Source organism: Myxococcus sp. AB025B, assembly GCF_006518215.1.
GTDB lineage: Bacteria > Myxococcota > Myxococcia > Myxococcales > Myxococcaceae > Myxococcus > Myxococcus fulvus.
Map to the genome: position 1 here is coordinate 1 of NZ_SRLW01000038.1, position 44961 is coordinate 44961.

Annotated in this window: 35 protein-coding genes; 16 read left to right on the top strand and 19 right to left on the bottom strand. The window is 70.8% G+C overall.

The features are described from left to right. From FL311_RS08710 to FL311_RS08730, 5 genes are all read left to right on the top strand, one after another. On the top strand, positions 1–1202 hold a 1202-nt coding region (locus FL311_RS08710; protein ID WP_141324477.1), incomplete at its 5' end, for an ATP-binding protein. Between the two features lie 92 nt (positions 1203–1294). After that, the gene (locus tag FL311_RS08715; RefSeq protein WP_141324478.1) at positions 1295–2905 is read left to right on the top strand and encodes a CocE/NonD family hydrolase; all 1611 of its coding nucleotides are present in this window, start codon (positions 1295–1297) and stop codon (positions 2903–2905) included. A gap of 253 nt (positions 2906–3158) precedes the next feature. Continuing rightward, positions 3159–5000, top strand: a complete 1842-nt coding sequence (locus tag FL311_RS08720; RefSeq protein ID WP_228556759.1) for an OmpA family protein — start codon at positions 3159–3161, stop codon at positions 4998–5000. A 13-nt stretch (positions 5001–5013) separates the two neighbouring features. Further along, positions 5014–9441: a DUF4215 domain-containing protein gene (locus FL311_RS08725; protein ID WP_228556760.1), complete on the top strand. Its 4428-nt coding sequence runs from the start codon at positions 5014–5016 to the stop codon at positions 9439–9441. A 104-nt stretch (positions 9442–9545) separates the two neighbouring features. Next, positions 9546–13241 (top strand): protein kinase, encoded by a 3696-nt coding sequence (locus tag FL311_RS08730; RefSeq protein ID WP_194869125.1) that lies wholly within the window; start codon positions 9546–9548, stop codon positions 13239–13241. Positions 13242–13254: 13 nt separating this feature from the next. Here the strand turns inward: FL311_RS08730 and FL311_RS08735 are convergent, their stop codons facing one another. The 4 genes from FL311_RS08735 to FL311_RS08750 form a co-directional block, all read right to left on the bottom strand. Further along, a complete protein-coding gene (locus FL311_RS08735; protein WP_141324480.1) occupies positions 13255–13614 on the bottom strand; it encodes a hypothetical protein in 360 nt (119 codons plus the stop codon). Positions 13615–13788: 174 nt separating this feature from the next. Next, complete coding sequence (locus tag FL311_RS08740; protein WP_141324481.1) at positions 13789–15405, bottom strand: sigma 54-interacting transcriptional regulator; 1617 nt, start codon at positions 15403–15405, stop codon at positions 13789–13791. Positions 15406–15625: 220 nt separating this feature from the next. Beyond that, the gene (gene infC, locus FL311_RS08745; protein WP_141324504.1) at positions 15626–16396 is read right to left on the bottom strand and encodes a translation initiation factor IF-3; all 771 of its coding nucleotides are present in this window, start codon (positions 16394–16396) and stop codon (positions 15626–15628) included. A gap of 219 nt (positions 16397–16615) precedes the next feature. Beyond that, complete coding sequence (locus tag FL311_RS08750; RefSeq protein ID WP_141324482.1) at positions 16616–17176, bottom strand: GNAT family N-acetyltransferase; 561 nt, start codon at positions 17174–17176, stop codon at positions 16616–16618. Between the two features lie 119 nt (positions 17177–17295). Between FL311_RS08750 and FL311_RS08755 the strand changes: the two genes are divergently transcribed. Then, positions 17296–18459 (top strand): nitronate monooxygenase family protein, encoded by a 1164-nt coding sequence (locus tag FL311_RS08755; RefSeq protein WP_228556761.1) that lies wholly within the window; start codon positions 17296–17298, stop codon positions 18457–18459. A gap of 273 nt (positions 18460–18732) precedes the next feature. Beyond that, on the top strand, positions 18733–20505 hold the full coding sequence (locus tag FL311_RS08760) for a DUF6311 domain-containing protein (protein WP_141324483.1): 1773 nt from the start codon (positions 18733–18735) through the stop codon (positions 20503–20505). Between the two features lie 4 nt (positions 20506–20509). Here FL311_RS08760 and FL311_RS08765 read toward each other — a convergent pair whose 3' ends face one another. Beyond that, positions 20510–21448, bottom strand: coding sequence for a bestrophin family protein (locus FL311_RS08765; protein WP_305036142.1), 939 nt, complete (start codon positions 21446–21448; stop codon positions 20510–20512). A 37-nt stretch (positions 21449–21485) separates the two neighbouring features. Beyond that, positions 21486–22535 carry a serine hydrolase gene (locus FL311_RS08770; RefSeq protein WP_228556762.1) on the bottom strand — a complete coding sequence of 350 codons (1050 nt, stop codon included), beginning with the start codon at positions 22533–22535 and terminating at the stop codon, positions 21486–21488. 99 nt (positions 22536–22634) lie between these two features. On the opposite strand from FL311_RS08770, the gene FL311_RS08775 reads away from it, so the two are divergent. After that, positions 22635–23216, top strand: coding sequence for a hypothetical protein (locus tag FL311_RS08775; RefSeq protein WP_141324484.1), 582 nt, complete (start codon positions 22635–22637; stop codon positions 23214–23216). A gap of 61 nt (positions 23217–23277) precedes the next feature. Here FL311_RS08775 and FL311_RS08780 read toward each other — a convergent pair whose 3' ends face one another. Continuing rightward, the gene (locus FL311_RS08780; RefSeq protein ID WP_223751389.1) at positions 23278–23700 is read right to left on the bottom strand and encodes a FixH family protein; all 423 of its coding nucleotides are present in this window, start codon (positions 23698–23700) and stop codon (positions 23278–23280) included. 68 nt (positions 23701–23768) lie between these two features. Between FL311_RS08780 and FL311_RS08785 the strand changes: the two genes are divergently transcribed. Continuing rightward, the gene (locus tag FL311_RS08785) at positions 23769–24275 is read left to right on the top strand and encodes an SCO family protein (protein WP_141324485.1); all 507 of its coding nucleotides are present in this window, start codon (positions 23769–23771) and stop codon (positions 24273–24275) included. A 27-nt stretch (positions 24276–24302) separates the two neighbouring features. Here the strand turns inward: FL311_RS08785 and FL311_RS08790 are convergent, their stop codons facing one another. After that, positions 24303–25238, bottom strand: coding sequence for a LysR family transcriptional regulator (locus tag FL311_RS08790; RefSeq protein ID WP_141324486.1), 936 nt, complete (start codon positions 25236–25238; stop codon positions 24303–24305). A 180-nt stretch (positions 25239–25418) separates the two neighbouring features. On the opposite strand from FL311_RS08790, the gene FL311_RS08795 reads away from it, so the two are divergent. After that, on the top strand, positions 25419–25679 hold the full coding sequence (locus FL311_RS08795) for a hypothetical protein (RefSeq protein ID WP_141324487.1): 261 nt from the start codon (positions 25419–25421) through the stop codon (positions 25677–25679). A 234-nt stretch (positions 25680–25913) separates the two neighbouring features. Here FL311_RS08795 and FL311_RS08800 read toward each other — a convergent pair whose 3' ends face one another. After that, the gene (locus tag FL311_RS08800; RefSeq protein ID WP_141324488.1) at positions 25914–27641 is read right to left on the bottom strand and encodes a right-handed parallel beta-helix repeat-containing protein; all 1728 of its coding nucleotides are present in this window, start codon (positions 27639–27641) and stop codon (positions 25914–25916) included. Between the two features lie 153 nt (positions 27642–27794). Then, positions 27795–28781, bottom strand: a complete 987-nt coding sequence (locus FL311_RS08805; RefSeq protein WP_194869126.1) for a methyltransferase — start codon at positions 28779–28781, stop codon at positions 27795–27797. Positions 28782–29065: 284 nt separating this feature from the next. On the opposite strand from FL311_RS08805, the gene FL311_RS08810 reads away from it, so the two are divergent. Further along, complete coding sequence (locus tag FL311_RS08810) at positions 29066–29395, top strand: NAD(P)-dependent oxidoreductase (RefSeq protein ID WP_228556763.1); 330 nt, start codon at positions 29066–29068, stop codon at positions 29393–29395. A 133-nt stretch (positions 29396–29528) separates the two neighbouring features. Continuing rightward, positions 29529–29909, top strand: coding sequence for a type II secretion system protein GspG (locus FL311_RS08815; protein ID WP_228556764.1), 381 nt, complete (start codon positions 29529–29531; stop codon positions 29907–29909). A gap of 79 nt (positions 29910–29988) precedes the next feature. Here the strand turns inward: FL311_RS08815 and FL311_RS08820 are convergent, their stop codons facing one another. Continuing rightward, positions 29989–30525: a carboxymuconolactone decarboxylase family protein gene (locus FL311_RS08820; RefSeq protein WP_141324491.1), complete on the bottom strand. Its 537-nt coding sequence runs from the start codon at positions 30523–30525 to the stop codon at positions 29989–29991. Positions 30526–30640: 115 nt separating this feature from the next. Here FL311_RS08820 and FL311_RS08825 point away from each other — a divergent pair, with 115 nt between their 5' ends. Beyond that, positions 30641–31213, top strand: a complete 573-nt coding sequence (locus FL311_RS08825) for a MarR family winged helix-turn-helix transcriptional regulator (RefSeq protein ID WP_141324492.1) — start codon at positions 30641–30643, stop codon at positions 31211–31213. Positions 31214–31386: 173 nt separating this feature from the next. Here the strand turns inward: FL311_RS08825 and FL311_RS08830 are convergent, their stop codons facing one another. From FL311_RS08830 to FL311_RS08855, 7 genes are all read right to left on the bottom strand, one after another. Then, a complete protein-coding gene (locus tag FL311_RS08830) occupies positions 31387–34947 on the bottom strand; it encodes a PepSY domain-containing protein (RefSeq protein ID WP_141324493.1) in 3561 nt (1186 codons plus the stop codon). A gap of 247 nt (positions 34948–35194) precedes the next feature. Next, entirely contained in the window at positions 35195–35794 is a 600-nt protein-coding gene (locus FL311_RS08835; RefSeq protein WP_141324494.1) for a TetR/AcrR family transcriptional regulator, read from the bottom strand. 20 nt (positions 35795–35814) lie between these two features. Next, a complete protein-coding gene (locus tag FL311_RS08840; RefSeq protein WP_141324495.1) occupies positions 35815–36381 on the bottom strand; it encodes a DUF1629 domain-containing protein in 567 nt (188 codons plus the stop codon). Positions 36382–36397: 16 nt separating this feature from the next. Further along, positions 36398–36787: an AHH domain-containing protein gene (locus FL311_RS44970; protein WP_228556765.1), complete on the bottom strand. Its 390-nt coding sequence runs from the start codon at positions 36785–36787 to the stop codon at positions 36398–36400. Further along, positions 36784–37734, bottom strand: coding sequence for a hypothetical protein (locus FL311_RS08845; protein WP_228556766.1), 951 nt, complete (start codon positions 37732–37734; stop codon positions 36784–36786). Before FL311_RS08845 ends, FL311_RS44970 begins: the two co-directional genes overlap by 4 nt. A gap of 147 nt (positions 37735–37881) precedes the next feature. Then, positions 37882–38451, bottom strand: a complete 570-nt coding sequence (locus tag FL311_RS08850; protein WP_141324496.1) for a DUF1629 domain-containing protein — start codon at positions 38449–38451, stop codon at positions 37882–37884. Between the two features lie 37 nt (positions 38452–38488). After that, positions 38489–38908: a DUF4345 domain-containing protein gene (locus tag FL311_RS08855; protein WP_141324497.1), complete on the bottom strand. Its 420-nt coding sequence runs from the start codon at positions 38906–38908 to the stop codon at positions 38489–38491. Positions 38909–38969: 61 nt separating this feature from the next. On the opposite strand from FL311_RS08855, the gene FL311_RS08860 reads away from it, so the two are divergent. The 3 genes from FL311_RS08860 to ileS all read left to right on the top strand — a co-directional run bounded on the left by FL311_RS08860 (position 38970) and on the right by ileS (position 44026). Further along, entirely contained in the window at positions 38970–39572 is a 603-nt protein-coding gene (locus tag FL311_RS08860) for a TetR/AcrR family transcriptional regulator (protein ID WP_141324498.1), read from the top strand. 103 nt (positions 39573–39675) lie between these two features. Further along, positions 39676–40218, top strand: coding sequence for a hypothetical protein (locus FL311_RS08865; protein ID WP_141324499.1), 543 nt, complete (start codon positions 39676–39678; stop codon positions 40216–40218). Positions 40219–40279: 61 nt separating this feature from the next. Beyond that, positions 40280–44026, top strand: a complete 3747-nt coding sequence (gene ileS, locus FL311_RS08870) for an isoleucine--tRNA ligase (protein WP_141324500.1) — start codon at positions 40280–40282, stop codon at positions 44024–44026. Positions 44027–44289: 263 nt separating this feature from the next. Here the strand turns inward: ileS and FL311_RS08875 are convergent. Beyond that, the coding region (locus FL311_RS08875; protein WP_228556767.1) for a hypothetical protein at positions 44290–44961 on the bottom strand (672 nt) is incomplete at its 5' end.

Sequence of the window (44961 nt, forward strand, 5' to 3'; positions counted from 1 at the left end):
ACGCCGAGCTGCTCCGCGAACTCCACTGCACCCCCGCCGAGCGACTGCTCCTCATCCTCGCCGCGCTGCCCCACCTCCAGCCCGCCGCGCTCGACCCGCTCTTCCTGCGCAACCAGGCCCTGGACCGCCGCTTCACCGAGTTCGGCGGCGTCGTGGGCCAGTCCCACGGCGGCATCCTCCCCACCGGCGAGACAGCGCTGTTCCTCCTCGCCGGAGATGACCTCCAGGCGCGGCTGACGCACCTGCCCCTCTTCCACCCCGACCACCCGCTGTTCGCGCGCCGCGTGCTGCGACTGGAGCGCCGTCACCCGGAGGAGCCCCCGCTGTCCGCCGCGCTCCAGCTCACCCCCGAGGCCCTCGAGCGCCTCACCACCGGCGCCCACTACCAGCCGCCCTTCGGCCCGGAGTTCCCCGCGCAGCGCATCACCACGATGCAGGGCTGGGAGGACCTGGTGCTCGACGCGCCCCTGCGCGACGACGTCGAGGACATCATCACCTGGGCCCGCCACCAGGGGACGCTCCTGGAGGACTGGGGCCTGAAGAAGCAGCTCAAGCCCGGCTACCGCACGCTCTTCCACGGCCCTCCCGGCACCGGCAAGACCCTCACCGCGACCCTGCTCGGCAAGGCCACCGGCCTGCCCGTCTACCGCGTCGACCTGTCCAAGGTGGTGTCCAAGTACATCGGCGAGACGGAGAAGAACCTCGCCAGCCTCTTCGACCACGCCCAGCTCCAACGTTGGATCCTCTTCTTCGACGAGGCCGACGCCCTCTTCGGCAAGCGCACCGAGTCACGCAACGCCAATGACCACGCGGCCAATCAACAAATCTCCTACCTGCTCCAGCGCATCGAGGACTTCCCCGGCATCGCCATCCTCGCCAGCAACCAGCGCGCGCACTTCGACGAGGCCTTCGCCCGCCGCTTCCAGTCGATGATTCACTTCCCCATGCCCGGCCCCGCGCAGCGCCTGCGGCTGTGGGAGGCGTGCTTCAAGGACAAGCCCTTCCCGCTGGCCCCCGACGTGGACCTCGCGAAGCTCGCGCGCGAGCACGAGCTGTCCGGCGGCGCCATCATCAACGTGCTCCGCCACGCGTGTCTCAAAGCCGTCATCCGCATGCCCCAACAGCTGCGCGCCGCGGACCTCCTCCACGGCATCCACCGCGAGCTCCACAAGGAAGGCCGCTACACCCTCCCCTCGCGATGAAACCTGCTCAACACGCCGTGTCAGGGAACCTTGATTGACGAATCAATCCCTCTCTACCGTGAGCGACCCCTCGCAGTCCGGTGAGGTGCTCCATGGCGCAGCGTCTGCTCTCGCGGTGGTTCCCCCGTTCGTCCCTGTTCGTCGCATTGTTGATACCCGTCCTCGCGACGGCGGCGGTGCCCTCGCCGCTCCCGGTTGCCCACGGCGTGCTCACGGCCGCGGCGACGACGGGCTTCAAGTTCGTGGACATCCCGGTGGGCGACGGGGTGGTGCTCAAGGCCAACCACATCGCCCCGACGACGCCCGGTCCCCACCCGGCCGTCGTGTTCATCTCCAGTTGGGGACTCAACGACCTGGAGTACCTGGCCCAGGCCAAGGCGCTGGCCGAGCGGGGCTACGTGGTGCTGTCGTACACGCCTCGGGGCTTCTGGGCGTCGGGGGGTGGAATCGACACGGCGGGCCCGGCGGACATCGCGGACACCTCGCGCGTGCTCGACTGGCTGGTGGCGAACACACCGACGAACGCGGCGCGCCTCGGCCTCGCGGGCGTGTCGTACGGCGCGGGCATCTCCCTCATCGCCTCCGGCTTCGACTCGCGCGTGAAGGCCGTGGCCGCGCTCTCCGGATGGACGGACCTGGTGGCGTCGCTGTACGGCGGTGACACGCGCAGGCCCCAGGCGGTGGCGCTGCTGGACCTGGCCGCGCGCTTCCTCGGCCGTCCCAGCCCCGAGCTGCGGACCCGCATCGACGACTACTTCGCCAACCGGGACATCGAGGGCCTCAAGCAGTGGGGGCGCCTCCGCTCCGCCTCCACCTACGTGGACCGCATCAACGCCAACGCGCCCGCCATCCTCATCGCCAACGCGTACGGCGACAGCATGTTCCCTCCCAACCAGCTCGTCTCCTTCTTCAGCCAGCTCACCGGCCCCAAGCGATTGGAGCTCGCGCCTGGGGACCACGCCGTCGTCGAGGCCACGGGCCTGGTCGGCCTGCCCAACCCCGTGTGGACCAGCGTGACGCGGTGGCTGGACCAGCACGTCGCCGGCATCGACACGGGCATCGCCAACGAGCCGCCGCTCGTCCTGCGCACCTACGACGGCGACGTGGAGGGTTATTCCACCTGGGCCGCTGTCTCCTCCAGCACCCAGCGCCTCGGCCTGGGCGCCATCCGGCTGCTCGATGGCACCGGCACGCTCGGAGGCGCCCCATCCACGAGCGGCGCGCGGACCCTCTGGGGCGGCGTCGATACCATCGCCGACGCGGGGGTGCCGCTGCTGACCAACGGTCTGCAGGCGCTGACGGGAATCCAACCCATCGTGTGGCTGCCGGGCGTCAACCGGCTGCGCGCGGGCGTGTGGACCTCGCCGCCGTCCTCGCGCGAGCTGGCCCTGCGCGGCGCCGCCACGCTGCGGCTGCGCATCACCCCGACGACGGCCTCCGGCACCGTGGTCGCCTATCTCTATGACGCCGTGGGGGACTTCGGCGGCCTCATCACCCACGTGCCGCTGAGCTGGCACGGCGCCGCGCCGGGCACGCCGCTCGACCTGGACCTGGTGTTCCCCGCCACCGCGTATGACGTCCCGGCCTGGCACTCACTCGCGCTCGTGGTCGACACCGAGGACCCGCTCTACTTCAGCGCCAACACCTTCAATGCCACGCTGACCGTGGGCGGACCCTCCTGGTTGGATTTGCCGCTGCGCTAGCGTGAGGTGTTCCCACCCTCTCGGAGGGGGAGACTCCGGAAGGGTATGCCAGCACCCGCCCCCCCCTTCGCTGACACGTCAATGTCGCGTCGGTGCGGGCCAACGGACCTCCTGACACGTCAGCAAATCCTCGCAGGTCCTCGCGTCCCATTCGGTGACGCGATGGCCCGTGCCATGCAACTGTGCATACCCACACAGTCGTGGCAGAAGGCCGTGCGCGCGCTCAGTGCGACGCCCGGACGTGGAGGAACCCTTGAATTCTCGAAGTCATCATTCCCTGCTCGGAGGGCTGGCCGTTCTCTGGGCCCTCTCCGCTCAAGCGCAGGTCCAGCGGATTCCCAACCTGGAGCTGGAGCGGTTGCAGCTCAACCCCGGCGCCAAGGACAGCCTGGTGCTGTCCACCGGTGACTTGCTCCCGGACGGCACCTTCCGGCTGGGGCTCACGGCCCACTACGAGCGCAAGCCGCTGGTGCTGCTGCGCAACGACGATGAAGTGGGCACCATCATCTCGGACCGCGTGACGGTGCACCTGAGCGGCGCCTACGCCGTGACGGACTGGTTGGAGTTGGGTCTTCAAGTTCCCATCGTCTCGCAGTGGGGCCCGGACACGACGGCGCTCGGCTTCCAGACGCCGTCCACGCTCGCGCTGGGCACGCCGTGGGCGCAGGCGCGCGCGGGGCTGTTGTCCGAGGCGCGCGGTGGCCCGCTGGACGTGGGCCTGCACCTGGGCGCGGCGCTGCCTTTGGGCAGCAAGGACACGCTCACGCGGGACCAGGGCTTCGTCTTCACCCCCCGCCTGGGCCTGGGCAAGAAGGTGGGCGACGGCTGGCGCGTGGGCGCGGACGTGGGCGCGCTGGTGCGCACCAAGAAGTACGCGCTGACGCCCAACGCGGACCCGCTGCAGGACGAGCTGGGCGTGGAGATGAACGGCGGCGTCAACGTGACGGCCCACCTGTTCGGCCTGCGCGAGGAGCTGGTGGTGCGCGGCACCCTGCCGTTCGCGGACGCGCCCGAGTCGATGGAGGTGCTGCTGGGCCTGCGCTCGCCGGTCAAGGCGGGCACCGAGTTCTACGTCATGGGCGGCCCGGGCTTCGGCCGGACGCCCGGCACGCCCGAGTTCCGCGTGCTGGCGGGCGTCAACTTCGGCCCCCGTGACGATGCGCCCGCATGTGTCGCGGGCCAGCCCCACGAGCCTTCGCGCTGTCCCGACCTGGACGCGGACGGCGACGGCGTGACGAACGCGGCGGACCGCTGCCCCACCACGCCCGGCCTCGCCGAGCTCAACGGCTGCCCGGACGGGGACGACGACAAGGACGGCATCCCCAACCTGGCCGACAAGTGCCCCGCCCAGCCGGAGAACGTCAACGGCTTCCAGGACGAGGACGGCTGCCCGGATGACCCGGACTCCGACAACGACGGCGTCACCGACTCCAAGGACGCGTGCCCGAAGGAGCCCGAGGACAAGGACGGCTTCCAGGACGAGGACGGCTGCCCGGACCCGGACAACGACAATGACGGCGTGCTCGACGCCAAGGACGCCTGCATCAACGAGGCGGGCCCGAAGGAGAACCGCGGCTGCCCGGACCAGGACCGCGACAACGACGGTCTGGTGGACCGGCTGGACAACTGCCCGGACGAGCCGGGGCCGGTGAAGAACCACGGCTGCAAGCAGAAGCAGCTCGCGCAGATTGGCGAGGGCCAGATTCGCATCCTCGAGGCCGTCTTCTTCGAGAACAACAAGGACCTCATCAGCCCGCGCAGCTTCAAGCTGCTCGACGGCGTGGCCGCCATCCTCGTGTCGCACCCCGAAATCGAGAAGGTGCGCGTCGAGGGCCACACCGACAACACGGGCAAGGCCGACTACAACCTGGACCTGTCGCAGCGCCGCGCCGAGGCGGTGGTGAAGTACCTGGAGGGCAAGGGCGTCAAGCGCGAGCGGCTGGAGCCGCGCGGCTTCGGTCCCCAGAAGCCCATCGCGGAGAACACCACCAAGGCCGGCCGCGCCAAGAACCGCCGCGTGGAGTTCCGCATCGTCGGTGACGCCGAGGGCGTCGAGACGAAGAGCGGCGAGCCCACCGACACCCTCGAGAAGTGAGGAAAGACCTCTCATGCAATCCTCAGACATGCATCCCATTGTCATGAAGCGGGCCCTGACGGGCCCGTCCGTGGCCGCGCTCGCCCTGGCGCTCATCACCACCCTCACCGGCTGCCAGGAGCAGCAGCCCACCACGCTCGCCTCGACCGAGGCGCCCCGCGCACAGCGCTCCGAGCTGGCCGCCCCCGTCGTGGGTGACGGGCGCATCCAGCCCGGAGAGGAGTGCGACGACGGCAACACGGTGAGCGGCGACGGCTGTTCCGCCACCGGCACCCTCGAGGCGGGCTACCTGTGTCACGTCCCCGGACGGGCCTGTTCGCTCGCGTCGCTGTGCGGCAACAACGAGGTCAACCCGGGCGAGGCCTGCGACGACGGCAACACGACGCAGGAGGACAACGGCTGCTCGGCGACGTGTGATTTGTCCCTGTGCGGCAACGGTGCGTTCAACAACCGCCAGTGGCCCAACTTCGACCAGGAGGTCTGCGACGACGGCAACCGCACCGAGGGCGACGGCTGCAACCGGATGTGCGAGGTGGAGCCCGGCTTCGCCTGCTCCGGCACGCCCAGCCGCTGCGTGAGGGCGGGCATCGCCTTCTTCAACACGGGCGTGGACCAGAACAACCGCCGCCTGGAATCCGGCGCGGACCCGCACTGGTTCTACTCCGGCACCACGACGGGCGCGGCCGTCGGCGCGCGCAGCGCCGATGACTGGCCGCAGGAGGTCCAGACCGCCACCTTCATGGCGGCCCCGCTGGGCGCCCCCACCTGCGTCTACCAGGACTTCATCATTCCCTCGACGACGAACGTGGCGCAGTTCCGCATGCGCATCGCCATGTTCAACGACAACGAGTTCGACCACGCCACCGTCAACGGGCAGGCCTTCTCGCCCGTCACCGTGAGCGAGCCCCCGGGCTCGCCGTGGCAGAAGAGCATCATCCGTGAGTTCGGCACCACGGCGCCCTGGAAGACGGGCCTCAACCGGCTGGAGCTGTGCAACGAGAACGAGGAGTCGCCTCCCAACGCCTTCCGCTACCTCTTCGTAGACGCCTACGACGACCGCTGCGGCGACGGCGTGGTGTCCCCCCGCGAGGAGTGCGACGACGGCGACACGGACAGCGGCGACGGCTGCAGCGCCACGTGCGGCATCGAGCCCGGCTACGGCTGCAGCGGTCAGCCCAGCTCCTGCGCGGCCACGTGCGGCAACGGCCTGCTCAACTCCGGCGAGCAGTGCGACGACGGCAACCTCACCCCGAACGACGGCTGCAACGCGTCCTGCCGCGTGGAGTCCGGCTACGCGTGCCCCACCCCCGGCCAGGCCTGTGTCGCCACGTGCGGCAACGGCGCCATCGACCCGGGCGAGCTGTGCGACGACGGCAACCTCATGTCCGGCGACGGCTGCTCCAACGCGTGCCGCGTCGAGAACGGCTACGAGTGCTCGGGCGCGCCCTCCAACTGCGCGCCCACGTGCGGCAACGGCGTGCTCAACCCGGGCGAGCTGTGCGACGACGGCAACACGAACCTGGGCGACGGCTGCTCCAACGCCTGCACCCTGGAGCTGGGCTACACCTGCCCCACGGTGGGCCAGCCGTGCGTGAAGACGTGCGGCAACGGCACCGTGGACCCGGGCGAGACGTGCGACGACGGCAACCTGGAATCGGGTGACGGCTGCGCCACCGAGTGCAAGCCGGAGCCGGGCTACTCGTGCAGCCGCCCCGCCAGCGGTCCGTCCGTGTGTGTCGCCACCTGCGGCAACGGCGCGGTGGACGCCAACGAGGAGTGCGATGACAACAACACCGCCAGCGGCGACGGCTGCAGCCAGGGCTGCGCGGTGGAGTCGGGCTACCAGTGCTCCGGCGCGCCCTCCACGTGCACCACCGTCTGCGGCGACGGCATCCGCGCCGGCGCGGAGACGTGCGACGACGGCAACACCAACGCGGGTGACGGCTGCTCGGCCACCTGCGCCGTGGAGCCGGGCTACAGCTGCCCGCCCCCGGGCAACGTGTGCAGCCAGACGTGCGGCAACGGCGTCGTGAACCCGGGCGAGACGTGCGACGACAACAACACCACCTCCGGCGACGGCTGCTCCAACACGTGCGCCCAGGAGCCGGGCTACACGTGCAGCGGTCAGCCCAGCACCTGCGCCACCACCTGCGGCGACGGCACGGTGGCCGGCGGCGAGGTGTGCGACGACGGCAATCTGGAGTCCGGTGACACCTGCTCGCCGCGCTGCCTGTGGTCCAACGGCCAGCCCTGCGCCGCGTCCGGCGTCTGCGACAGCGGCCTGTGCAACCCCTACTCGAACGTCTGCGTCAGCGCCAACGTCTGCGGCAACGGGCTCCTGGACGAGGGTGAGCAGTGTGACGACGGTGACACCACCGCCAACGACGGCTGCAGCGCCACGTGCACCGTCGAGACGGGCTACAGCTGCACGGGCCAGCCTTCCGCGTGCGCGGTGACGTGCGGCGACGGCATCAAGGCCGCCGCCGAGGCGTGCGACGACGGCAACACCACCGCGGGCGACGGCTGCTCGGCCACCTGCACCATCGAGGCGGGCCACGGCTGCAAGAACACCGACGTGCACGCCCTCTACACGCGGCTGGGCCGCTCGCAGTGCACCAACGTGTCGGACATCGCCCAGCCGGACCTGGCGGCGCTCGCCGCCGAGGCGGCGCTCACGGTGCCGGGCCGCTACCGCGCGGCCTATGTCTCCGGCGCGGTGAGCTACTCGGGCGCCGACAACTGGTACCCGGGTCTGTTCGGCTTCAACCACGTCACGGGCGCGGGGACCCAGCGCTTCACGCTGGGCCGCCTGCCGCTGTCGGGCCCGGCCTCCGCCACCCGCGACGCGGCGATGGGCCTGGGCTTCGGGCACCACCAGGACTTCGATGCGCTCTCGGGCGAGGTGCGCCTGGCGCTCGTCGACACCGACTGCGCGGACAACAACAACACGGAGACGCAGGTGGCCTACCGGGTGGACTCGCTGTCCATCTGCCAGCTCATCCCCGTGCTGACGGACCCGGCGCCGGGCGGTGTGACGGACCCGGTCATCGGCGGCACCGGCTCGCCGGGCTCCACCATCGACGTCTACGTCGACGGTGGCACCACGCCGGTGTGCACCGTGGTGGTGGACGCCGCTGGCCGCTGGACGTGTGACCTGGGCAACATCCCCGAGGGCACGCACTCGGTGGTCCTCACCTCCACGGAGGTGGGCGCCACGGAGACGGCTCCGCCGGCCACCATCATCGTCGAGCTGACCCCGCCGACGACGCCCGTCATCACGGGTCCGGCCAATGGCTCCACGGTGTCCACCGGCACGCCGCCCATCAGCGGAACGTCCGACCCGGGCACCACCGTCACGGTGCGCGAGGGCACCACCGTGGTGTGCACGACCACCACCGATGCCAGCGGCAACTGGAGCTGCACGCCGACGACGCTGCCGGACGGCTCGCACACCCTCACCGCCACCGCCGTCACCCCGGAGGGCAGCCCCAGCGAGACCTCCGCCCCGTCGACGTTCATCGTGGACACCACCGCCCCGGGCGCGCCGGTCATCTCGGGCCCCGCGGGTGGCTCCACGGTGTCCACCGGCACGCCGCCCATCAGCGGCACCTCGGAGCCCGGCGCCACGGTGACGGTGCGCGAGGGTGGCACCGTGGTGTGCACGGCCACCGCCGACGCCAGCGGCAACTGGAGCTGCACGCCGACGACGCCGCTGTCCGAGGGTCCGCACACCCTCACCGCCACGGCCACCGACGGCGCGGGCAACACCAGCCCGCCCTCGGCGCCGGTGACGTTCACCGTCAGCACCACCGTGCCCGGCGCGCCCGTCATCACGGGGCCCGCCAACGGCTCGGTGCTGGCCGACTCCACGCCCGCCATCTCCGGCACCGCCACGCCGGGCGCCACGGTGACGGTGCGCGAGGGTGACACCGTGGTGTGCACGGCCACCGCCGACGCCAGCGGCAACTGGAGCTGCACGCCGACGACGCCGCTGGCGGATGGCTCGCACGCCGTCACCGCCACGGCCACGGACCCGACCTCGGGCAACGAGAGCGGGCCCTCCAACGTCGACACGTTCCGCATCGACACGCAGGCGCCGGACACGTCCTTCAGCCGCACGCCAGGCGCCAGCTCCGGGAACACCGAGTCCCCGTTCGGCTACGCCTCCAACGAGGAGGGCGTGACGTTCGAGTGCAGCCTGGACAACGGGCCCTACGTCGCCTGCCAGGACACCTACGACGTCCGCGAGGGTGAGCACGTCCTGCGCGTGCGCGCCATCGACAGCGCGGGCAACGTGGACCCGACGCCCGCCGAGCACCGGTGGACGGTGCTCAACTCGCGCGCCTTCGCGGGCGGCGGTTGCAGCGCGGCGCCGGCCTCGTCGGCGGGCCTGGCCCTGCTGACCCTGCTGGGCCTGCGCCGCCGCAAGGCGCGTCGGTAGTCCGTCTTGCACCGCCGGGGGGTCCACATCCCTTCCCCCAGTCCCCTGCCCCGGGGACTCGTGGACCTCCCGGCGGGTCTCCCCGCCTCGTCGCGCAACCCCGTATGCTGGGGGCCGTGGACAAGGCGGGGAAGACGCAGGAGAGGTACGAGGAGGAGCTGCTCCTCGCGCTGGACTACGGGCTCGTCTCCGCCCAGGAGGCGACCGCCCTGCGCGAGGAGGCGCTCGGCCTGGGCAGAAGCCCGCTGGAGCTGTTGCGCGCTCGCGGCGGGGTGAGCGAGCACACGCTGAGCACCCTGCGCGAGGAGCTCGGCCCCCCGTTGGAGGACACGGCCAGTGGTGGCGCCCCGCTGGAGGCCACCACGCTGGACCCGCGCACGCCCCCGGTGGCGCCCCCCGTCGCCGCCCTGGCGGAGGACGCGAGCGAGGCCCCCGTCTTCCCGGTGCCGGACTGGAACCGCTACCAGCCGGTGCGCTTCCTGGGTCAGGGCGGCATGGGGCAGGTGTTCCTGGCGTACGACCCGCTGTTGCGCCGCAACGTCGCGCTCAAGTTCGTGAAGGGCGGAGACCCGGAGCTGGCCAGGCGCTTCCTGTCGGAGGCGCGGGCCCAGGCCCGGGTGCGCCACGAGCGGGTGTGCGAGGTGTACGAGGTCGGCGAGGTGCAGGGGCGCGGCTACATCGCCATGCGCTACGTGGACGGCCAGCCGCTCGGGCAGCTCGCCGCCACGCTGACGCCGGAGCAGAAGGTGCTCGTGCTGCGGCAGGCCGCCGAGGGCGTGCACGCCGCCCACCGCGCGGGCCTGGTGCACCGGGACATCAAGCCCGGCAACATCCTGGTGGAGCGCACCGAGGACGGCGGCTACGCGCCCTTCGTCATGGACTTCGGCCTGGCGCGCGACTGGCGCGAGGAGGCGGGCCAGAGCGGCGTGGTGATGGGCACGCCGCACTACATGGCCCCCGAGCAGGCCCGCGGGGACACGTCCCGGTTGGACCGGCGCGTGGACGTCTACGGGCTGGGCGCCACGCTGTACGTGCTGCTCACCGGCCAGACGCCCTTCGCGGGGAGCGGGCAGGACGTCATCACCCGCCTGCAGACGCAGGAGCCGCTGCCGCCGCGCGCGGTGGACCGGGACATCCCCGAGGACCTGGAGGCGGTGGTCCTCAAGTGCCTGGAGAAGGAGCGCTCGGCCCGGTACGACTCGGCGCGCGCGCTGGCGGATGACCTGGAGCGCTTCCTGGGCGGGGAGCCGGTGCAGGCGCGGCGGGGCGTGGGCTACCGGCTGCGCAAGAAGGCGCGCAAGCACCGCGTGGCCTTGAGCCTGGCGGTGGCGGCGCTGACGGTGGTGGCGCTGGCGCTGGGGCAGGCGGTGGTGGCGCGCAAGGAGGTGGCCGAGCGCGAGCGGCTCACGCGCAGCTTCACCGAGCGGGTGGAGCGCATCGAGGCGGCCGCGCGCTACTCCTTCCTGTCGCGCCTGCACGACACGCGCGAGGACCAGCAGGCCCTGCGCGCCAGCATGGACGCGCTGGAGGTCGAGGTGCGCGAGGCGGGCGAGCACGCGGTGGGCCCCGGCCACTACGCGCTGGGCCGCGCGCTCCTGGCCCTGGGCGACGTGGAGGGCGCAAGGGCGCGGCTGGAGTCCGCGTGGCGCCACGGCTACCGCGAGCCCCGCGCGGCCTGGGCGCTGGCGCTGGTGCTGGGAGACCAGTACCGGGAGAAGCTGCTGCTGGACGTCGAGCGGAGGAGCCAGGAGCAGCGCGAGGCGCGCCGGCGCGAGCTGGAGCAGCGCTACCGCGACCCGGCGCTGGCCTACCTGCGCCAGGCCGAGGGGCCGGACGTGCCCGCGCCGCCCTTGTACGTGAAGGCCCTGTTCGCCTTCCATGAAGGCCGTCACGAGGAGGCACTGGCGCACCTGGACGCCATGGGCAACACCTGGCCCTGGTTCTACGAGGCGCCCCTGTTGCGCGGCGACGTGCACCTGGCCCGCGCCACCGCGCGCTGGCACCAGGGCGACAGCGCGGGCTCCCAGGCGGACCTGGAGGCGGGGCGGCGCGCGTATGCCCAGGCCATCTCCACCGCGGAGAGCCAGCCGGACACGCACTACGCCCTGGGGCGCCTGGAGCTGGCGGCGCTCGTGATGGAGCTGTACGGCTCCGGCGACGTGCAGCCCCCGTACGAGCGGGGCCTCGCCGCCCTGGGACGCGCGCTCCAGGCCGCGCCCGGACACCACCGCTCGCTCATCGTGCTGTCGCGGCTGCACCGCCGGCTGGGCGAGCAGCACGCCAACCAGAACGCGACGGACGTGGAGGTGCTCTTCGGCAAGGCCATCGACGCGGCCAGGGCCGCGCTGAAGCTCGCGCCCCCCGCCGAGCGCGTCACGCTGGACCTGGCCATCATCCACCGGCTGTGGGCGCGCCACCTGCAGCGGCTCTCCCAGGACCCGCGCGAGCAGCTGGGCCACTCCATCGAGGCCTTCGAGCAGCTGGGGCCCGAGGAGCGCGACTACGCCTTCCACGCCAACCTGGGCGTGACGCATCAGGTGTGGGCCGACTACGAGAGCGGACTCGGCCTGGACTCGCTGGAGCACCAGGGCAAGGCCATCGACGCCTACCTGGCCGCCATCCGCCTGCGCGACACCCAGGCCGACGCGTGGATCAACCTGGGCAATGCCTACCGCGCGAGGGCGGGCCTCACCCGGGCGCCGGACGCGCAGGGGGACCTCACCCGCGCGCTGGAGGCCATCCAGCGCGCGCTCGCCCTCAACCCACGCAACGTCATCGCCTGCTACCAGGGCGCGGACGTGTCCGAGCAGCTGGCGCGCTGGCGCCAGGAGCACGGCCAGGACCCGAGGCCCGACCTGGAGCGGGCGCTCGCGCTCTACCGCCAGGGCCGCGACATCAACCCCAAGCTGCCCCAGCTCGCCAACGGCCTGGGCGCGGCCCTGCTGTGGTGGGCCGAGCAGCGCTGGGAGGAGGGCGAGGACGTCGAGGCGCTCCTGACGGAGGCGCGCGAGGCCTTCGAGCAGGCGCGCGAGGCGGCCCCCCAGCAGAGCTACGCCTACAACAATCTGGGCGAGGTGGAGGCGGTGCGCGCGGGCTTCCTCCTGGCGCGCGGGCAGGACCCGTCCTTCGGCCTGAAGACGGCGGAGGCCGCCTACCGCAAGACGCTGGAGATGATGCCCGGCGACGCGGACATCTGGACCAACCTGGCCCGCGTGCACGTGCTCGCGGCCACGCACGCGCTGCAGGAGCGGCGCGACGTGGCGCCCAGGCTCACCCGCGCGCAGGAGGCGCTGGACCGCGCCCGGCAGCTCAACCCGCGCCTGGGCTACGCGTGGCGCTACCAGGGCGCCCTCTTCGACGTGCACGCGCGCGAGCGGGTGCGCCTGGGCACCGCGAAGGAGGAGGACTTCCGGCGGACCGAGGACGCGCTCGCCCAGGCGGTGGAGCTGTCCCCCCAGCGCCAGGAGTACGTGCTGGCGTCGAGCGAGCTGGCGCTGGCCTGGGGGCGCTGGAAGGCGCGCCAGGGCGGGGACGCGACCGGGGAGCTGACGCGCGCCCTGGAGGGCGTCGAGCGCATCCTCGCGGCCCGGCCGGAGTGGGCCCGGGCACGGCTGCTGCGCGCCGGGCTCCTGTGGGCGCTGGCGGAGGGCGCCACCGTCCCGGAGCAGCGTCAGGCGTGGACGGCGCGCGCCCGCGAGGACGCGGAGCAGGCGCTGGCGAAGAACCCGCACCTGGCCTCGACGTGGAAGGCGCGGCTGGCACCGGACCTGGAGCTCTCCGTCCGGCCCGCCGCGCCCTGAGGCCCACGCCCGATTACTTCTTCGGGTCCTCGGGCGGGTCCGTCGTCACGTCCAGGCCGCCCTTCTTCGTCTCCGCGTTGGAGCCGATGAAGCTCGCGGCCTGGGACGGCGGGGGCGCGGGAATCACGACGTCGAACGGGTAGAGGCGCTTGAGGCACGTCTGCGTCACATGCTGGTCGCTCTCCTGCGCCAGCGGATTGGAGGTGTCCAGGGTGAAGGAGCCCGGCCCCGAGAGGCAGGTGGTCCCGTCCTTGAAGACCACCTGGGCGGAGGAGATGCCCTGCAGCTTGAACTCCACCTCCTCGCCGTGCTTCACGATGTTCGAAGGGCTGTAGCTGATGTCGTCGGACGTGATGGTGACGGTGACAGTCATGGGCCGTGACTCCTTCCGGGTTGGAACCGCAGATGCGCGGTGTGGGTTGCAGGCACCGTACCAGAGGCGACCGACGTGTCCGTCCCTCGGAGCGGGTGCTTCACCCGCGCACGGCGCGCGCACGCGGACACGTCAACGACGTGTCACCCCCGGGGACTGACGTGTCCGGGGTGATTACGCGTCCGACAGGCCCAGCTCGCGCACGCGGCGCTGGAGCGCGCGGCGGGAGACCTCCAGCCGCTGCACCATCTTGTCCAGGTCCCCCGCGCACTCCTGGAAGCAGCGGGTGATCTCCTCCGGGCTCAAGTCCCGCGCGGTGCGGATGAGCGAGCTCTTGTCGATGAGCACGTAGACGGACGGGCGGGGGATGCCGAGGAAGTCCGCGGTGGCCTTGAGGTCCCACGAGCACGCGCGCAGCGCCTCGAGCAGCTCGTCCTCCCCCACCTCCGAGGGCTTGCGGCGCGAGGACTTCGCCTCCCCCGCCTCGGGGACACCCGCGCCGGCCGGGGCCAGCACCCGCCCGGGCACCGGCAGCGACTCGGCGTCCAGCGTCTGCTCCAGCCGCGAGTCCACGCGCAGGCCAGGCAGGCCGCGGCTGCCGATGACGAGCTGCCGGGTGACGTTGCGCAACTGCCGCACGTTGCCGGGCCACGCGTAGCGCAAGAGCCGCACCGCGACGGACGCGGGCAGCCAGGGCGCCGCGCGCGGGTCCGTGGGCGACAGCCGCCAGCCCTCGCCCGTCGTCTCCAGCTCCTGCCGGGCGAAGTGGAGGAACAGCGGGCCGATGTCCTCGCGCCGCTCGCGCAAGGCAGGCACGCGCAGCTCGAAGCCCGCCAGCCGGTGGAGCAGCGGCGCCTTGAACAGCCGCTCCTCGATGCGCGCCTCCAGGTTGGAGTCCGTGGCGGCCACCAGCCGCACGTCCACCGGCACCGGCGTGTGCCCGCCCACCGGGTACACCTCGCCCGTCTCCAGCACGCGCAGGAGCGCGGCCTGCACCTCGGCGGGCGCCTCGCCCACCTCGTCCAGGAACAGCGTGCCGCCATGCGCCGCGCGGAAGAAGCCGTCCCGGTCTCGGCTGGCGCCCGTGTACGCGCCGCGCTGCGCGCCGAACAGCTCCGAGGCCACCAGCTCCTTGGAGAGCGCGCCCAGGTTCACGCTGACGAACGGCCCCGAGCGGCGCGGCCCCTGCTCGTGGATGGCGCGCGCCACCAGCTCCTTGCCCGTGCCCGTCTCGCCGCGGATGAGCACCGGCACCGCCAGGTCCGCCACCCGCAGGATGTCGTCGCGAAGCTGCTGGATGGACTGGCTCTGCCCCACCAGCCCCAAATCCCGGTGGACCGACGGGGCCGCCGTGGACGCCAGGTGCAGCAGCAGCACCACGCGCTCGGCGAGCACCAGCGGCACCCCGGCCACCAGCTCCTCCCGGGTGAACTCCCGGCCCCCGGCCACCGACTCGCCGGCCACGCACACCTGGGTGCCATCCTCCGGCACGCGCAGGCGCAGGCCCCCCTGGGCCGCGGGCTCGAAGAGCACCGGCGTCCGGCTCAGGAAGGGGTCTCCCAACGGCAGCGCCAGCAGCCCCCCGGGCCGCGAGAAGTCCGGGGCGTTGCGCGACAAGGCCGCCGTCCGGCCCACGCTGGCGAGCACCTCCAAGAGGAGCTGCTCTCCGATGCGCTGGGGGTGGGGATGAGACACGACAGTCAGCGCTGGCACACTCCGCGGGGCCGTCGCGGGTGGGCCTTTCGTCTGCACGGCGGTCGTCGACATGTCGGCGGCGAGCTTCTGCTGCATGGGGCTGAGTTCGGTTTACAGGCGCTTCCAACCTATCAGCCTACACCGGCTCGACAGGGGTTGTTCGCCTGGACCGCTTTCACCGGACAACCCGGCGCCTGTCCGCCTCAGGCCTCCCGCCGCGCCACCTCATTCCAGGGAGGCTGGAAGAGGGCCGGCGCGGCCCGGGAGCGTCTCCCCTACGCGGTGGAGGTCATCCACCGCGTGCGGGGCGTCTGCTTCAGGGGGTGGTGCCCGCCGGGGTGGACGCGGGTGCGGACGCGTTCTCCTCGGTGGTGGTGCTGGTGCTCGCCGCGGCGGGCTTCTCGGCGGCGGGCTTCTCGGCGGAAGGCTTCTCCGCGGCGGGCTTCTCCGCGGAAGGCTTCTCCGCGGCGGCCTTCTCACCGGGCGGCGGGCCGCGCTTGGCCTCGGCCGCGGCGGCGCGGACCTGCTCGCGGGCGCGCTGGGCCACCTTCGGGTTGGGCGCCAGAATCATGAACATCAAGCGCCCTTCCATCCGCGGCGGCTGCTCCACCACGGCGACATCCTTCAGGTCCTTCGCCACGTCGTCGAGGATGGCGGTGCCCTGCTCCTTGTGCGTGATTTCACGCCCGCGGAACTGGATGACGACCTTCGCCTTGTCGCCCTCTTCGATGAAGCGGCGCGTGTTGCGGACCTTGAAGTCGTAGTCGTGGTCCTCCGTCTTCGGACGGAGCTTCACTTCCTTCAGGTGGACCACGACCTGGGCGCGCTTGGCTTCCGAGGCCTTCTTCTTCTCCTCGTACTTGAACTTGCCGTAGTCCATGATCTTGCAGACTGGCGGCGAAGCCATCGGGCTGATCTCGACGAGGTCCAGACCCTCGGAGCGCGACTTCTCGAGCGCGGCCTCGAGCGGCATGACGCCGAGCTGCTCGCCACCCGAGCCGATGACACGGACTTCGCGGGCGCGGATGCGGCGGTTGGTCCTCTGGTCGCGGCTCTGGCCGCGGCTGCTTCTCTGATCACGAAGAATGTTGCGCTCCTTCGAAGGGGTGTAGGACCTGCTACCCAAGGGTGTGGCAGGTCGCGAAGTTACGGCATGGCTCGGGTGAACCGAACCTCGAATCTAATCGCTCCCTTGCCCGGTGAGAAAGGGAGCTGGCGGGGTGAACACGCCCCCGGGGCGAGGACTAGCCCACCGGCGGACATAACACCAGGGCCCCCGTCGTGCCCTGGAATCCCACGCGTGGGGTCAGCCAATGGACGGAGCCGCGCGGCGGTGGGCCCGCCACTCCTCGCGGGTCTGCCCCCACAGCTCCACCGTGGCGGCCTCGAAGGGGGCGGGGAGTCTGCCGGGCCCCCTCAGGCGCGAGCCCAGCCGGTGCGCCACCTGCTGGGAGGGGGCGTTCTCCGGAGCGATGGAGTGGATGATGTCCGTCCAGCCCAGGTGGTCCACCGCCCAGTCCATGGCGGCGCTGGCGGCCTCGGTGGCGTAGCCACGGCCCCACGTCTCCTTCAGCAGGGACCAGCCGACCTCGGTGCCGGGCCAGCCCTCCGGGCACCAGGGCCCCACCCGGCCAATCCACCGGCCCGTGGAGCGCTCCAGGACGGAGAACATGGAGAAGCCCTGGAGGGCCCAGCCGCCGGCCATCCCGCACATGCCGCGCCAGACGACGGAGCGTGGCTGCACCCCGCCGATGTGCCGCGCCGAGTCCGGGTCGGACATCAGGGCGACGAAGCCCTCGAAGTCCTCGAGCGCCGTGGGGCGCAGGATGAGGCGCGCGGTTTCAATCCTCGGTCCGGGTGCTTGCATGGGGTCCCTCGCGAAGAGCCAAGGCGCGGGAGGGTGGCACCCGCCCCCCACCGGGGCAAGCGCCGTGGCGGCCTGCTCCCACAAGGCGGGCTTCTTCGCGCCTTTATCGGAAAGGGGGCATGGCGGGCCGTCTGCCCGGACAGGGCGGGGGCGCCTCGCTACGACAGGGCACCTGGAACGACGACGAGGGCTTTTCCATGTGGACCGACACGCGCGTGGCACGGAAGCTGGGGACCCGGCTCCCCCTGGTGCAGGGGCCGTTTGGCGGAGGGATGTCCTCGACGCGGCTGGCGGCGGCCGTGTCCGAGGCGGGGGGGCTCGGCTCGTTCGGCGCCCATCACCTGAGCGCCGAGAACATCGAGGCCACCGTCCGCGAGCTGCGGGGGCTCACCTCGCGCCCGTTCGCCATCAACCTGTGGGTGCCGCTGGAGGGAGAGAAGGCGCTGCGCCCGACGCCCGCGCAGTTCCAGGCGGCCGTCGAGCGGCTGAAGCCCTGGTACGACGAGCTGGGGCTGGCGCAGCCCACGTACCCGAGCGCGTTCTCCCAGGACTACGAGGCGCAAGTGGAGGCGGTGCTCGCGCTCAAGCCGCCGGTGTTCAGCTTCATCTTCGGCATCCCCTCGGCGCGGGTGCTGGAGGCGTGCCGGGCGGCGGGCATCCTCACGGCGGGCACGGCGACGAACGTGGACGAGGGGCTGGCGCTGGAGGCGGCGGGGGTGGACCTCATCGTCGCCTCGGGCAGTGAGGCGGGAGGCCACCGGGCCTCGTTCCTCCGGCCGGCGGAGGAGTCCCCGGCGACAACGGCGCTGGTGCCCCAGCTGGCGGACCGGGTGAAGACGCCGCTCATCGCCTCGGGTGGCATCGCGGATGGGCGCACGGTGGCCACGGCGCTGGCGCTGGGGGCCGAGGGCGTGCAGGTGGGCACGGCCTTCCTCGCGTGCGAGGAGTCCAACGCGAGCGACGCCTACCGGCAGGCGCTGCGCCAGGAGTCCGCTCGGGGCACGGTGCTCACGCGCGTGTTCTCCGGACGCTACGCGCGCGGCATCAAGAACCGCTTCCTGCGGGAGATGATGTCGCACGAGCGGGAGGTGCCGCCCTACCCCATCCAGAACTGGCTCACCCAGCCACTGCGCCAGGCGGCGGCCCGGCAAGGACGCGAGGACCTGTTGTCGCTGTGGGCGGGACAGAACGCGCCCCTCATCCGGCACACGCGCGCGGCGGCGCTGGTCGACTTCCTCGAGAAGGACACCACGCGTGTGCTGGGTCGGCTCGCGGGACTGTAGAGGCCGGGCGCTCACGCCTCCGTCGCCCGCGCCGGACGACGGGCCTTGAGCCGCGTCACGGCAACAGCGCCCGAGCCGAAAGACGGGCTTTGAGCCTCGTCACGACGACAGCGCCCGAGCCAGACGACGGGCCTTCAAGCCTCGTCACGACGACAGCGCCCGAGCCAGACGACGGGCCTTCAAGCCTCGTCACGACGACAGCGCCCGAGGTGGAGCGCTCCGCTGCCCGCCCCGCCTTGACGGGGCGGGAAGTCCCGTGCTCAAGCACCGCCCATGTCGGACGCGAGTGACTCCAGCACCGCCCTGTCTCCCGCAGCCCCGGCGTCCCCTCCCCCGGGGACGTCGCGCCGACACCCCTTCGTCCGGTGGTGCGACGAGCAGCAGGGACCACTCCTCGCAGCGCTCGCGGGGCTGCTCACGTTCCTGGCGACCCTCGGCGCCGGAGCGCTCCAGCCTGGGAGAATCGGCTGGCTCATCCGCGACGACTTCAGCCAGCACCTGATGGGGTGGCTCTACTTCCGGCAGGCCCCGCTGGGCTTCCCGCTGGGGTCGACCCCCAATTACATCCATCCGCTGGGGACCTCGCTCGGGTACACGGACTCGATGCCCTGGGTGGGACTGCTGCTGCGGCCCCTCTCCCCGCTGCTGCCCACGACCTTCCAGTACGTCGGCCCGTGGCTGTGCCTGTGTCTCATGCTGCAGGGCGCGGCCGCGGCCTGGGTCGCCCAGCGTCTGGGCGCCACCAAGCAACAGCAGGCGTGTGTCGGCGCGCTGCTGGTGCTGTCCCCCACGCTGCTGTCGCGGATGGCCCTGTCGCACGTCGCGCTCTGCACCCACTGGCCCCTGGTCCTGCTCGTGGGGTTGCACCTCATCCCCCAGCCAGACGCGCGCGCGGCACGCCAGGCCCTCTGGCTCGCGCTGGCGCTCTGCGTGTTTACCGCGGGCATCCACCCCGTCATCGCGGTGATGACGCTGCCGCTCGCCATCTCCCTCTGCGTGCGCACCGCGCTGGAGCGACAGCTGCCCGTGAAGGTGCCGCTGCTCGCGGCCGTGGCGTGTGTCGCGGCCATGCTGGGGCTCTTCTTCGTGTTCGGCTACCTGGGCACCCGAACTCCCGTGGGCGCGGGCGGCTTCGGCGAGTTCTCCGCGGACCTCAACACGCTCTTCAACCCGCACGGCCACCACTACAACTGGTCGCGCCTGCTGCCCTTGCTGCCCCGGCTCGGGGGACAGTACGAGGGGTTCGGCTACCTCGGCGCCGGAGGGCTGCTCGGGGCCCTGCTCGCGGCCGTCCTGCTCGCGCGCCAGCCCACGCCGCACCTCGCGCTGTGGCGACGCTGGCTCCCCGTGAGCGTCTTGTCCGTGGGGCTCGCCTTCTTCGCCCTATCCTCGCGGGTGACCTTCCTGGGCAAGGACGTCGCCGACCTGTCCGCGCTCTATCGGCCCGTGCTGCCATGGGTCGAGGCGTTCCGCTCCTCGGGACGCTTCATCTGGCCGCTCTACTACCTGGTGCTCCTGGGCGGAGCGCTGGTCCTCGCCAGGAGGCTGAGCGCCGCGCGCGCCACCCTGCTCGCGGGCCTGCTGCTCGGCCTCCAGGTGATGGACCTCAACCTGGGCGACGGGCGACAGGCGAACCAGGGCGCGGGCCGCTGGGGCACGCCCCCCTCTCCCGCGCTCACCGCGGCGTCGAAGGGACGCGAGCACCTGGTCCTCTACCCACCGCAGATGCATGACAGCTCCGGCCGTGGCTGCCGCGCGGGCCCCATGGACTACCACCGCTGGGCCTACCGCGCGTACCTGCTGGGCCTCACCTTCAACAGCGGCTATGTGACACGGCTCGACGACGCTCGCGCCCAGGAGTACTGCCTGGGCCTGGACGCGGACATCGCGGCGGGCCGGTTGGACTCGCGCACCGTCTACCTGTCCATCCCCGCGCGCGCGGCCCAGCTCCAGCGAATCCCGGGCACTCGCTGCACGCCCGAGGATGGCCTCTGGCTGTGTGTCCACGACGCGCCCTCGGACGCGGCGCCCGTGACGGGCCGCTGAGGGCTCACGTCGTCGGAGGCGGCTGCGTCGGCTGCGGCTGCGGCTGCGCGGGGATGATGGCCGTCAGGTTGGCGTAGATGGTGGAGCAGATGAGGTCCAGTGGCAGGTCGTTGTCGTCGTGGCCGAAGGGGTCCTCGATCTCGACGCCAATCTCCTCGATGCCGAAGAACACGTACGCGACGATGAACGTGGCCAGCACCGTCAGCCCGCCCAGCGCGTCCAGCAGGGCGAAGGGCAGCGTGTAGCAATACACGAGCAGCGCGCGGCGCAGGTGCATGACGTACGCGAAGGGGATGGGCGTCTTGCGGATGCGCTCACAGCCGCCCAGGTAGTCGAGGAGGAGCTGGACGTTCTGGTCCAGCTGCATCTGCACGTACTCGGAATAGCGCCCCTCGCGGCGGCCGGCGTCGAGCAGCGAGCTCAGCTTGCGAGTCACCGCGAAGGGCACGTGCTGGGCGCCCATCACCTGGGCCACCTCATCCGCGGGGAGCTCCTGCGCCAGCGGGCCCAGCGACGCCTTGCCTCGCAGCGACGACGCGGAGGCGAAGGGGAAGGCCGCGGTCCACCTCAGAATCGCGGTGTAGAGGACGGGCTGGGACTGGAGGAAGACGCCCGAGGCGCGCGCCAGGTTGCGCGTCTCGTTGACAATGCCGCCCCAGAGCTTCCGGCCCTCCCAGAAGCGGTCGTAGGAGGAGTTGGTGCGGAAGACGAGCAGGAGGCTCAGCGAGATTCCGGCCAGGGTGTGCACCGTGGCGGGGATGCTCACCGAGCGGACGTGGGTGTGGAAGAGGGCGACGCCCAGGGACCACAGGACGCAGACCATGACTCGGGCCACGATTTCGCGGACCATCGAGCCCTTGAGGTAGTGGAAGTAACTCCACCAACGATGCGGGTCGTACTCAACCATGGTGTCGGTGGGCGTAACCTGCCACGCCCTCGTCATGAGGCCGCAACCTTTTTCGGAAGGGGTGTCGCGCCAACTACTCCGGCGGCTGTGCGATGAGGCGGGAGAGGAGCGCGAACCCCGGCCCCTCCAGGGGCACGCGTCCCCGGAGTGCGGCGAACAGCGACCACCCGTGGTCCGCCAGGAGCACCACGCCCGTGGCCGCCGTGGGCACCAGGCCGATGAAGCCCACATAGCCCCCCATCACCGACGAGCACCACGCCACGGTGTGGCCCCTCACCTGGGAGAGCGACCAGCCCAGCCCCATGCGCACCTTGCCCGCCTCCGCGCGGGGAACCCAGGTCATCGCGAGCGCACGCGCCAGGCCCGCGTCCTCGCGACCGAGGCACGCGTCGAGGAAGCGCAGTTGGTCGAGCACGGTGGAGTGGAGCGCGCCCGCGCCGGGGAGCGCGGGGAAGGTCCATCCGGGCACGGGGCGGCCCCTCGCGGTGTGACCTGGGAGGAGCCTGGGCGCCAGCTCCTCCGTCACGCGCGTCGAGGTGTCGCTCATCTTCAGCGGCTTGAAGAGCCAGTCGCGGAGCGCGTGCCCGTAGTTGACGCCCGCGCGGCGTGAGAGCGCATGTCCCAGCACGCCCATGCCGAGCAGGGACTCGGAGAAGGGGCGCGGGGGGGGAGCGGTCGGGTAGTAGCCGCGCAGGAAGTCGCCGAAACGCTGGGCGGAGTAGTGACCGAACGGGTCCTCCGGTCGCGACTCGGGCGCGTCCAGGTTGGGCGGCAGGTGGGGCATCCCGGAGGTGTGGGTGGCCAGCTGCTCCAGGGTGATGCGCCCCGCGTCGGCGTCGGGAAGCAGCGCGCGGGGAATCACCTCGCCGAGCGTCATGTCCAGCCGCGCCTGGCCCTTGTCCACGAGCAGGGCGAGCAGCGCGCCGGTGAAGACCTGCGTGAGGCCGCCCAGGCCGAAGAGCGCCTCGTAGGCGGGAGCGTTGCCCTGCTTCCGGTAGGTCTGGACATGCCACTCACCGCGCCAGGTGACGCCGGCGCACAGCGCTGCCGAGCGGTAGCTCCGCACATAGCGGCGGGTCTCCTCCTCGATGAAGTCGACGGCGATGGACGGGGGTGGGGTCACCAGGCTCCTCTACACCAAGGCCGCGGGGGTCCGCAGCGTCACTTCCCGGTTGCCCGGACGTGCGCGCCTGTCCATCGTGGGCGGCAAAGGAGATGGAGAATGCTCGCAGGTCTCGCGGCGGATGGAACGTATGCGGCAGGGGCTCGCCACACGATGGACATGAGCGCCGAGGACGCCTGGAGGAACTGGGCCGAGGGCTCGGGCCTGGGGCGGTGGCTCTCCTCGCCGCGCGCGGCGTTGAAGGAGGGTGAGCGGACGACGCTGAAGGATGGGACGGAGGTCCTGGCGGTCCGGGTGCGTGCGCCGGCCCTGCTGCGCATCCGCCTGACGCGCGCGGACTGGCCGCGACCGAGGACCGCGCAGCTCCGCGTCCTCCCGGCCGCGCGAGGGCACACCGTCGCGTTGCACATGGAAGGGCTCCCCGACGCGGCGTCGCGCGCCGAGTACATCCAACAGTGGAAGAAGGCGCTGAGCGGCCTGGAGACGACGCCCGCGAAGAAGTCGGCGCCGAAGAAGACTGGCGCCAAGGCGGCCTCGAAGCAGAAGACAGGCGTCAGGAAGACCCCGGCGAAGAAGGCCAGCGCGCGCAAAGTGGCGTCGAAGAAGACCGGCACCAAGGCGACCTCGAAACAGAAGGCAGGCGCCAGGAAGCCCCCGGCGAAGAAGAAGGCGAGCACCTGAGCCGCTTCCCTCGCGGACGTCTCAGACCTCGCCCAACCCGGGCACGGTCCTCACGCGCACCTCATCTGCCCAGCTTGAGCGTCACGCTCGCGGTGTCCTGCTCCCGACCCGCGAGCGTGAAGCGCAGCTCCCACGTCCCCGGCATGAACAGGTCGAGTTCCGAGACCTCGAACACGCCATCCGAGCGCGACGTGACGCGCGGGGCCTCATCGATGCCATGTCCCATGGACGGCATCCACGGCTGCACGCGCAGCTCCAGTCCCTGAGCGAGCTTCCCGTTCGCCGCATCCGAGACGCGAACGGTGAAGCGCTGTGGCCCGCGTTTCAGCGGCGTCGCCGTGGACAGCACCTTCACGTGCCACCGTCCCGAGGCACTCTGCGTCATCCCCACCACGGACTCCGCGGTGCTCGCCTCGGCCTGCGCGCGCGGCGTCGCGAACGCCGGCGCTCCCGACAGCATCATCCACACGACCCATGTCCTCACGTCGACGCTCCATGGACGCGTGTCTTCACGCCCCATGGTGACTGTAGCCAGACGAATCCTCCGCCTCCTTGCGGCATGTTGCCGCAACCAGGCATGCGTCCCGCGCCTTCACGCAGGCCCAGCTGGAGCGCCGCGTCGTCGTCGTGGGCTTCTTCTTCACCCGCTGCCCCACCGTCTGCCCCCTGCTCACCGAGCGCATGGCCCGGCTCCAGCGACGCGCCCGCGAGCAGGACGTCCCGGTGCACTTCGTGTCCTTCAGCGTGGACCCGCGCTACGACACACCTGAACGGCTCGCTGCCTACGCCCGGGACCACGCCCTCGACACCGCCAACTGGAGCCTCGTCACGGGCCCCCTGGAACAGGTGGAGACCACCGTCCTGAAGGGCTTCCGCGTCATGATGGGCCGTGCCGAGGAAGCCGACGAGGACGACTTCCTCTCCCTCTTCCACGGCGAGCACTTCGTCCTCGTGGACGCCGCGGGCCGGCTCCGCGGCTACTACCGCGTGACGGAGGACCCCCAGGGGCTGGAGCAGCTCCTCGAGGACGCCTCCGCCCTCGCCCACGCCGCGCGCTGACGGACCGCTACGCCTCACGCCACCCGCTCACCGTCCCGAGGCCGCCTGACGGACCTCACCGCGCGCGCGGAACGGCGCGAACAGCTCCACCGCCCAGTCCACGAAGGCGCGCAGCTTGGCGTTCATGTGCCGGTTCTGCGGATACACGATGAAGACCGGGAACGGCTCGCATCGCCACTCGGGCAACAGCCGCACCAGCGCGCCGCTCGCCAGATGCGGGCGCACGACGAACTCCGGCAGCTGCGTCACGCCCAGCCCCGCAAGCACCGCCGTCAGATGCGCCGTGCTCTCGTTCACCGCCACGCTGGCGCGCCCCAGCACCTCCAGCCGCTCCTCGCCCTGGAGGAACGACAACGGAATCACCCGCCCCGTCCGCGTGGAGAAGTAGCTCACGATGTCGTGGCCATCCTGCAAGTCGGTGGGCTGCGTCGGAGTCCCCCTTCGCTTCAGGTAGCCCGGCGTGGCGCAGGACACGAAGTCCAGCTCACCGATGCGCCGACCGACCAGGGCCGGGTCCGGCAACACGCCGCCGCGAATCACGCAGTCCACGCCGTCCCCCACCAGGTCCACCGAGCGGTCCCCCACCCCCAGCTCCAGTTGGATGTCCGGGAACTTCTCCCGGAACGACGGCAGCGCGGGGATGAGCAGGAAGTTGGACACCGACGAGCCCGCATCCACCCGCAGACGTCCCCGGGGCCGGGTCCGCGCGCTCGACACGTCCGCCTCGATGTCCTCCAGGTCCGCCAGCAGCCGGGACGTCCGCGCGTAGTAGGCCGCGCCCTCCGGCGTCACCGTCACCCGCCGCGTGGTGCGCTGGAGCAGCTTCACTTGAAGGTGCGCCTCCAACCCCTGCACCAGCTTCGTCACGGAGGGCTTGGGCATCTTCAAGGTGTCCGCGGCCCGGGTGAAGGTGCCGGCCTCGACCACCCGGGCGAACACCCGCATCGCGGTGAGCTGGTCCATGACGTCGTCCTCGAAGTGTCCAGGGAGGGAGTCCCGGGGACCCCATGATTCTTACCCGAATGAAAACATCCGTGTCCCCAGCCATCGCCTGTCGACAAGGCTGGAACAGCCGCCACCCTGAAACTCATGTCACCGGATGATGTTAGCCTTTGGGCTCCCCTTCACGAAAAGGCGGTCCCCATGAAGACGTGGCTCGCGGTGACGTTGGGCGCAGTGGTCGGACTCGCGGCGGCGGTGGTTCCTCCGGCGGCCGTCGCGGGCGCCTCGGAGCAGGAGCACGAGCAGAAGGACCCCTCGGCCTATCCCGGCCCGTGCTTCCTGGAGCTCATCTGCGAGAACGGCTCGGTGCTCCGGTGCAACGGCGCCTGGGAGTGCGACTACGGGAGCAACTGGATTCGCTGCGACGGCGCCGCCTGGGGCTGTGACGGCTCCAGCACCTGACCCACCGGTGTGCTCCCGGGAGCCCGCGGCGGCTCCCGGGAGCACCCCTCCCGCGACTGACGGGCGACGCGCTCGAGCCGGAACGGCATCCCCGACTCGCTCATGGTGAAGCAGCCCGAGCCGTTCGGCGCGTACTCGAGGGCCTCGCCCTGTCCCTCCACCGTGTCCGTGAGGGCGACGGAGTGGCCGCGAAGGCCGCGCCCGGAGACACCGTCTGGAAGGCTCACGCCGTGCTCACGGCGCGACGTCGAGGAGCCCCACGCCCTTCGTGTGCCACTCGGTGCCGGGGGCGGTGCGCAGGTCATCGGCGGGAGGCGGCAGCAGCTCCCAGAGGGCGGCGTTCTGGGGCGGCACCTTGTTGGTGTTCTGCGCGCGCGCCCGGTAGAGCTGGCCGTCGTGCATCACCAGCGCGCCCGCGGCGTACGTCACCTCCGGTGAGTTGGGGGCGCGGATGGCGCGGTCCGTCCACATCTCCAGCGCGCGCGTCGCGGTCCCCGCCGGCAGACCGGTGTTCACGAAAGTGAGCGCTGGGACGGCGCCGTTCACGTTGCCGGTGGCCGTCACGGTGCCCACGGTGCCGGTGCCGCCCGTGAGGCCCGCGATGAGCCGGCGGCCGCCCTCCCAGCGGTTGTCCTTGAAGGTGATGGGCGAGGTGACGGTGTTCGCCCTGCTGAGCACCACGCCCGGGTCCGAGGAGGTCGGATAGACGCTCTGGTAGCCGAACTCCAGCCCGCGGAAGGCGTTGCGCTCCCAGAGGAACCTCGAGCCCGTCCCCACGGTGCCACCGAACCAGATGCCCAAAGACAGCGTGTCCGCGAAGTAGTTGTCGGTGAAGTCCACGTCGAGCGGCCCGTCGCCCGACTCGGGCTGGGCGAAGAAGTTGAGCAGCGCGCCCGCGCCTCCCACGAAGACGTTGTGGTGGAAGCGGATGCGGCCCGCGCGCACCGTGGCCTGGGAGTTGTTGTCCTGGTACTGCTGGAAGACGGCGCGCCAGTCGATGGCCCCGAAGGCGAAGACGTTGTGGTGCACCTGCGCCCCGTCGCCCAGGCTCTGGACCTGGAGCGCCTCGCTGCCGGTGCGCACCAGCCGGTTGTTGTAGACCTTGAGGTTCGTGGCGAGCGGCGTGGGCGCGCCCTGCGTGGAGCCGAAGTAGATGGCCTCGCTGGCGGTGTCGTGGATGTAGAGGTCGTGCAGCTTGATGTCATTGAGCGGTGGCGCCACCCCGCCGCTCGCCGCGCGGTTGATGCGCACGCCGGCGAAGCCCGAGCGGGTGATTTCCAGGTACTCCAGCTCGAAGCTGTGCGCGTCCCCGATGCCCACGCCCATGTGGCCTTCACTCAGGAAGATGCCATCGCTCAGGATGCCGTAGCGGTTGCGCGACGTGGCGTACTGGCCGCAGCGGTGGCCCGGGAAGTCCGCGTGGCCCGTGCCCGAGTCCGGGTCATACCGGCCGGTGAGCACCCAGTTCGAGCCGCCGCCCATGGACCAGATGTAGCCCTGGGTGCTGCCCGCCTTGGGACGGATGACCACCTGGCCGCCCTTGTTGGTGATGACCAGCGGCCGGCTCGCCGGGCGCTGCGGCAGGTTGCCCAGGTTGATGAGCGTGTAGTTGCCCGCGGGGATGTAGAGCCGGTCCAGCGTGCTCCAGTCCACGTCGGGGTAACGCGTCTGCACGTTGGGGATGTACATCTCCCCGTTGGTGGCGTTGGGCCCCGGCAGCGTGAGGGTGTTGCCCGGCGGCCCGAAGCGGCCGAACGGCTCGCACGCGGCCTCGGTGACGCCGCCACCATCCGGGTTGCCCGCACCGCCGTCCGGGGGAGGGTTGCCACCGTCCGGCGTCAGCCCACCATCCGCGGTCCCCGCGTCCCCCAGCGAGTCGGGGCCCTCCTCGGGCGGGTCCTCCGAGGAGCAGGCCGACGTGAGGCAGACGACGAGACACAGCGCCCAGAGACTCCGAATCATGAGGTGGCTCCTGAGGGGAAGGAGGCCACCAGCCTAGCCCGACTCCACGCGGAGTCCGCGCGACCTGCACGCGGACCCGCGGGTCAGCTCTTGTCACACAGTGACACCTTCAACGAAATTGAGGGTTTGCCTCTTCCTCGTCGGGCGGACGGCTCACGCCACCTTGCCCACGATGATGGAGTACGGGCCCTGGGTGGGGACGACGCGGTCCAGCTTGAAGCCGCCCTCGGCGAAGAGCGCGTCGTACTGGACCTGGGTGCGCTCGCGTCCGCCCGCCAGCGACAGCATGACGATGTCCATCACCAGTGCGGGGTGCAGCTCCGGCCCCTCCGGCAGCATCATCTCCAGCACGAGCAGCTCCGCGTGGGCCGGCGCCGCCTTGCGGATGTTGCGCAGGATGGAGATGGCCTGCGGGTCCGCCCAGTCGTGGAGGATGTTGCTGACGATGTAGGCGTCCGCGCGGGGCAGCGGCCCGACGAAGAAGTCACCGCCCTGCTTCTGCATGCGGGCGTGCGCCTGAGCGTGCTCCACGACGTGGGGCAGGTCGAACAGCGTGCCGCGCGAGCGGGGCGTCGCGTCGAGCACCGCCGACAGCACGTGGCCGCGGCCCCCCGCGATGTCCGCGATGTGCTCGTAGCGGTGGAACTCCATCGCCTGGAGCATGGCCGCGATGGCCATGTGCGACTTGCCCGTCATCGCCGCGTCGAAGATGCGCGCGTCCTCCGGGTGGGACTGGAGATACGGCCACAGGCCGCCGGGCGTCACCGTGTCGCACGCCGTCTGCCCCGTGCGCGCGGACACCGTCAGCGCCTGGGCGCTGCGCCAGTTGATGTCGTCGTTGAACATCATCACCAGCGCCTTGAGCGAGTGCGGGTGGTTGGCCTTGAGGTGCTCGGAGTAGTCCGTGTGCGCCCAGCCCTGCGCGCGCCGCTCGAACACCCCCTGTGCCGACAGCAGGCGCAGCATCCGGTGCAGCGAGTCCGCGTGCGCCCCCGTCGCCTTCGCCAGCTCCTCCGTGCTCATCGGCGTCGTCCCCAGCACGTCCGCCACGCCGAGCTGTGCAACCGCATACAGACACCGCGGGGCCAGATACGACGTGGTGAGATTGAAGATGAACGCTGGGGCGGGAAGTCGTTGCATGTGCGCTCCTGGTCGGCAGGCCTTCAATTGCCTGCAAGCTGAAATTCTACCTGGACCCGGGAACGACCCAGACGCTCCCGCATACCGCCCTGCCTTCAAATGAACACAGACGCTGTATCCCATGACAATGACTGACATGGCGCACTCCGTCACGGAGCGTTGACTAAGGGGTTGTCGCCAGCCCCGCGGGGAGGGGCCATTCCAACACCGGGGGCGCCGAGGTGCCGGGCCCGGGGCGTCTGTTCACGCGTCCCGCAGGCCCCTTCGCCAAGGTGGCTCCCGGAGTGCCCCGCGCGGGACGGCGCTGGTATTGCCAGGAGGGCGCGGACACCCGCGGCCTGATGGCAGCACAGGCGCTGGACGCCTTGGGACCCCGGGAGTCCTCGAGCAACCTCGCGCGAGGGTCCATCGTCGACGAGGCGGCGCTCATCCGCGAACTCCAGGCGAATCTCATCGCCGGCGCTGGCCGGGATGCCTTCGAGCACGAGCCGGACATCCCTCCCGCCCGCGCGGGTTCACCTCCACCCGAGTCCCTGGGGCCGGGTTGTGTCGCCATCGGCGAGCACCTGTCCGCCAATACGGCGCACGCCAGGGGCACCACCCTGACGGGGTGACGCGCCTGGAGTCGGGAGCAGACCTTGGCGCACGGGGAGGCCAGGCGGGCATGGGGTTTGAAATGCCACGTCGACCATGAATGACACCGACGCCCCACCACCCCTCCCGCGCCCACGAAAGGTGTGGCCCTGGGTGGTGGCGCTCAGCCTGCTGTCCTGCTGTGGCTTCAATGTGTTCGCGGTCATCCTCCCCAACTACAAGGCGGCGCAGCTGGACCGGGCCCAGTACGACCTGAAGAACCTCCGGCGCATGCTGGTCGCCTACCGGTCGAAGACAGGGCGATACCCGACGCGAGAAGAAGGACTCCAGGCCCTGGTGACGAGCGGGCTCATCATCGGGGCCGTGCCGCTCGACCCCTGGGAGCGGCCCTACGGCTACTCGGTCGAGGCAGACTCCGTGGAGGTGTGGAGCCTGGGCCCGGATGGCCGTCGCGGTTGTGAGTGTGACGACCTCGTGGATGGGTATCCCGAGAGCCGACGTCCACCGTGCGCGGCGCCGCCGCACGCGCGATGACGACCATCGCGCGGGGCCGGGCGGGGACCTCCCGCTCGGCCTCACACGGTGCGAACACGCCACGGACCTCCGCGAGGACTCAAGCGACGCGAGGGAAGTCCACCTCGGTGCCCGCCACGACGTTGAGGTAGTTGGTGAGCACGTTCTGCGCGACGGCGGCCACCACCTCCACCAGCTCCGCGTCGCTCAGCCCCACCCTGCGCGCCTGCGCCAGCTGCGGGCCCACGTCCGCCGCCCGCGTCCGGGCGATGGCCACGGCCAGGTCCAGGATGGCCTGCTCGCGCGGGTCCGCCGAGCGACCCGCGCGGAACCCCGTGAGCTCCTCCGCCTTCACGCCGTGCCCCTTCGCCAGCGCCGTGTGCGCGGAGAGGCAGTAGGTGCAGCGGTTCAGCTCCGCCACCGCGATGGCGATGGCCTCCTGCGTGCGCGCGGACAGCTTCGCGCCGCCCATGGCGTTGAAGTAGCCCGCCACGGCCTCCAGCGCCGCGGGCGAGTGCGCGAAGGTGGAGAACATCTTCGGCACACCCCCGAACTTCGTCTTCAGGGCGGCGAGCGTGGGCTCGGAGGCGGCGGGCGTGTTCGAGGGGCCAACAGGGGCAATCAGGGGCGTCGTCATGGGGTGCTCCCAGGGACTGCGGGTGGTTCAGCGGGTCGATTGATATCGACTCGATACTAAATGCGCCCGCCCCCTTCGCTTGTCAACTCAGTATCGACACGATACCTTTTGATCCATGGCCGGCGACCGCCTCTACGCGCTGCTCGAGCGACTCGGGAACCTGCTCCGCACGGAGGAGCGGGCGGCGGGGCTGCCCCATGGGTTGCAGCCGGTGCACCTGCAGGCGCTGCGCTACCTGCAGGCGTGCAATCGCTACAGCAACACCCCCGCGGCGCTGACCGAGTACCTGGGGCTCACCAAGGGCACCGTGTCCCAGACGCTGTTGCTGCTGGAGGAGAAGGGGCTGCTCCGCAAGGAGGCGGACACGGAGGACCGGCGCGTCGTCCACCTGATGCTGACGGAGGAGGGGCGCGCGGTGCTGAAAGCGGCCATACCACCGGAGGTCTTCAAGCGGGCCCTGGCGCGGCTGCCCGGCGATGGCGAGGGGCTCGAGGAGGCGCTCACCGGACTCTTGAGCGCGCTGCAGGCGGCGAACGCCCAGCGCAGCTTCGGCGCCTGCGCCACCTGCAAGCACTTCCAGCGCGAGGGCTCGGGGCGCTTCCGCTGCGGGCTGACGCGCGAGCCGCTGTCTCGCGAGGACAGCCAGTTGTTGTGTCGGGAGCATGAAGCCCTGCCCGTGCCTCACTGACACGAGGCTCAGTGCGTGAGCCCGGCTGCGACTCCATCCGGTGGAATGGCTCCCGGACACCCTGCCCACCGAGGACTTCGACTTCACCGTCGCCCCGGCACCGCACGGAGCGCGTTGAGCAGAGTCGGTACCGCCAGCCCCCGACACGAGCGGGCTGGCGGCACCGGGGAAGCTCAGCGAGTCACCTTCGCACGGCCCTGCACGGCCTGGGGCAGGGTGGGGCTGGACGCGACGGCGGCGGAGACTCCGAACACGACGTCGTCGTTGTCATCGTAGAAGCCGAAGGTGCAGCTCAGCTGCGGGCTGGACGCCTCCACGAACTGGGCCCGCAGGACGTGCTGGCCCACGCTGCTGCCCACCGTGAAGGTGTGGCTGAAGGTCTTCGCGCCGCTGCCCGTGCACCGCAGGCCGGCGACGAGCGTGGACCAGAGCGGGAAGCCGGACACGGGGGCATAGTAGAGGTTGAGCTTGTCCGTGGCGTCGTAGCACCACACCGTCACGTCCACCTTGACCTGCTTGCCCGGCGTAATCGGCCCGCCGTCCACGCTGCGCAGCACGACGCGGTCGATGCTCTCGTCCAGGTGGTAGAAGCCGAACGGGCCGTCCGGGCAGCCATCCAGCGTGTTGGGCTCGTTCGGCTCCGCCGCCAGGAACTGGCTGCCACGGCTGTTGACCAGCGTGCCGGTGTCGCAACCGCAGCCGTTGCCGCAGACGGGCGTGCCGAGCGCCGCGTCATAGGTGGCCACGGGCGGCGTGGTGCACGTGCCGCCTCCGCCCGTCTGGGTGGTGAAGCTGAAGCCCGCGCTGTAGTTGCCGGCGCCGCACGCGTCCACCGCGCGCGCCCGCCAGAAATACTGCGTGCCCGCCGTCAGCGCGGGCGTCACGCTCCAGGTGCTGGTGGGGAGCGTCGAGGCCGAGCGGACCACGCTGGAGAAGCCCGCGTCGGTGGCCACCTGCACCTCGTACGACGTCGCGCCCGTCACATCCCCCCAGTCGAGCACGGGGGACAGCGCGACGCCTGTCGCGCCATTGGACGGCGTGGCGAGCACCGGGGCCGCCGCGGGCTGACAGGTGGTGTCCGCGGTGGTGAAGCGGAAGGCCGCGCTGTAGTTGCCGGCGCCGCAGCCGCTCACCGCGCGCACGCGCCAGAAGTACTGCGTGTTGGCCGTCAGCGCGGGCGTCACGCTCCAGGTGCTGTTGGAGAGCGCCGTCGCCGAGCGCACCACGGTGCCGAAGGCCGCGTCGGTGGCCACCTGCACCTCGTACGACGTCGCGCCCGCCACGTCCGCCCAGTCGAGCACGGGCGACAGCGCCACGTTGGCCGCCCCGTCCGCCGGGGTGGAGAGGGTGGCGCCCCCCGGGGGCGTACACGGACCACCGGCCGTCGCGCAGGTGCACGCGGCGGCGGGGCCGTAGCAGGCGCTGGAGCTGGCCGGCACGACGGAGTAGCAGTACTGCCGGCCATTGGCGACCTCGCCATCCGTGTACGTGGTGCCGGTGACGGTGGCGACGCGCACCTTGCCGAAGTCACAGCCCGCGTAGCCCTCCGTCTTCATCACCCAGTACTCGCTGGCGCCGGGCACGCTGTTCCAGCCGAGCGCCACCTGGCCGTCGCTCGGCGTGACGGTGGCGGTGGGCGCCGTCTTCGGGCCCGTGGCGCAGCCGGAGTTGGCGGGCGCGGGCGTGGAGCAGGCGATGCCGTGGCGGTTGAAGGCCGCGTGGATGGCCGTCATGTGCGGCGTGCCGTCGTTGAGGTTGCCGTTGTCGTCGTCCGCGGCCAGCCACTGCATGTAGCCGTGGCTCGCGCCGCAGCCATCGGACGTACCCGCCGAGCAGTTGCAGGCGTGCCACGAGCCCACGTTGCCGCTGCCCTGGTAGAAGACCTTGTTGCCGATGATGAACGCCGTGTTGGAGTCGTAGTTGAACGGCGCGGCCTGCAAGTCGCGAGCGACCAGGTCCCACGCGGCCTGACGCACGGGCGCCGCGGCGCAGTGCACCTGACGGCCGCAGGGACCGGTGCCGGAGGAGCAGCGCGAGCACACGAAGTTCTGCGGCGTGGCCGGCGTCTGGTTCGCGTGCGCCAGGTAGTCCGCGTCGCGCACGCCGGAGCAGCGGGTGTTGCACCACGTCCCGCCCGCCTGCGCCTCGTTCTGGTTGTAGCCCGTGCCGTCCGGCGTCATGCCGCAGCCCAGGTTCGTCGTGGCGAAGAAGCCATAGCCCACGCACGAGGCCTGCAACCGGTAGATGGACGCGATGTCCGCGTACGCCTCGCTGGAGTTGCTCAGCGCGCCGCCGGAGTCGAAGTCATCCATGCCGTGGCCCCACTCGTGGTCGAACACGGCCGCGATTTCGCCCGTGTTCCGGCAACCACCGCCGCTGCGGTAGAAGTTGACGGTGGAGCCGTTCCAGAAGGCGTTGCACGTGCTGTTGATGTTCACGTTGGCGGTGAGCTGGTTCTGCAGCCACGTGTTGTTGGGCAGCCAGCCGCGGCCCAGCTCGGCGATGCGGTTGAGTTCGTAGAAGGCGGAGCGGGAGGCCGGGGTGTTGCCCGCGCCACCGCCGCCCGTGGTGCAGTCGTGCTGGTTGTTGGCGCCGCCCAGGTTGAGGTTGCCGGTGGCGGAGCTGGTGCTGGGCGAGCCGCACGTGTCGCTCACGCGCACGTAGCGGCCGGCCAGCGTGGTGGTGACGTTGCCGGAGGAGTAGTTGAAGACGCCGGCGCCGTCGGTGAAGTTGTTGGGCGAGGCCAGGCCCGTGTTCGCCCAGGGCATGGGCGTGTCCAGCTGCATGGTGCCGCAGGTGGTGTTGTCGGGGCAGATGCCGGTGCTGCTCAACGGATAGATGCCGCCCTTGATGGTGGCGTCCAGGTAGTGGTTGTCGTCCTCGAGCGCGAGCACCTCGCCGGAGTGCGCGTCCACCGTCACCTTCCAGCGCTCCACCTCACCGGGGTTCTGGAAGCCATACGTCCAGACGAGCTGGTGACGGTAGCCCTCGCCGAAGGCCGCGTCGGCGCGGGCCAGGGGGGCGAGCTCCAGCGTGGGCTCCTGCCACAGCGTGCTCGGCGTCTCCAGGAGGCCGAAGCGCTCACCGCCGAGCGTCAGGGCCTGCTCGGGGCTCAGCGTGGGCTTCGTGGACGCGGTGACGTTGCTCCACGCCTCCGTCCCCAGGAGCACCATGTTGCCGTGGCTGAGCGTGGCGACCAGCTTGCCGTGGCGCACGGGGATGCCGTCGACCTCCTGCGGGATGAGCACGTGCCACAGCACGTCGGTGACTTGCTTCACGCGGGGCTGGCCCAGCTGGCGCAGGTCCACGCCGAGCGCGGCCTCGTTGTCGCTCAGGAACTTGAAGAGTGCATCGGCGACGACGGCCTCGTCGACCTCGCCGGTGGAGCGGCCCAGCTGCTGCTGGAGCGAGCCGAGCGTCACGGTGTTGCCCACGCCCTTGCCGGGGATGAGGGGGATGGCGCCCTGGACGGCGGAGGGCATGCCCGTCAGCGGGTCCAGGTACACGTGGAAGTCGCGCCCGTTGCGGGCGAAGAAGTCGTCCCACGCGCCGGGCGCCGCGCCCTTCAGCTTCGAGCGGGCTTCATCCAGGGACACGTTGGAGACGGGCAGGTACAGCTCCGGCTTGAAGAACGCCTGGCTCGCCAACGGGCTCGGTTGTGAGGGCTGGAGTGCCCACGCCAGCGCGCTGCAACACAGCACGAGACAGGCGACCCACTTCGACGATTGACGCATGCGGTCCTCCCGCGAAACGCGAAAGACAGACACTCCCCCCTGGGAGCACGCATCCAGTCGAGCCCGCATCTGCGGGGTATGAAAATCGCTACTTTCAGGAACTGTCGGACTTGCGGAAACCCCTCTGGGGACGCGGAGCTGGACAGTCCACGAGTGAACACTCACAGAGACTTCGAGTCTCACGCGTTCAAGACGGCGGGAAAGCAGCCGTTGCACTGGAGTTGACGCTTCGCGCCGGGGGCGGGGCTCAGGTAGGGAAGAGCAGCCGTGTGTATTGCTTCACCCAGGCGCGGCGGGTGTCGAGGGTGCGGAAGTCGAGCAGGAGGACCTGGTCGAACACGCGGGGGAGCATGGACACGAGGAGGATGGAGGACCAGACCTGGGTGAGCGCGAGTCGGCGGCGCGCTTCCTTCAGGTGGGGTGTGGCGGGGGCGAGCTTTCGGGACAGCGCTTCGAGGAAGGTGTTGAGGCGTTGGACGGCGGGGCCGTCGTAGCGTTGATGCACGAGTGCGTCGTGCAGGTGGGCATGGGCGATGCGGGGGTAGCGGCCGACGTTGCCGACGACGTCCTCGAGCAGGGTCTCGAAGGCCTCGCGGACGGCGAGGCCCTCGTCGAGGAGCTTGTCGAAGTCGAGGAGGACGTGGGTGAAGGCCTGGTCCAGGGTGGAGTCCAGGGCCTGGGTGATGAGCTTCTCCTTGCTGCGGAAGTAGTAGCTGATGGCGGCGCTGTTCACCTGGGCCTCGCGGGCAATCTCGCGGATGCCGGTGGCATCCAGCCCGTCGCGCTCGATGCAGATGATGGTCGCCCGGAGGATGCGCTCCCGGGCGTCCTGTTCCTTCGTTCCCATGCGCCACCATACGGTGGACCTCAGACCTCGGTGAAGCGCGTCCCCGTGACACCGAGCGCTTCCAGCGCGAGCTTGAGGTCCTCGGAGACGATGAGCGCCACGGGCCAGCCCCCCGTCCGGAAGAGCTTCGCCTCACCCACCTTCGACGGGTCGATTCTCAGCCCGTCCACGTCCCGGTACTGGCCCACCTTCTCGGGCCGGCCGTCCTCGGCCGTCCACCGCTCCACCTCCCGGGACGCCGCGTCGTCGATGCATTCGATGAGCTTCGTCGCCACGAGGATGCTGTACTGCTCGGGATGCCCGGGAATCTCCACCGGGATGACCTGCACATCCTCGGGCGCCAGTTCCGTGAGTAGCGTCGCCACTCGGACGTGGACGATGGGCACCGCGAGGCCCGTCAGCGAGAAGTCGAGCGCTCGGCCCGCCCGAGAGACAGGGACTCTCAATGGGCCTGGAGCGTCGATACGTGTGCCCGCCGTGAAGCTCCAGGGGTTCTCCTCCTGCCCTTGAAGGTTCACAGGACTTCGAAGGTGCCATCGCCCCGGCACCTCGGCGTCATCCATCCATCTGAAATATCGCCCCGGCATCTCGAGGAGTGTCGCTTCATTCCTGTCGAGTCACCAGCTTGTTGAGCCTCGTTCCCTCCGAGCTGATCTGCCGGGCAAGCATCCGGAGCTCCCTCGTCAAGGATTCCCGACACTGGGACATCGTTCCACAGTCCCGCATCGCGGAGTTCAGCCGGTCGAGAATGCGCTGATGGTACTCCTGAGGATGTGGCCCCTTGTGCCCAGCCACCTTCACGATGTTGGCGGGGTCATTCAGGGACATACCTGCCTTGTCGAAGACTTCTTCGAACTTGGGCGACCAGGGTCCGTCATCACGGGTGGACTCCCACCACTTGTCCGTGGCGATGTGGTGGTCATGCCCCGCTGAATCCACGGGTCCGACAGCGCCTCCTCCCTGCGCCATCGCCGACACCGCGCCGGTGCTCACCGCGAGCGTGACACCTCGCTCGTCATCGCCACCGCCTGCACCTCACCCACGGCCGAGAGCGCGATGCCCGCCCTCGCGCTCGCCTGCACGGACGCCTGCGCGGACCCTGGCAACGTCGGCACCCGCCCCGCGAAGCCCGCCGCCGTGTTCCCGACGGCCACCGTCGCGAGCATCGCGAAGGCCCTCGCCGCGTTGCGTCCCATCACCCGCCCGTAGCTCTCTCCCGCCTCGCGCAACTCGTCGAAGGTGTGGGCCTTGTCCACCGCCTCCATCAACCGCTGGAAGCCCGCCATCAGGCTCCAGAACGTGTCCACCCCCACATAGGCAATCAACGTGGCCGTCATCACCGCCGCCAGCCCCTTCGACACTGGCTCGGGCACTGACCAGAGGACCAGGTACATCGTCCCCGTCCACATCGCCGCCGCCACCATCGCGCGTGGGTCCGCCATGTCCTCGAAGGCTTCCCACATCTCCTCCAGCACCGCGCCATGCGCGAGCGCCATGGCCAGCGCATAGCGCCCATCCCCACCCACCGTGGAGCGCTCCACCAACAACCCCAGACAGTCTCCCGACTGGCCCGTGCGCTCACACCACCTCAAGTAGGCGCGCGTCATCTCCACGTCCGCGCCGTCTCCCTCCAGATGGCCGCCAGCCCCCACCGGCGTCACCTGCCGCGTGCGCACATCGAAGCGGTACACCCCACCCCGCTCGTCCATCTCGAACAGCCGCCTCGCGGCCTCCTCCGGAGAGCGCGATGGACGAGACCGGCTGCTCTCGGCAACCAAAGCCTCGGCGAACGCGTCTTCTTCCAGGTCAACCGGAACAGCCTCAATGCCAGATGTGATGACGAGCGTCCGCCCGTCATCCGTCTCCAGCCGCACGCCTCGCGTCGTGGAGCACCCCACGAGCAGCACCCACACCACGTACAACCCTTGCCACTTCATCACGCACGCTCCCGGATGAGCCTCCGTGCCGCAGCCGGGAAGATTGCCAAACAAGCCCGACATCCCGACAAAGCGCATGGAGCCCATCCGCTTCCGGCAAGGCTCACGGGATAGGGGTTACGTCTGGAGGTGTCGCTCACTGAAGTACCTTCAGACCTCGGTGAAGCGCATCCCCGTGACACCGAGCGCTTCCAGCGCGAGCTTGAGGTCCTCGGAGACGATGAGCGCCACGGACCAGCCCCCCGTCCGGAAGAGCTTCGCCTCACCCACCTTCGACGGGTCGATTCTCAGCCCGTCCACGTCCCGGTACTGGCCCACCTTCTCGGGCCGTCCGTCCTCGGCTGTCCACCGCTCCACCTCCCGGGACGCCGCGTCGTCGATGCATTCGATGAGCCTCGTCGCCACGAGGATGCTGTACTGCTCGGGATGCCCGGGAATCTCCACGGGGATGATCTGCACGTCCTCGGGTGCCAGCTCCGTGAGCAGCGTCGCCACTCGGACGTGGACGACCGGTGTCGAGATCCCCGCGAGGGTGAAATCGAAGACCCTGCCCGGGACGTCCACGGGAATCCGCAATCGCCCCGGGTTCTCGATGCGGCGCCCCTTCTTGAACACCCAGGGGTCCTCGACCTCGCGACCTGTCAGGTCCGTGGGGATTCCAAGAGAACATCGCCCAGGGAGCGACATGTCGGGAGCAAGCTCGAAGAACCGTTTCGTCATGGGCGTTGAGCAGAAGGCCGCAGGTACGTAGCACCCATCAAGTCCCCGGCAACGACTCCGCGCGCCCCAGCGGCTGCGCGCTCCTCGACCACAAAGCCGCGCAGAGCGCGCCAATCACCAGCTCCGCCACCATCGCCGCGACCAGCTCCGGCGCGGGCGTGCCATCCACGGCCAGGCTCAACAGCCGTGACACGCCATAGGACAGGTACAGCGTCGTCGACACCGCCAGCGACGTGAACGTCAGCCGGCTCCAGACTCCGCCGGCCATGATGAGCAGCCCACACGCCAGCAACGCCCCTCCCGGCGCGCGCACCTCGCTCAGCAGACTCACCTGCCCCCCATGGTCGATTCCACTCCACCCATGGAACGCCTGCGGCGTGAACAACAACGCCGCGCCAATCGCCCCCCCGATGGCACCCACGACCAGCAACACCCCCTTCGTCATCCGGTTTCGCATCGCCGTCCTCGCTTGACACCGTGTCAATTGACTCCGCGAGAGATATTCGCGACTTTACATCATGTCAAGTGAACCGCCGGAGACCCGGACCCGCATCCTCGCGGCCGCGCTGCACCTGTTGGAGACACGCCAGGGGCAGGCCGTCCGGATGAGCGACATCGCGAAGAAGGCCGGGGTCAGCCGTCAGGCCGTCTATCTGCACTTCAGCACCCGAGCCGCCCTGCTCATCGCCACCACGCTCTACCTGGACGAGCTCAAGGACGTGCGCACGCGCCTGGTCCCCAGCCGCACCGCGAAGAGCGGCGCGGAGCGCCTGGACGCATACGTCGGCGCCTGGGCCGACTACATCCCGGAGATTCGCGGCGTGGCCAAGGCGCTGATGGCCATGGCCGACACCGACGAAGAGGCCGCCGAGGCCTGGCAGAAACGCATGGAGGACATGCGCGAAGGCTGCGCCGCCGCCATCGAGGCCCTGCGCGCCGATGGCACCCTCTCCCCCGACTACACGGCCCGCGAGGCCACCGACCTGCTCTGGACGCTCCTGTCCGTGCGCAACTGGGAACACCTCACCCTGGAGCGCAACTACTCCCAGCCTCGCTACAAGGACCTGCTGCTGCGCACCGCGCGCCGGCTCTTCGTGCGCACCTCGCGCTCCGCCACCTGAGCCCGTGCCAACCGCTGCGCACCGTGCAGTCCCCTGCACACGTCCCACCCCCTGCATCCGCTGCAACTTCCTCCAGGTCCGTGCGTTGCAACTCCAACACGCCATGACCCCACGCCTCCTCTGCGCCCTCCTCGTCCTCCTCCCCTTCGTGTCGCAGGCCCAGGTCTCCTTCCCCAAGAACGAGACCTGGCTCACCGTCGGCCCCCTCGTCAGCATCGACGACCTCGCGGGCAAGCCCCGCTACGGGCTGGGCCTGGAGTCCACCGTCAACTGGGTCCATGAAGTCCAGAGCCTGGGCGCCTTCGCCCAGGCCCAGTGGATGACCCAGGGGGAGGCCCGCCTCGCCGGCGGCATCCAGGGCACCCTGCTCTTCGCGGGCCTGGAGCTGGGCGCCTACCACCTCACCGGTACCGAGGACCACCTGCCCACCACCGGCCTTCAAATCACCCCCTTCCTCACGGGCATCTACGGCTCGCTGGGCGTGCGCATCAGCCTGCCCCTGAGCGACAAGGGCGGCGCGCTCGGCCCGGAGGGCGTCCCCGGCCGCGTCCGACAGGGCCGTGAGGTGGGACTCGTCCTGACAGGCAAGCTCCCCTTCCTCCTGGGCGGCACGAGCAGCTACGAGCCGTCCTATCCCTGGAACTAGGAGCGCATCCCTCCTCGGGCCCCCTTCCCTCCCTGGCTCCGGGTGCTATCAAGCACCCACCATGCCTGAGTCAGCGCCCCCCGCCCTGTTCGACGCCGTCCCCGCGGAGATGGACTTCCCGGCCGAGGAACGCCGCATCCTCGCCTTCTGGAAGGACCGTCGCATCTTCGAGCGCTCGCTCGAGGCGCGCGAAGGGGCCAAGAGCTTCGTCTTCTACGAGGGCCCGCCCACCGCCAACGGCCTGCCCCACAACGGCCACGTCCTCACCCGCGTCATCAAGGACCTGTTCCCCCGCTACCAGACGATGCGCGGCCACTACGTGCCTCGCAAGGCGGGCTGGGACACCCACGGCCTGCCCGTGGAGGTGGAGGTGGAGAAGGAGCTGCGCATCCACGGCAAGGCGGAGATCGAGCGCTATGGCGTGGAGCCCTTCACCGAGCGCTGCATCGAGTCCGTCTTCCGCTACACCTCCGAGTGGGAGCGGCTCACCGAGCGCATCGGCTTCTGGGTGGACCTGAACCAGGCCTATGTCACCTACCACCGCCCCTTCGTGGAGAGCGTCTGGTGGGCGCTGGCGGAGCTGCACCAGAAGGGCCTGCTGTACCAGGGCCACAAGGTGGTCTGGTGGTGGCCGCAGGGCGGCACCGCGCTGAGCTCGGCCGAGGTGGGCCTGGGCTACAAGACGGTGGATGACCCGAGCGTCTACGTCGCCTTCCCCCTGCGCGACGCGCCGGACACCTCGCTGCTCGTCTGGACGACCACGCCCTGGACGCTGCCGTCCAACATGTACGCGGCCGTCAACGCGGGCGTCGACTACGTCACCGTGGACGCGGGCGACCGCAAGCTCATCGTCGCCGCCGCGCTGCGAGAGGAGCTGGCCAAGAAGCTCAAGAAGGACCTGCCTGTCCTCGACACGCAGCCGGGCCGCGCGCTGGTGGGCCAGCGCTACCTGCCGCCCTTCGACGTGTACTTCTCCAAGGAGGGAGACACGCGGCTGGCGCTGCGCGACGGCGGCGACGACGTGCGCGCCTGGCGCGTGCTGGCCGCGGACTTCGTCACGCTGTCGAGCGGCACGGGCATCGTCCACATCGCCCCGGCCTTCGGCGAGGACGACTACGACGCCTTCCGCAAGGACCGCGAGCGCTTCGCCCAGCCGCACGCGATGGAGCTGTTCTGCGCGGTGAAGCCGGACGGCACCTTCTCCGAGGACGTGCCGCTCGTCACCGGCAAGTTCGTGAAGGACGCGGACAAGGACATCCAGCGCAACCTCAAGGAGCGGGGCCTGTTGCTCGTCACCGAGCAGTACAAGCACGAGTACCCGTTCTGCTGGCGCGCGGATGACGACCCGCTCATCCAGTTCGCCCGCCCCGCCTGGTACATCCGCACCACGGCGGTGAAGGACCGCGCCATCGCCAACAACCGCGCCGTCAACTGGGTGCCCGAGCACATCAAGGAAGGCCGCTTCGGCGACTTCCTGGCCAACAACGTCGACTGGGCCCTGTCGCGCGAGCGCTACTGGGGCACGCCGCTGCCTTTGTGGGTCCACTCGGAGACGGGCGAGGTGGAGGCGGTGCCCTCGCTCGAGGCGCTGCGCCAGAAGCCCGGCAGCAACCTGGGCGCCGTGGAGGCGGAGCTCGCCGCGTTCCTCAGGGGCAAGCCGCACGAGGCCAACGCGCGCCACCTCATCGTCCACAAGCCCTGGATTGACAAGGTGACGTACGAGAAGCCGGGCACCCCGGGCCGCTTCGTGCGCGTGCCCGAGGTGGTGGACGTGTGGTTCGACTCGGGCTGCATGCCCTTCGCGCAGTGGGGCTTCCCGCATGCGGAGGGCTCGCACGCCATCTTCAACCGCGCCTTCCCGGCGGACTTCATCTCCGAGGCCATCGACCAGACGCGCGGGTGGTTCTACTCCCTGCTCATGGTGAGCACGCTGGTCTTCGACGAGGAGACGCAGGCGCGCCTGGGACTCGTGCCCCAGCGGGAGTGGCCGCACCCGTACAAGAGCTGCATCGTGCTGGGCCACGTCTCCGACAAGGAGGGCCGCAAGGAGTCCAAGTCCAAGGGCAACTACACGCCACCCGAAATCATCCTCGACGAGGTGCGCATGGACTTCGCCGTGCTCACCGCCGCCGAGGCGGGCGTGCCGGGGGAGCCGGGCGTGGCGCTCATCGCGCGCGAGGACCTGGAGGGCCTGGACCTGGTGGAGGGCGCCAAGGTGCAGGTGTTCCGCCCGGACCGGCCGGACGTCTTGGTCACCGTGACGGTGAAGGCGCACAAGAAGCTCAAGCGCCGCGTGGTGCTGCTCGGGCCCGCGGAGCACGAGAAGCTGGGCGTGGCGCCGTCCGCCAAGGGCGCGGGCGTGATGCCGGTGGAGGTGCCGAGGCTCGCGGCCTCCGAGCGTGTCACCGTGAAGGACCCCAACGCCAAGGCCCCCGGCGCGGACGCGTTCCGCTGGTTCTTCTACGCGGCGAGCCCCACGTGGTCCAACACGCGCCACTCGCTGGCGAACGTGCGGCTGTTGCAGAAGGACTTTCAAATCAAGCTGCGCAACGTCTACTCGTTCTTCACCATCTACTCGAACATCGACGGCTTCAACCCGGCGAAGGGCAACCCGGACGCCAAGGCGGCGCCGTGGGAGGCGGTGAAGCAGAGCCAGGGCTGGCGCGAGGTGAAGCAGCGCCCGCTCCTGGACCGCTGGATTCTGTCCGAGGTGCAGCTGGCGCTGCGCGACGTGGAGAAGGCGCTGGACACCTATCAGGTGTACGACGCGGCCCAGCGGCTGGTGGCGCTGGTGGACGGCCTGTCCAACTGGTTCCTGCGCCGCAGCCGGGACCGGTACTGGACGGCGGGGCTGGAGCAGGACAAGCAGGACGCGTACTTCACGCTGTACGAGGCGCTGACCACCATCGCCGCCCTCTCCGCGCCGTTCATCCCGTTCTTCGCCGACGAGATGTGGGGCAACCTGGTGCGCAAGCCCTGGCCCGCGACGCAGCCGGAGAGCGTGCACCTGGCGGACTTCCCCAAGGCGGACCCAAGCCTCATCGACGCGGAGCTGGCCGCGGACATGGCGGCGGTGCGCGAGCTGGTGTCGCCGGGCCTCAAGGTGCGCACGGACAACAAGCTCAAGGTGCGTCAGCCGCTCGCGCGCGCGGACATCATCCTCGCGCGCAAGGAGCTGACGGACCGGCTGGCCGCGTACAAGGATTTGCTCGCGGACGAGCTGAACGTGCACGAGGTGCGCTTCGTGGAGCCGGGCAGCCCGGACGCGGACGTGGTGCGCTTCCGGGTGCGGCCGAACCTGCGCGCGGTGGGCGGACGGCTCGGGCCCAAGCTGGCGCCGGTGCGCAAGGCGTTCGACACGGGCGACGGGCGCGCGCTGCACCGCGAGCTGCTCCAGACGGGGCAGGTGGCGCTGGAGCTGGGCGGCGAGAAGCTGGTGTTCACCGGTGAGGAGCTGGAGACGCTCGTGGAGGCCAACCCCGGCTTCGCGGCGGCGGGCACCGGCGCCGGCGTGGTGGTGCTCCACACGCAGCTCACCGAAGCGCTCATCGACGAGGGGCTCGTGCGCGAGCTGCTCGCGCGGGTGCAGGGGGCTCGCAAGGATTTGGAGCTGGGCTACACGGACACCATCCAGCTCTGGGTGGACGGTGATGCGCGCGTGAAGCGCGTGACGGACGAGGGCCGCGCGTTGATTGCGCGGGAGACGCTCGCCTCCGCCATCCACGTGGGGCCCGAGGGCTTCACCGGGCAGGAGGAGGAGGTCAGCCTCAACGGCCTGCCGGCCCGCCTGCGCGTCCAGCGCGGCTGAGCCTCACCGGCCCGCGTGCTCGACACGCGGGCCGCGCCCCGGGGTGCGCTATTTCGCGCGAGCGCGCGGGCGCCAGGCACGCCCCGGGCCCACCCTCACGAAGCTCGCGGGCTCAGCGACACCAGGCCCTGGCGCGATGGCAGGAGCAACATCCGCGCGAAGCGCGCATGGCTCCGCCGGCCCCTCATCGCGGCGCGAGAGCAAGGTCGACACCGGCGCGAAGCCCTTGTGAACCGGCGACGTCCTCGCGAGCCCGCGCAGCCTCAGCGCACCAGCAGGAACAGGAAGACGCCCAGGAACACCAGCAGCAGGAAGCCCACGTGGCTCAGCCGGCTCAGCCCCTCCTCCCCGCGACCCACCGCGCGGAGGAAGTGGTCCCGCATCCGCTCGAACCCGCGCAGCGTGCGCACCGTCAACTCACTCGGCTTCGAGTCCTCGCGCTCCGCCCCTCGCGTCAAGAGTCGCCACCCGGGGAGAACCCGCCGCGACAAGGGCCACAGCACGTCCCCCGCCGGTATCTCCGGCACGCTCCGGCCCATGCGCCACGCCACGACGCTCACGGCCACACCCAGCGCCACGGGCCAGGCCGCGGACCACACGTTCTTCGGCTCCAGGAGCTTGGGCAGGAACTCCGAGCCCACCGGCGGCCCTACCAGCAGCACCGTGTCCACGACGAGCAGCAGCACCCACGACAACCACATCCCTCCGGTGGCGCGAGCCCCCTGCTCGGGCGCATCGGGGAGCACCGTCACCAGGAAGCGCGCCATGATGAGCGTGCTGCCCACCGCCGCCAGCGACAACAGCGTCGGCACCACCTCCGGCGCGTGCGCCACCGCCTCCGCCGACTTCAACGACAACTTCGCCAACGCCCCGCTCGTCAGCGGCGCTCCGGCGATCTCCAGCCCGGCCCACACCAGCCCCACCCACACCACCAC

Excerpts from the sequence above, each read along its gene's own strand:
- FL311_RS08760 (WP_141324483.1), top strand. The coding sequence starts at position 18,733 with ATGTCGGACGCGAGTGACTCCAGCACCGCCCTGTCTCCCGCAGCCCCG.
- FL311_RS08825 (WP_141324492.1), top strand. The coding sequence starts at position 30,641 with ATGGCCGGCGACCGCCTCTACGCGCTGCTCGAGCGACTCGGGAACCTG.
- FL311_RS08740 (WP_141324481.1), bottom strand. The coding sequence starts at position 15,405 with ATGCAGCAGAAGCTCGCCGCCGACATGTCGACGACCGCCGTGCAGACG.
- FL311_RS08820 (WP_141324491.1), bottom strand. The coding sequence starts at position 30,525 with ATGACGACGCCCCTGATTGCCCCTGTTGGCCCCTCGAACACGCCCGCC.
- FL311_RS08835 (WP_141324494.1), bottom strand. The coding sequence starts at position 35,794 with ATGGGAACGAAGGAACAGGACGCCCGGGAGCGCATCCTCCGGGCGACC.
- FL311_RS08860 (WP_141324498.1), top strand. The coding sequence starts at position 38,970 with ATGTCAAGTGAACCGCCGGAGACCCGGACCCGCATCCTCGCGGCCGCG.
- FL311_RS08735 (WP_141324480.1), bottom strand. The coding sequence starts at position 13,614 with ATGACTGTCACCGTCACCATCACGTCCGACGACATCAGCTACAGCCCT.
- FL311_RS08830 (WP_141324493.1), bottom strand. The coding sequence starts at position 34,947 with ATGCGTCAATCGTCGAAGTGGGTCGCCTGTCTCGTGCTGTGTTGCAGC.
- FL311_RS08795 (WP_141324487.1), top strand. The coding sequence starts at position 25,419 with ATGAAGACGTGGCTCGCGGTGACGTTGGGCGCAGTGGTCGGACTCGCG.
- FL311_RS08800 (WP_141324488.1), bottom strand. The coding sequence starts at position 27,641 with ATGATTCGGAGTCTCTGGGCGCTGTGTCTCGTCGTCTGCCTCACGTCG.
- FL311_RS08850 (WP_141324496.1), bottom strand. The coding sequence starts at position 38,451 with ATGACGAAACGGTTCTTCGAGCTTGCTCCCGACATGTCGCTCCCTGGG.
- FL311_RS08715 (WP_141324478.1), top strand. The coding sequence starts at position 1,295 with ATGGCGCAGCGTCTGCTCTCGCGGTGGTTCCCCCGTTCGTCCCTGTTC.
- FL311_RS08840 (WP_141324495.1), bottom strand. The coding sequence starts at position 36,381 with ATGCCGGGGCGATATTTCAGATGGATGGATGACGCCGAGGTGCCGGGG.
- FL311_RS08855 (WP_141324497.1), bottom strand. The coding sequence starts at position 38,908 with ATGCGAAACCGGATGACGAAGGGGGTGTTGCTGGTCGTGGGTGCCATC.
- FL311_RS08865 (WP_141324499.1), top strand. The coding sequence starts at position 39,676 with ATGACCCCACGCCTCCTCTGCGCCCTCCTCGTCCTCCTCCCCTTCGTG.
- FL311_RS08750 (WP_141324482.1), bottom strand. The coding sequence starts at position 17,176 with ATGCAAGCACCCGGACCGAGGATTGAAACCGCGCGCCTCATCCTGCGC.
- FL311_RS08725 (WP_228556760.1), top strand. The coding sequence starts at position 5,014 with ATGCAATCCTCAGACATGCATCCCATTGTCATGAAGCGGGCCCTGACG.
- FL311_RS08805 (WP_194869126.1), bottom strand. The coding sequence starts at position 28,781 with ATGCAACGACTTCCCGCCCCAGCGTTCATCTTCAATCTCACCACGTCG.
- FL311_RS08755 (WP_228556761.1), top strand. The coding sequence starts at position 17,296 with ATGGCGGGCCGTCTGCCCGGACAGGGCGGGGGCGCCTCGCTACGACAG.
- ileS (WP_141324500.1), top strand. The coding sequence starts at position 40,280 with ATGCCTGAGTCAGCGCCCCCCGCCCTGTTCGACGCCGTCCCCGCGGAG.
- FL311_RS08775 (WP_141324484.1), top strand. The coding sequence starts at position 22,635 with ATGCTCGCAGGTCTCGCGGCGGATGGAACGTATGCGGCAGGGGCTCGC.
- FL311_RS08730 (WP_194869125.1), top strand. The coding sequence starts at position 9,546 with ATGCTGGGGGCCGTGGACAAGGCGGGGAAGACGCAGGAGAGGTACGAG.
- FL311_RS08765 (WP_305036142.1), bottom strand. The coding sequence starts at position 21,448 with ATGACGAGGGCGTGGCAGGTTACGCCCACCGACACCATGGTTGAGTAC.
- FL311_RS08790 (WP_141324486.1), bottom strand. The coding sequence starts at position 25,238 with ATGGACCAGCTCACCGCGATGCGGGTGTTCGCCCGGGTGGTCGAGGCC.